The following is a 55,860-nucleotide window of genomic DNA, read 5'->3' on the forward strand; positions in this document are numbered from 1 at the left end:
GCGAACCAGCAGGCGCCGATGCCGGCCCAGTCGCAGAGCGGCCAGCCGTCGATCATCATGGTCGAGGTGCTCGGCTATGGCGGTGGCGGCGAGGGGGCCGCTCCCGCGGAGGGCGCGCGGCAACGCAAGGACGACGAGCAGACCTACAACTCCGACAGCGCCGTGCAGGTGGTCGGTGCTGGCCAGCTCTCCGACGCACAGCGCCAGCGGCTGACGGAGGAGGGGCGGCTGTAGGGCGCGCCTGCGCGACGTGGCGCACATTCGGGATTTCCGTCGGGACCTCCCCGGCGGAACCTCTGCAGGATTAAGCTAAGTGGCTGATTTCGCTGGCGCGCTCGGAGAGATTCGAACTCCCGACCCTCGGAATCGAAATCCGATGCTCTATCCAGCTGAGCTACGAGCGCGCGCCCGCTTCCACTAGGGGAGACCGGGTCGAAAGGCAAGTCGTTCGGGTCCGTGTGCCTTTGCAGCGGCCCACGGCGAGCCGCGTCGATCGTCTCTTCTGGCCGATTGCACTCCCTGCTGAGCACGATCGGAACGCGCGCTTCATTCGGTTGAAAGCGCGTCCGCATAAGGAAAGCGTAGCGCGCCTGAGGCATAGCCCGGGGGCGACACCACGACCTGCCGCGATCCGTTGCGGAACTGGTCGACGTCGTGTCCGGCAATCCCCTGGAACTGGACCTGCAGCACCCGGGGCTCCTGCCATTCGCCGTTTGCCCCGAAGCGGACGGCTCCCATGACGGTTTCGAACACGGCATCCCGTGTGTAGGCCGAAAGACTGGCGTCGTCGAAGCTGCCGGTTGCCTCGACTGCCTGCGCGACGACCTGCATCTGGGCATAGGCCAGTGGTGCCATGTAGTGCCCGAGAGGATCGATGCCAGCGTCGCTGGCGCGCGCCTGATAAATCTCCAGAAGATCCTGGACTCCCGGAAACATCATTCGAGGGACCGGAGCCCAGTATTCGTAGTTCACGAAACCGTTCAGCAGCGAGCCAAGCACCGCTTTGACCGCAGTGTTCTGCGGACCGATCATCGCCGCACCGACCATCTTCGGCCGGAACAGGTGCGCGCGGATGGCGCGCACCAGGCTGACCGAATCGTTGAGGTAGGAGCAGAGAAACAGCAAGTCGCAGCGGCTTGCCGCGACGGCGTCGACGACAGGCGCGAAGTCCTTGGTCGTCAGTGGATAAGTGGCCTCGTGGACAATCGTGAACCTGTGCTTGGCGGCATTCGCCTTGGCCCCGGCAATGGGGTTTCTGGAAAACTCGGCATCGGCTGATAGGAGCGCCACCGTCGTCGGCCGCGGCGTCTGCCCGGCGGCCAGTGCGAAGAAGCCTTCGGTGAGGGCTGCGTTCGGATCGGGTCCTGTGGGAATCATTGCAAAGTAGTTCGGATAGGCGAGCGTGCTGTTGACGCCAAGGCCCATCAAGCCGACGAAGAAACGCCGCCGCTCGATGATTACCGGCATCGCCGGCAGGATGGTGTTGGTGCCGTAGCCGCCGATGACCAGATCGGCCTTATCCTCGTCGATCAGCCGCTTGTAGAGGCCGGGTACACGCGATCCCTCCGCCTGATCGTCGTGGCAGACAAATTCGACGGGCCGGCCGAGCAGGCCGCCCCGTTTGTTGATGTCCTCGCGCCAGATATCATGGGCGAGTTGCGCAGAGCGACTGTTGCCTGCGAGCGGGCCCGTCAGCGACAGGCAATAGCCGATACGGATGGGCGCCGCAGGGGACTGCATGATCAGGCGCCCGCTTTGGCGCCGGTAGCGAGAAGCTGCATTTCCCAGGCGAGCGCGACGCCGCTGGCCCCGCCGTGCTCGATAATGACGCCGCCGACACCGGCAGCCGTCGCCTCGCGCGCCCAGTCGCGTTGCCATTCACCGAGCACCGCCAGCCAGGTGAGCGGCACGGCGCCGGCCTGAACCATGCGACGCACGGCCATGTCATGCGCTTCCATCGACACCCCGCCTGACGCATCGGTGACGATGAAGACATCATAGCCTTCGCCGAGCGCCTGGATGGCCGGCATCGCCAGGCAGATCTCGCTCCAGAGCGCCGCCAGCACGATCTGCTTGCGGCCGCTCCTTTTGATCACGTCGGTGACGTTCGTGTCCTGCCAAGTATTGATGAACGTGCGGTCGATCGGCGTCTGCTCCGGGAAGACGTCCTGCAGCCCCTTGATCAGATGTCCGCCGCGTTCCGCGAGGACAGTGGTGAGGATCGTCGGCACGTTGAAGACCTTGGCGGTCTTCGCAAGGCCGATGACGTTGTTGATGATCATCGTCGGTTCGTGGCTGTTCAGATTGGCGAACTGATACGGCTGGTGGTCGATCAGCACGAGAATGCTGTCTTCGGGGCGCAGCAGGGCATCGAGACCGGTCTTGGGCACAAAAAGCTCCTTATGGAATGCCGATACGGTTCAGGCGGCAGGTTCGAGAAAAACGTGGAGGGAATGGATACGGCCGTCCTGGATGTGGGCGATGTCCATGCCGGCGGCGGCGACCGGGCCGTTCGGCGGCCCCGCCTGCCAGCGCAGCCGGCCGACGCCGTGATGGCCGATGGCGGGGCCACTCGCGGTGAAGGCGTAGTCCGGCGGCAGGCGCGAGAGCAACGCGGACACGGCTGCGTCGATCGCCGCAGGCCCTGTTGCCGAGTGATCCGGCTCATGGAGCACGGCGTCTTCGGCATAGAGTTCGCGGATCGCCGCGATGCGCCGCCCAGCATCGCGTTCGCTGAACACGCGGGCGAGATTGGCGCGCATCAGCCGGTCGTAGTCGGGGGAAGATTCCGTTGAGGTGGACATTGCAGCGGCCTTGTCTGGGGGCGTTGCGGGACAATAAGGGCGCTAGGTCTGTTCGTATTAGTCATTGATGAGTAGAAGTAACTTCAATGATCTGTTTAAGATGGCGGTATGGAAACACTGGCTAACCTGGAATCCTTCATCCGGAGTGCGGAGTGCGGCAGCTTTTCCGCTGCGGCGCGGCGGTTGGGGGTGACGCCAGCCGCCGTCAGCCGCAACGTCGCCATGCTGGAGCGCAACCTCGGCATTCGCCTGTTCCAGCGCAGCAGCCGCAGCCTCAACCTGACCGAAGACGGCGATCGTTTCCTTGCGTCGGTTACCGATGGCGTGGAAACCATCCAGTCGGCCATCGCCGACCTGAGGACGCATTCAGGCAAGCCTGCCGGTGTGCTGAAAGTGAGCGTGGCGCTGACCTTCGGCCTCGACCATGTGCTGCCGTTCCTGCCGGCCTTCATGGAACGCTATCCTGACGTCCAGATGGACTGGAGCTTCGAGAATCGCCAGGTCGATCTGATCGGTGAGGGCTTCGACGCCGCGATCGGTGGCGGCATGGAGCTCGCGCCTGGCGTGGTGGCGCAGCGCTTGGCGCCGCTGCATATCGTTGCGGTCGCTTCGCCGGACTATCTGCGAGGCCGCCAACTGCCGCGGCAACCTCACGAGCTGGCCGGGTTCGAAGGCATCTCCATGCGCTCGGCTCAAACCGGTCGTATGCGTATCTGGAGACTGCGTCACCGCGAGGGGGCCGAAGCGATGCTGGAGCACAAGGCGCGCATGGTGGCCAACGATCCCGAGGCGATTTGCCGTGCAGCCCTGATGGGCCTGGGGGTGGCCATGATTGCGATGCCCTTCGTGGAGCGGCATCTGGACAGCGGCGCGCTGCTGCGCCTGTTGCCTGACTGGTATTCCGATCTCGGCGCGATCTCCCTCTATTTCGCTAGTCGTAAACTGCTGCCCGCCAAGACCCGTGCGTTCGTCGACCACATGACCGCAGTGTTCCGCGAACAGAACCTGGCGCAACGCTTTTCAGCGGCGGGATGACCCGGTGACACTGGCGCTGGCGATCGGCCAGGCTGGGGCACTTGGACAAAACCGACATTTCCTTGAACGGAACCGGCGGCGGGGTGTGTCCCGGCCGGGAACGCGACAAAGGTCGCTTGGCAGGCCGCCGAAACCGACCTAGCGTGATCAACTGCTGCGGCCAATAAAACCAAAATCGCGGGATCGATTTCCAGGGAGGGACTCGTGCGATGGGCCAGCTGATCACGGTCGACGAGTTGCCGCGCTACGCGCCCGGCGATCTCACGCTGGACAGTGCCACCGTCGGCCGGAGCGACTTCCGGCTGCGAATCTTCCGCTATGGCGCGTCCGACATTTCGGTGCCGCCGGCCGACAGCTTCATTGCTGTGATCTACCGCGAGGGTGCGACGCCGATGAGCCGGCGCATGACCGGCCCGTGGAAGCAGGAGAACGTCGGCCGTGGCATCGCGACGCTGATGACCCGCGCCGAGGCGTCGAACTGGTGCTGGAAGGACGCGATCGAGGTCTGCCATCTCTATATCGCGCCGGCGCTGATGACGCGCACGGCGAACGAGCTGTTCGATCAGGACGTCGGCGCCATCGAGCTGCACGATCTGTTGCGCGCCGACGATCCCGTGCTCAGCTGGATCAGCGACCGGATGATCGAGGAGGTCGCAACCGGCGGGCCGGGCGGCCGGCTGTGCTACGACGCGCTGGCGTTGCAGGCGAGCGTGCACATCCTGCGAAAATACGCTGCCGTGCAGTTCAGGGCGCCATGCGCGCAGGGCCGCTTCCGGCCGGCGCATGCTCGCCTGATCGAGGACTACATCGCGCACAACATCGATCGCAACATCACGCTCGACGACCTCGCCAGCATCTGCAACTGCACGCCGGTGCAGTTCGCGCGCAAGTTCTACGCCCATTACGGCATGCGGCCACATGCTTATGTGCTCAAGCGCAAGGTCGAGCGCGCCTGCCTGTACCTGCGCAGGGATCGGCAGGTGCTCAAGGAGATCGCGCGCCTGTGCGGCTTCTCCGACCAGAGCCATCTCAACCGCGTGTTCCGCCAGCATCTGAACATGACGCCGGCCGAGTATCGCCGTCAGGCCCGCGAGATCTCGCCGCTCGTCTGACACCGGCAGGTCTCTTTCCGCGCGACGCCTTTGACGTGCGCCGGGCATGCTCGCCATCGAGGCTTTCGTTCAAAGCAAAGCCGGAATCGTCCAAGCCGACAGACGCCGCCGCGGCGGTATTTTCGCTAGCGTCCTCTCCACACGCATGACGTGAGCCGCCGAACGCGGCCACCGGACAAAACGCTGGAGAGGAAACAATGACACGACAAGCACAGACGGCGACCGTGCTCGATGCGGTCGTCATCGGCGCTGGCATAGCCGGGCTCTATCAACTGCATCGGATGCGCGAGATGGGGTTGAACGTCCGCGCCTATGAGGCCGGCTCCGGCGTCGGCGGCACCTGGTACTGGAATCGCTATCCCGGCGCGCGGTTCGACTCGGAGGTCGAGGTCTACCAGTACTGGTTCTCCGAAGAGCTCTACAAGGCATGGACGCCGAGCGAGCGTTTTCCGGCGCAACCCGAGACCGAGCAATGGCTGAACTTCGTCGCCGATCGTCTCGACCTCAAAAAGGACATCCGCTTCGACACCCGGATCGCATCGGCGCACTATCGCGAGGACGACGGCCGATGGGATGTCGTGACCAGTGACGGCGAGCGCATCGATACGCAGTATCTGCTGGCGTGCTGCGGCATGCTGTCCGCGCCGCTCAACGAACGTTTTCCAGGGCAGTCGACGTTCCGCGGCCAGATCACCCACACCGGCCTGTGGCCGAAGGAGGGGATCGATCTCAAAGGCAAGCGCGTCGCCGTCGTCGGCACCGGCGCCACCGGCATCCAGGTGATCCAGACCATCGCGCCCGAGGTCGGGTCGATGACGGTGTTCGTGCGGACGCCGCAATACGTGGTGCCGATGAAGAATCCGAAGTACGCCCAGGCCGACTGGGATCGCTGGAGCGGCCAATTCCAGCAGCTCAGGACGCGTGTGCGCGCGACCTTCGCCGGATTCAACTATGATTTCGAGAACCGCCCCTGGGCGGAGCTGACGCCGGGCGAGCGCACGCAGGTTCTGGAGACCTACTGGAACGACGGCTCGCTGTCGGTGTGGCTGGCGACATTCCCCGAGATGTTCTTCGACGAGGCGGTCAATGCGGTGGTGTCCGAGTTCGTGCGCGACAAGATGCGCCAGCGCCTACACGGCGATCCTGCGTTGTGCGATCTCCTGATCCCGACCCAGGCCGACTACGGCTTCGGCACGCACCGCGTGCCCCTGGAGACTAAATATCTCGAGGTCTATCTGCAGGACAATGTGGTGGGCGTGAACTGCCGCCGCACGCCGATCGAGCGCATCGTGCCTGAGGGCATCCAGACGTCCGACGGCACCGTGCACGAAGCCGATGTCATCATCCTCGCCGTCGGCTTCGATGCCGGATCAGGCGCGCTCAGCCGCATCGACATCCGCGGCCGCGGCAACCGTTCGCTCAGGGAGCAATGGCAGCGCGAGATCCGCACCTCGATGGGGCTGCAGGTCCACGGCTATCCCAACCTGTTCACCACCGGCGCGCCGCTCGCGCCGTCGGCCGCGCTGTGCAACATGCCGACCTGCCTGCAGCAGCAGGTCGACTGGATCAGCGATTGCATCGGCTATGCGCGCAACGCCGGCAAGCGCGTCATCGAGCCCACAGAAGACTTCGAGGATCGCTGGGTTCGGCATCACGACGAGACGGCGGCGGCGACGCTCGTGGTGAAAACGGACTCCTGGTACATGGGCTCGAACGTCGACGGCAAGCCGCGGCGTCTCCTGTCCTATATCGGCGGTGCTGGCGCCTATCACCGCCAGTGCGACGAGCTCGCCGCCGGCGGCTATCCCGGCTTCCGGATGACCTGACAACAATCAAGAAGAGAGAGGACACGCTCATGAGCACCAATAGCTACTACGGACAGGACGGTCACGGCCCCTTTGAGCTCTGCGACATCGGCACGCTCGAGCTGGAAGATGGCGGCGCGCTCCCTGGCTGCCAGCTCGCGGTCGCGACCCACGGCACGCTGAACGCGGCGAAAGACAACGCGATCCTCGTTCCGACCTGGTATTCGGGAACGAGCAAGATCATGGAGCAGGTGTATATCGGCAACGGCCGTGCGCTCGATCCGGCGAAGTACTTCATCATCGTCGTCAACCAGATCGGCAACGGGCTGTCGACCTCGCCGCACAACGCTGGCGCAGGGCAGGGCGGCCCTGACTTCCCGAAAGTGCGCATCGGTGACGATGTCCGCGCGCAGCACCGTCTGCTGACCGAGAAGTTCGGTCTCGAAAGCCTTGCGCTGGTCGTCGGCGGCTCGATGGGCGCACAGCAGACTTACGAATGGGCCGTACGCTACCCCGATTTCGTCAGGCGGGCGGCGGCGATCGCCGGAACGGCGCGCAATACCGAGCATGACTTCCTGTTCGCCGACACGCTCATCGAGGCGATCACGTCCGATCCCGGCTTTCGCGCCGGCCGTTACGCGACATCAGCCGATGTCGCCGCGGGATTGAAGCGCCATGCCCGGCTGTGGACCGTGATGGGATGGAGCACGGATTTCTTTCGCGCCGATCGCCACAAGGCGCTCGGCTTCGACTCGGTGCAGAGCTTCGTCGACACCTTCATGACCGGCTATTTTGCGCCGATGGATCCCAACAATCTGATCGCGATGGCCTGGAAGTGGCAGCGCGGCGACGTCAGCCGGCATGCCGGCGGCGATCTCGCCGCCGCGCTCGGTCGCATCAGGGCGAAGACCTATGTGATGCCGATCAGCCACGACATGTTCTTTCCGCCCGGCGATTGCGAGGCCGAGCAGCGTTTGATCCGTGGCAGCGAGTTCCGGCCGCTGAAGAGCATCGCTGGCCACCTCGGCCTGTTCGGTGTGGATCCGGAATTGCTGGCGCAGCTGGACGCCCATCTGAGCGAGCTGCTGGCGACGCCGGTGGGCTGACACGGCGGTGGGTGCGATCCGACCCGCCCACCACCGAAAGGACGCCCGGGGCAACCCCTTCAGTTCTCATTCGGCCCGCCGGCGTTCGATTCGCCGGCGGCGCCATGCGCATGCCCGGCAAATTAACGCGGTCCGGTGACCATGGCGGATGCCGTTCCGGTCATTTCTTCATGTTTTTTCAAATGCTTATCTGGCAATCAAGGCGATAGCCCGCGGCGTTATGCTTAACGAAATTCAAACACACTCCCGCCAGACTCTTGAACGATGGTCCGACCCGTTCGGGGTCCCAGGCCGCATCACATTTCCCAGCCGAAATTGCCCATGCGCTTCATCGTCGTCTTGCTGCTCTCGTTGTTCGCCGTGACCAGTGCCCGTGCGGATCTGCACATCACGCGCGACCACGGCGGCTATGTCGAGGAGTACAAGGCGAAGTACGAGAACATCCGCCGGACCGGCCAGCGCGTCATCATCGACGGCATCTGCAATTCGGCCTGCACGCTGGTGTTCGGCATCGTGCCGATGAACAAGATCTGCGTCACGCCCCGCGCCAGCCTCGGCTTCCACCAGGCCTACTACGACAAGGCCTTCACCTTCGGCATCAAGGTGACGAGCTATGAAGGCACCTCGGACCTGATGTCCTACTATCCGAACACGGTGAAGGACTGGATCCGCCGCAACGGCGGTCTCACGCCGGAGATGAAGAAGATCAAGAACGGCTCCGAGCTCTGGAAGATCGTCGATCCCTGTCCGGAAGATTTCTGAGCGGGCGCGGCGCCTCACGCCCGACGATTTCCTGACGTCCTAGGACAGCTTCAGCACGCCGTCCATCACCGGCACGCAGCGGCCGCCGATCGCGGTGTCCGTGACGGTGCCGCCGCGCTTGACTGCACGGGCCTCGAGCCGGCTCGGCCGTCCCATCTCGACGCCCTGCAGGATGGTGAGGTCGAGCGTGAGGTCGGCTTCGGGGCGCAACTGCGCCAGCAGGCCGACGAGGGCGACGCCGGCCGAGCCGGTCGCCGGATCCTCGGCAATGCCGTGCAGCGGCGCGAACATCCGGCAGCGGATGCTGACATGGCCTTCGTCGACGCGGGTGTAGAGCATCACGCTGTTGGTGCTCTCGGCGGCGAAGTGGCGGCTGAACATGTCGGTGCGTGGCGTTGCCGCGGCCAGCACCGAGCGATCCTTCACCTCGGCGAGGATGAACCGGGCGCCGCAGGAGGCGATGCAGGGCATGTGACGATCGAGCGCGATCGCGTCCGGCGGCAGGGTGCACGCGGCCGCGATGGTCTCCGGCGCGATCCGCTTGCCGAGCGACAGCGGCTGCGGCGCGGCGACACGGGCGCCGGCGACATCCGTGCCGTCGCGCAGCAGGTCGATGGCGACGAGGCCGGCCTGTTCCTCGAACACCAGCCGGTCGCCGCGGATCGGCCGGCCGCAGGCTTCGCCGGCGCGTCCCAGCACGAACGCGGTGCCGACATTGGGATGGCCGGCGAACGGCATCTCGAAGCGTGGTGTGAAGATGCGCACTTCGGCGGTGTGCGCGGCGTCTTTCGGCGGGCGCACGAAGGCGGTTTCCGACAGGTTGAACTCGGCGGCGATGGCCTGCATCTGCTCGGTCGTAAGGGCGCCGGCGTCGTCGCGCACCACGGCGAGCGGGTTGCCACCGAACTGCGTCGTGGTGAACACATCGACGGTGGTGAAGCTGAGGTTCATCGAACGTCGCCTGGAAAGGGGGATGAGCCCGTGGCTCACCCCGCGGAGATGTTGCGGGTGGCTGCGCATCGGCGGCGCCGCCACCCGGTCAACATGGGCGTACGCCGCGCCCGCTGCAAGATGGACATTGCCTTCGGTGCATTCGGCGCGTGCCGCGTCGTCAGAACGTGACGACGCTGCGGATCGATTCACCCTTGTGCATCAGGTCGAACGCCTTGTTGATGTCGCTGAGCGGCATCACGTGGGTGATCATCGGATCGATCTCGATCTTGCCCTGCATGTACCAGTCGACGATCTTCGGCACGTCGGTGCGGCCGCGGGCGCCGCCGAACGCCGTGCCCTTCCACGTCCGGCCGGTGACCAGCTGGAACGGGCGCGTCGCGATCTCGGCGCCGGCGGGCGCCACGCCGATGACAATCGACTGGCCCCAGCCGCGATGGCAGGCTTCGAGCGCCTGGCGCATCACCGTGACATTGCCGGTGCAGTCGAAGGTGTAGTCGGCGCCGCCGATCTGGTCGGCGGGCGTCTTCGTCATGTTGACGAGATGGGCGACGAGATCCTTGCCGACCTCCTTCGGGTTGACGAAATGCGTCATGCCGAAGCGCTCTCCCCACGCCTTGCGGTCGTTGTTGAGGTCGACACCGATGATCATGTCGGCGCCGGCAAGGCGCAGGCCCTGCAGCACGTTGAGACCGATGCCGCCGAGGCCGAACACGATCGCCTTGGCGCCGGGCTCGACCCTGGCGGTGTTGATCACCGCGCCGATGCCGGTGGTGACGCCGCAGCCGATGTAGCAGACCTTGTCGAAGGGGGCGTCCTCGCGGATCTTGGCGAGCGCGATCTCCGGCAGCACCGTGTAGTTGGCGAAGGTCGAGGTGCCCATGTAGTGGTGCACCGGCTTGCCCTCGAACGAGAAGCGCGAGGTGCCGTCGGGCATCAGGCCCTGGCCCTGGGTGGCGCGGATCGCGGTGCACAGGTTGGTCTTGCGCGACAGGCACGACGGGCACTGGCGGCATTCCGGCGTGTACAGCGGAATGACATGGTCGCCCTTCCGGAGGCTGGTGACGCCGGGGCCGACATCGACCACGACGCCCGCGCCCTCATGGCCGAGGATGGCCGGGAACAGGCCCTCGGGATCGGCGCCGGACAGGGTGAATTCGTCGGTGTGGCAGACGCCGGTCGCCTTGATCTCGACCAGCACTTCGCCCGCGCGCGGTCCTTCGAGCTGAACGGTGGTGACCTCGAGCGGTTTCCCGGCGGCGATGGCAATGGCGGCACGAACGTCCATGGCGTTTCCTTGCGAAGCTGGTGGTGGCGACTTGAGACTGTCCACGTGTGACAGTCTGGCGCAACTCCGCCCGGGGTCTGCGTTTTCGCCCGGGCGGACCTGCGTGATTTCAGATTGCAGGCCATCGCATCATAAGGCAATCAGTGCAACATCATGAAGCCTGCGATGACAAATTTCGCCGTGAGAGCGGCGCCGGCATTGTTTGTGGTGCTGTGGAGCACCGGCTTCATTGCGACCAAGCTCGCCCTGAGCGGGGCGGAGCCGCTGACGTGGCTGACGCTGCGGATGACGATCACGATCTGTCTTCTGCTGGTCATCGTCGGCTTGACCGGGGCGCGCTGGCCGCGCGGCCGCCAGATCCTGCACAGTGCGGTTGCCGGCCTGCTGGTGCACGGCGTCTATCTCGCCGGCGTGACGCTCGCCATCGGTCACTCGATCCCGGCCGGGCTATCGGCCCTGATTCCCGGGCTGCAACCGATTCTGACCTCGACACTGGCCAGCCGTTTCCTCGGCGAGCGCGTGACGCCGCTGCAATGGTGCGGTCTGCTCCTGGGGCTCGTCGGCGTCCTGCTGGTCCTGCACAACCGTTCGCTGTCCGGGCAGGCGGGCTGGGGCATGGTGGCCTCGGTGGCGTCGCTGATCGGCATCACGCTCGGCACGCTGTACCAGAAGCGCTTCTCCGGCCAGATCGACTGGCGCACGGGCAACATCGTGCAGTACGCCGCGGCGGGTGTCTGTTTCGGCATCGGCGCGCTGCTGTTCGAGGACCGCACCATTCACTGGCACGCGCAGTTCGTGCTGGCCGCGGCATGGTCGACCCTGGTGCTGTCGGTCGGCTCGATCGCGCTGCTGTACTGGCTGATCCGCCGCTCCGGCGCGACGCAGATGGCGAGCCTGTTCTATCTGGTCCCGGCCGTGACCGCGGTGTTCGCCTTCCTGCTGTTCGACGAACGCCTCGATGCCATCTCGCTCGCCGGCATGCTGCTGTGCGCCGTCGGCGTGGTGATCGTCAACCGCGCTTCGGCGCGCTGATCCGGACCAGCGCCGCTCCCTTCCGCTTTCCCGGCAACTGCGTCATTGTTGCGGCGAATCGCAACGAGTCGGGGAGCAAACCCCGGGGGACGACCATGCCGGCCAATCTGACCTGGGAGATCTTTCTTCACGTCCGTATCATCATGGGCGTGGTCATCGGCCTCAGCATCGCGCGTCTGCTCAACGGCGCTTCCCGTTTCGTCCAGCATCCGACCGCGCTGAAGATCTCCTGGATCCATCTGTGCTGGGTGGCGATCATGCTGATGTCGCTGGTGCACTTCTGGTGGTGGGAGTTCTGGCTGTCCGCCATCAAGCATTGGACGGTCGAGATCTATCTTGTGCTGTTCGGCTACACGCTCGTCCTCTACCTGCTGTGCACGCTGCTGTTTCCCGACGACATCAAGGAATACAGCGGCTACGAGGAGTACTTCATCTCGCGCCGCCGCTGGTTCTTCGGGCTGCTCGCGCTGACCTTCATCTTCGATCTCGCCGACACGGTGGTGAAGGGGCCCGGACATATCGATCTTTTCGGGCTGGAGTATTTCATCCGCACCGCGGCCTATTTCGTGCTCTGCGGCGTCGCCATGATCACGCCGAACCGCAGATTCCACGCGCTGTTCGCGATCGGCGCATTGATCTACCAGACGAGCTGGATCGTCCGCCATTTCGAGACGCTGAACTGACGGCTGCGGGCACAGCTGCCGCGCGGACGTTGCCGCGTCAATCGCGCGTTTTGGCGTAGGCCGCGAGCGCGCGAGCGCGTGCGGCAGGGTGGTCGACGATCGGCTCGGGATAGGTGTCGCCGAGCCGCACACCCGCGCTCGCCAGCTCCAGCGGCGTTGCGTTCCACGGCTGATGGATCAGCTTGCGCGGCAATTGCGCCAGTTCCGGCACCCACCTCGTGACATAGACCCCGTCGGGATCGAACTTCTCGCCCTGCAGCACCGGGTTGAAGATCCGGAAGTAGGGCGCGGCGTCGGCGCCACAGCCGGCGACCCACTGCCAGTTCGCCGGATTGCTGCCGGGGTCGGCGTCGACCAGCGTGTCCCAGAACCAGGCCTCTCCGGCGCGCCAGTCGATCAGCAGGTGCTTGCACAGGAACGAGGCCACCACCATGCGCACGCGGTTGTGCATCACGCCGGTGTGCCAGAGTTCGCGCATGCCGGCGTCGACGATGGGGTAGCCGGTGCGGCCGCGTTGCCACGCCGCGAGCGCGGCCGGGTCGCTGCGCCAGGGAAAGGCATCGAACGAGGCCTGGATGTTGCGCGCGGCGAGATCGACATGGTCGTACAGCAAGTGACGGCAGAACTCGCGCCAGCCGAGTTCGCTGAGGAACTTGTCGACGTCGCGCCCGATCGCCGGCCGCTCCGCGGCGGCAAAGCGCGCGGCATGCCAGACCTGGCGCGGGCTGATCTCGCCGAAACGCAGATGCGGCGACAGGCCCGAGGTCGCGGGACGGTCCGGCCGGTCACGCTCGCTCGCGTACCCCGCGATGGCATCGTCGAGAAAATGGTTCAGGCGCGCCTGCGCCGCCGCTTCGCCGACGGTCCAGGTCTCGCGCAGGCCGCCGGCCCAGTCCGGTCGTGTCGGCTCGAGATCCCAGCGGGCGAGGTCGTCGCGGGCGGGACGGGTGAGGGGCGGGATCAGCGCGGGGACCGGCAGCGGGCGCGGCGCTTCGCCGCGGCCGAGAACCCGGTTCCAGAATGGTGTGAACACCTTCAGGCCGCGGCCTTCCTTGGTCCGCACGTCGGCCGGGCGCACCAGCAGATCGCCGCGAAAGCTTTTCCAGGTGAGACCGGCCTGCGCGAGCGCATCGCCGACATCGCCGGCGACCCGCGCGACAGGGGCGATGTCGATCTCGTTCCAGAACACCTCTGCCGCGCCCGTTTCGCGGGCGACCGCCGGTACCACCTCCGCCGCGCGACCACGGCGCAACACCAGCGGTACGCCCTGCGCCGCAAGGCTCGCGGCGAGGCTCCTCAGCGACTGTGCCAGCCACCAGCGCGCCGCGCCGCCGAGAGGGCGGGCCTGTGGCGGATTGAGCGCGGCGCTGGTCTCGTCGAGCACGTAGAGGCCGACCACCGGCGCGCCACGCGCGGCCGCGGCCGACAGCGCGGCGTTGTCGGACAGGCGCAGGTCGTCGCGAAACCAGACCAGGGTGGGGGAAGCGTCAGGGGAAGCCAAGGGCAGCCAATCCGTTCGTGGGCCGGCAGGGTGGGAGAGCAAGGGGCAAAAAGCAATGTGCAAATCATGCAGATGCACTGAAACCCGAACGACGGTTCGTCGTATATGTGTCGGCAATCCGCCGCGGGGGGAACGAACCATGAAGCGCACCATCACGCTGTATCTTGCGACCGTCGCGGTGCTGGTGCCCCTCGATATCCTGTTCCTCGGCGTTGTCGCCAAGAGCTTCTTCGTCGCCGAGGTCGGCGACATGCTCGGCACGGTTCGTCCGCTGCCCGCGGTGCTGTTCTATCTGCTGTATGCCGCCGGCGTTGTCGTCTTTGTCAGCGGCGCGGCGAATGGCGTCGCCACCACATTGCAGCGCGGTGCGCTGTTCGGCCTGTTTTGCTACGCGACCTTCGATCTCACGGCGCTGGCGCTGCTGAGGCACTGGAGCTGGCCTGTCGCCGTCCTCGACATTGGCTGGGGTATGGTTGCGACCGCGCTGTCGTCGAGTGCGAGTGTCCTCGTCGCCAATGCCCTGACGTCGCGAAACTGACGGCACGAAAAAGGGGCCGCTGCGAGCGGCCCCTTGTGATTGTCGTCGTGCGGCCCGGCTTACTTCGGCTGCGGCACGATGCGGATGTAGGGCTTCGGCGCCTTCCAGCCGTCGGGATAGATCGTCTTGGCTTCATCGTCGCTCACCGAGCCGGCGATGATGACGTCCTCGCCCTGCTTCCAGTTGGCGGGGGTGGCGACGCGATGCTTGGCGGTGAGCTGCAGGGAATCGATCACCCGCAGGATCTCGTCGAAGTTGCGGCCGGTGGTCATCGGATAGGCCAGCGCGAGCTTCACCTTCTTGTCCGGGCCGATGACGAACACCGTGCGCACGGTGGCGTTGTCGGCTGCGGTGCGGTTGTTGGCGTCACCGGTCGTGCTGGCCGGCAGCATGTTGTAGAGCTTCGACACCACGAGGTCGGTGTCGCCGACCATCGGGTAGTTCGGCGCCGCGCCCTGGGTCTCGCGGATGTCCTCGGCCCACAGCGCGTGCTTGGTGACGGGGTCGACGCTGAGGCCGAGCAGCTTGACGCCGCGCTTGTCGAATTCCCCCTTCAGGCGCGCCAGCGTGCCGAGCTCGGTGGTGCAGACCGGGGTGAAGTCCTTGGGGTGCGAGAACAGCAGCGCCCAGCTGTCGCCGATCCAGTCGTGAAACTTGATCCGGCCATCGGTGGTCTCGGCTTCGAAGTCCGGCGCAACGGCGCCAATTTGCAGTGTCATGTCCGCCTCCTGTGAACTGCTCCGCGGCAGGTATAAGCCTGCTTGCGCGGCTGCGGAACAGGGGCTGTGCAAAGGACAAGATCATTGCCCGGCGGGCGTCCCGGCCAGCACCGTTGTGCTGCCGATCGGCATTGGCGGAGATGACTATTTGTTCAGAAAACCGTGTCCGGTGCCCTGATTTCTCCTCACCCGCGCCCCAACTGCGCCGGGCCGCCTTGGGATAGCGTCACCGGCCGGAGATGAACCCTGGCCGGCCGGACTGCGACCAATCTGCAACCCGTCGAATTGAAGTGTTCACAAACACGTTTCGTTAACTTTTGATTCACGGCCGCGTGGAAAATCAAGGCCTGAACCAACCAAACAGAAATGCCGAGAACTGTCATGACTGCCGCCGCCGGAACCCTGACCGACCTCATCCGCACCATCGAAACCTCGCCGATCGTGGACCGCGCCGACGCAGCGCAGGCCCTGGCTGTCGTGCGCGACGGCGTGCTGACCGGAGAGGGGCCCACCGCTGCCGGACGCGTCCATTTTTCCCGGTCGCTGGATACCGGGGACTACACCTGGTGCAACCGTATCCTGACCTCGAAGGCGCTCGACAGCCAGCCGGTCAGCCGCGCCGAGGCCGAGGTGCTGTTCGAGATCAACGATGCCGCCACCGAGCGCATGGACGAGGGCCGCTTCGACGACCTCTTTGCCAAGGCGATCGTGCACCACGCCGCGTCCGCCTCGGGCCTGCCGGTGCCGGCGCGCGCCGTGGCGCTGTCGCCGGAGACCGCGATCGAGAGCTGGGCGCCCACCACGGCGGTCGGCGTCAACATCGAGGTGCTGGAGTGGATCGCCGCCCAGATGCGCGGCAAGCGTCGCAACAACCGCAAGCTGCTCGCGGTCGTCACCGCGCTGATCGGCGCCGCCACCACGCTGCCGCTGGCGCAGGCGCTGCCGGGCATGCTCGACTTCAGCATGTGAGGATCGCCAGGCGGCTCGCCCCCGCCGCCGGCTGGTCGTCCAGGTCGTCGAAAACAACATCAAAAAAGCCCCGGTTCTTCGAACCGGGGCTTTTTGGTTGTGGGGCGTGATGGGCGCCGCTGCTCAGCGCCCGGCGCTCTTGTCGGCTTCGAGGCCAACGGTGCGGCCGGGGAAGCCGGCGACGTCGAAGTAGCGCTGTTCCTGCACGCGCTGGAATTTCAGCACCGTGCGCAGGCCGTTGGAACTCGCCGGCGAGGTCAGCGTGCCGGCGTAGGCCTTCGGCGTGGAGCCGTTGGGCATGGTCTCGGTCATCACGCGCCCCACCAGCTTGCCCTTCGGCGCGCTCTTGAGGTCGAGGATGCGGGCGATGGTCATGCCGACATCGGCGTTGCTGACGGGCAGGGCGTTGACGTAACCGGTTTTGAAGTCGGGACCGATCGCCGCCATGAAGTTCTGGGTGTCGGAGCGCGCGAAGTTGCCGTGCATGCCCTGGCCCTGCTGCAGCCGCGTGTCGGCGATCTCGACGGTGCACAGCACTGGCTGGTCGCAGCCGGTGGAGTACGACCGGAAGTTCACCACGATCGACGGATGCGGCGTCAGGGCATTGCCCTTGAGGCCGATCGCCGACAGCCGCAGCGTGCCGTGGATCGGCGCCAGTTCGTCGTTGACGAAGATGCCGCTGACATAGTCCTGGGCCAGCAGGGCATCGACGACGCGGCGGGCGAGCTTGCGGTCGCTCTTCGGCAAGTAAATCAGGTCGGAGCCGCCGTTGGCGGCGACGACGACGTCAGGCTTGGCGGCGTCCTTGCCGATCAGGCCGTTGCCGAGCCGCGGATAGCTGTTGGCGGCGACGACCGCATTCTTGCTGTCGGGATCGGCGAGCGGCAGGTCGAGCGCCTTCGCAAGATCGAGCGCAACAAAACCCGGCGGCAAGAAGCCTTCCTTGACGTCGGGATAGTTGCCCTTCGCCGCGGGGCTCGTCGCGCTCTCCTTGGAGATGGTCGAGAAGCCGTGATCGGCGGAGACGATGATGTTGGTGTTCGCCTCGAGGCCGAGGTCCTTCAGCGCCTGGCGCACCTGGCCGAGATTGTCGTCGGCGTTCTTGATCGCCGCGAGCGAGGTCGGGCCGTTGATGCCCGGCGTCACGCTGTTGAGGCTGTCGCCCTGGTTGTGCTGCGAGCCGTCGGGGTCGCGCGACCACAGCACGATGATGAACGGCTTGTTGCGCGCCTTGAACGCCGGCAGGATCACCTTGGTCACCGCATCGGCGAAGAACTTGCCCTGGGTGACGTTGGCGGTGGTGGTGCCGGCGGTCTTGAAATCGCCGGCCTTGCCGTTGTCGCCGCGCGAGGGCGCCGATGTCGGCAGGCCCGCGTCGGTCAGCGCCTTCTTGATGTCGTCGGTGAGCGGCACGCCCGCGGGGCTGCCGGTCTGGTCGTCGAGAATGATGGTCTTGCCGGTGCGCTCGTTGTGATCGAACATCAGCGTCGGGCCGAGCTTGCCGACCGCGGCGGTGCTGTAGCCCTTGTCGCGCGCGAGCTTGAGGATGGTCTCCTCGTTGAGGTAATTGCCGCCGAAGTGATCGTCGATGTCGCCGAGCACGGGATCGTTCTCGATGAACGGCGTCACGCTGCCGTTGGCGGGGCCCACGGGATAGCCGGTGTTGATGGTGTTGCTGAAGATGCCGGTGTCGCCGAGATAGTGGCCGCTCGACAGGCCCGACGCGTTCGGCATCGTGAAGGTCGGAAACAGCGAGTGCGAGTTGGTGAAGTTGATGCCCTTGTCGCGGATCGCCGCCATGGTCGGGGCTGTTTCCGGCGTCACCTTGAGGGCGCGCAGGCCGTCCGGAACGAACAGGATGATGTTGCGTGGCTGGCTGGTCTGTGCGAGGGCCGCATGCGTGGACACCGCCAGGAGCCCTGCGGACAGGGCCGTGATCAACGGGCGCATCAAAAATCTCTTTTCCGATTGAAGGGCTTTCAAGGTATAGGATTGCTGTACGACGGAATTGTTACAGGCTCGCCGCCGTGCCAGATTGCCAACTGAACCCCGCCGCTGTCCACAGGCGTGGACTGGAAGAAACGAGCGCATGTTCAAGAAAATCCTGATCGCCAACCGTGGCGAGATCGCCTGCCGTGTGATCAAGACCGCCCGCCGCATGGGAATCGCGACGGTGGCGGTGTATTCGGAAGCCGACCGCAATGCGGTGCATGTCGAGATGGCGGATGAAGCCATCCTGATCGGTCCGCCGCCGGCGGCCGAGAGCTATCTCCTGATCGACAGGATCGTCGAGGCCTGCCGCAGGACGGGCGCCGAGGCGGTGCATCCCGGCTACGGCTTTCTGTCCGAGCGCGAGGCGTTTCCGCGGGCGCTGGCCGATGCCGGCGTGACGTTCATCGGCCCCAATCCCGGCGCCATCGCCGCGATGGGCGACAAGATCGAATCCAAGAAGGCCGCCGCCAAGGCCAAGGTCTCGACGGTGCCGGGTTATCTCGGGGTCATCGAGGACGATGTCCACGCCGTGCGCATCGCCGACGAGATCGGCTATCCCGTGATGATCAAGGCTTCCGCCGGCGGTGGCGGCAAGGGCATGCGCATCGCCCACAGCCGTGCGGAAGTGGCGGAAGGATTCAAGCTGGCGCGCGCCGAAGCCAAGGCGTCGTTCGGCGACGACCGCGTGTTCATCGAAAAATTCATTGTCGATCCCCGCCACATCGAGATCCAGGTGCTCGGCGACAAGCACGGCAACGTCATCTATCTCGGCGAGCGCGAATGCTCGGTGCAGCGCCGCAACCAGAAGGTGATCGAGGAAGCGCCGTCGCCGCTGCTCGATGAAGCGACGCGCCGCCGGATGGGCGAACAGGCAGTCGCTCTGGCAAAAGCCGTCAACTACGACTCCGCCGGCACGGTCGAGTTCGTCGCCGGCCAGGACAAGAGCTTCTATTTCCTGGAGATGAACACCCGCCTGCAGGTCGAGCATCCGGTGACCGAGCTCGTCACCGGCATCGACCTTGTCGAACAGATGATCCGCGTCGCCGCCGGCGAGGAACTGGCGATCAAACAGGGCGACGTGGTCATAAAGGGCTGGGCGGTGGAATCGCGTGTCTATGCCGAGGATCCGTTCCGCAACTTCCTGCCGTCGATCGGCCGCCTCGTGAAGTACCGCCCGCCGGCGGAAGTCAGCCGCGACGGCATCACCGTGCGCAACGACACCGGCGTCGAGGAGGGCGGCGAGATCTCGATCTTCTACGATCCGATGATCGCCAAGCTGATCACCCACGGGCCGTCGCGCATCGCGGCGATCGAGGCGCAGTCGGCGGCGCTGGATGCGTTCTACATCGACGGCATCCGCCACAACGTGCCGTTCCTGTCGGCGCTGATGAACCATCCGCGCTGGCGCAAGGGCGAACTGTCGACCGGCTTCATCGCCGAGGAGTTTCCGCAAGGCTTTGCGGCGCGCGAGCCCGAGGGCGATGTCGCCCGTCGCATTGCCGCGGTGGGGGCGGCGATTGACCATGTGCTGGGCGAGCGCAAGCGCCAGATCTCCGGCCAGATGAACGGCCGTCCCGTGACGCGTGAGCGCCGCCGCGCGGTGTGGCTGAACCGCTGGGAGATCGCGCTCGATGTCGCGCGTGACGGCGAGGCCGTCGCGGTGCGCTTCGTCGAGGCGGGCGGCGAGGCCGGCGCGCCGCATCATCTGGTGTCGACCTGGAAGCCGGGCGAGGGCGTGTGGCACGGCACCATCGACGGTGCCGCGATCGCGGTGCAGGTGCGGCCGATCCCGAACGGCTTCCGCCTCGCGCACGAGGGCTATGAAGTCGCCGTCAGCGTGTTCACCGAGAGCGAGGCCAATGCCGCGCGGTTGATGCCGGTGGTGACGGCGGCCGACACCGGCAAGAAGCTGCTGTGTCCGATGCCGGGCCTCGTGATCTCGATCGATGTTGCGGAGGGCCAGGAGGTCAAGGCCGGCGAGACGCTGGCGGTGGTCGAGGCGATGAAGATGCAGAACGTGCTGCGCGCCGAGCGCGACGGCACGGTCAAGGCGATCCACGCCAAGCCAGGCGCGACGCTCGCGGTCGATGCCCTGATCCTCGAGTTCGCGTGACTGAGGCCGCCTGAACCGCACTGCCCGTCGGCGTCGGCCTCCCCCCAGGCCGACGTCGGCGGGATCTCTTCTCCCGGAGCAAGCGAGACCCAAGATGACGACAACAGCTTTTCCTGACGAGTGGAAGAAGATCGCGGAAGGCGAACTCAAGGCCGATCCGGGCAAGCTGGTGCGTCAGACGCCCGAGAACATCGCCATCAAGCCGGTCTATACGGCGTCAGACCTCGATGGCATCGCCCATCTGGCGTCGCTGCCGGGTTCATGGCCGTTCGTGCGCGGCCCCCGCGCGACGATGTATGCCGGGCGTCCCTGGACCATCCGGCAATATGCCGGCTTTTCCACTGCCGAGGCGTCGAACGCATTCTATCGCTCTGCGCTGGCGGCCGGACAGAAGGGCCTGTCGGTGGCCTTCGACCTCGCCACCCATCGCGGCTACGATTCCGATCATCCGCGGGTCGTCGGCGATGTCGGCAAGGCCGGCGTCGCCATCGATTCCGTCGAGGACATGAAGATCCTGTTCGACGGCATCCCGCTCGGCGACACCTCGGTGTCGATGACCATGAACGGCGCGGTGATCCCGATCCTGGCGACCTTCATCGTTGCCGGCGAGGAGCAGGGCGTTCCGACGAAAGCGCTGTCGGGGACCATCCAAAACGACATCCTCAAGGAGTTCATGGTCCGCAACACTTACATCTATCCGCCGCAGGCGTCGATGCGGATCGTCGCCGACATCATTGCCTACACCGCACAGCACATGCCGCGCTTCAATTCGATCTCGATCTCCGGCTATCACATGCAGGAGGCCGGCGCGACGCTGGTGCAGGAACTGGCTTTCACGCTCGCCGACGGCCGTGAATACGTCCGTGCCGCGCTCGCCAAGGGGCTCAATGTCGACGACTTCGCCGGGCGGTTGTCGTTCTTCTTCGCCATTGGCATGAACTTCTTCATGGAGGCGGCGAAGCTGCGCGCCGCGCGGCTGATCTGGGCACGGGTGATGGCCGAGTTCCAGCCGCAGAAATCATCGTCGCTGATGCTGCGCACCCACTGCCAGACATCGGGCGTGTCGCTGCAGGAGCAGGACCCCTACAACAACATCGTGCGCACGGCGTACGAGGCACTCGCCGCGGTGCTCGGCGGCACGCAGTCGCTGCACACCAACTCGTTCGACGAGGCGATCGCGCTGCCGACCGATTTTTCGGCGCGCATCGCCCGCAACACCCAGCTCATCCTGCAGCACGAGACCGGCGTTACCGACGTCGTCGATCCTCTCGCGGGCTCCTACTATGTCGAAAAGCTGACCGACGATCTTGCCAAGGAAGCGTGGGCGCTGATGGAGCAGGTCGAGGGCATGGGCGGCATGGCGCAGGCCATCGCCACCGGCTGGCCCAAGCGCCTGATCGAGGAATCGGCGACGCGCCGGCAGGCGGCGGTCGACCGCGGCGACCAGGTGATCGTCGGCGTCAATCGCTTCCGCCTCGAGCAGGAAGATCCCATCGACATTCTGGAGATCGACAACTCCACCGTGCGCGCCGCCCAGATCAGGCGGCTGGACGACATCAAGCGGACGCGGGATCCCCAGCGGGTCGCGGCCGCGCTGCAGGCGCTGGCCGAGGTCGCGCGCACCGGCGAGGGCAACCTGCTGGAAGCGGCGACGGTCGCGGCGCGCGCCCGGGCTACTGTCGGCGAGATGTCCGACGCCATGCGCCGGACGTTCGGCGACCACGAGGCGGTGCCGGCGGTGGTGTCCAATGTCTACAGCAACGCCTATGGCGACGATCCCGAGTTCTCCAACCTCGTCAGCCGCGTCGACGAGGTCGCCCGCGCCATCGGCGGCCAGCCGAAGATCATGGTGGCCAAGCTCGGCCAGGACGGCCATGACCGTGGTGCCAAGGTGATCGCATCGGCGTTCGGCGACATCGGCTTCGAGGTGATCGCAGGCCCGCTGTTCCAGACGCCGGCGGAAGCGGCGGCGCTGGCGGTGCGCTCGAAGGTCCATGTGCTCGGCGTGTCGTCGCTCGCCGCCGGCCACAAGACGCTGGTGCCGCAGGTGGTGGCCGAGCTGAAGGCGGCCGGCGCGAGCCATGTCATCGTGGTGTGCGGCGGCGTGGTGCCGCGGCAGGACTATGAGGAGTTGTACAACAACGGCGTCGCCGCGGTGTTCGGCCCCGGCACCAACGTGCTGGAAGCGGCGCGGGCGATCCTCGATCTTATCGAGGGCCGGCGCAGTAACCGCCCGGCCTGAGCCGCGCCAATCGTTTCGGCCATTCGTTCCTGACCGGCGCGCTTGCCATCGCGCCGGTCGTTTGTCGTGCCGCGGCCGTTACGCAGGCGACTGGCTCAGTGGCGCGGCCGTCGCGGCCGGCAGGCGCCTGCCGAGCCGCCATAGCAGCGCAGCGCCGGCGACGACAGTCAGCAGCTGGGTGCCGACGAGCAGCCAGAAGCCCTGGCCGAGGTTCTCGGTCTTGCCGGCCATCATCGCTGCGCCCATGACCATCGGCATCAGCGCCGAGACGAGATTGCCGACGCCGTTGACGACGCCATAGGTGCTGCCGACGGTGCCTTCGCGCGCGACATGCTGCACCAGTGTCGGGATCGCCGGTGCCTGGAAGCCCCAGCCGGCGCCGGCGAGGATCAGCGCGGTGGCGGCGACATAGGGGTTCTCGGCGACGATCGCCAGGGTGACGAAGATGGCGGTGATGATGCCGCCGACAACGAACGCCAGCGGCGCGCGGTGGCGCGGAAGCATGTCGACAAACGAGCCGCCGACGACCCCGGCGACGATCCCGACGATGAACGGCAGGCCGGCGAACACGCTCATCTCGGCGAGGGAGAAGTGCCGGGCTTCCTTGAGATAAGATGGCAGCCAGGTGCTGGCGCCCCACAGGTAGCTCAGCGTGCAGATCTCGATGATCAGGATCCAGAACAGATGCGGCGTGCGCAGTGCCGCCAGCATCAGCGACATCGCCGCGGGCTTCGGTCCGGCGGCGCGTGCGGTTGTCGCCTTCGGCGCCTGGATGAACAGTGCCACCAGGGGCACGCCGATCAGGACGTTGAGCGCGGCCAGTGCCCAGAACGAATCGCGCCAGCCGAAGTGCTGGATCAGAAAGCTGAGGATGGAGTAGCCGGCGCCGAGCCCGATGCTGACGCCGAGCGAGCTCACCGCGTTGGGCTTGCCCACTTCATGCGGGGCGAAGTGCTCCTTGACATACATGGTCTTGAGCGAGAACAGCGGCCCCTCGGCGCTGCCGAGCAGGAAGCGCCAGCTCAGGAACAGCACCACGCTGGTGGTCAGCGCCGACGCGCCGGTGAACGCGGTCCACAGCACGAGGCTGATCAGCAGGCTCGCGCGCACGCTCCAGCGCGCCTCGAACAGCGGCGTCAGGAACCAGGCCGAGAGGCCGTAGCCGAACAGGAACAGCGACATCAGCCGCCCCTGTGCGATGCGATCGCCCTCGAGGCCCAGCGTGAGCAGGAAGTCCTTGTTGGTGATCATCAGGGACACGTTGATGCGGTCCATGTAGGCGATGCTCACCACGAGCATCAGCACGATCACGCCAAGCCACCGTTTCATCTGCACAGTCTCCACTCCTACGCGTTGTTGTCGTGTGGCGCGGGGCGCCATCCTCACCTGTCGTTGTTGTTCAGATCACCAGCGGCGCTGTCGCGTTCAGAACCGCGCGGGCGAGGCTGTGGGCGGTGCCGAGCGATGTCCGGGGATTGTCCGGCGCCGGTGCATTCTCGATCCGGATCGCCACCGTGCCGGCGCGCGAGCGGAATTCGATCTCATGGACGTTGCGCGCGATCGCCGGATCGGCGGCGAGTTCGACGCGGGTCGCGTCGAAGCCGAGACCGGCGAGCGCGACGATCGCGGCGACATTGGCGTTCTTCGGGTAGCTGCGCGCCGCCTCGCGGGCGCTGCCGGAAAAGAACACGCGGGCGTCGCGCAAGGCGTCGAGGTTGAGCAGACCCTCCGCCGGCGAGCCCTTCCACGCGGCGGGCGGCTTGCGGCCGCGGTACAGCACGTCATCGAGACCGGCGAGCTGCGCCGCCTTCAGCGCATCGATGCCGCCGACCGCGCCTGCGGGCAGATGGATACGGGCATTGCCGCGCTGCGCCGCTGCGCGCAAGGCCGCATGGAAGCCGTCGTCGGCGAGGGCGCCGACCGAGGCGATCACCAGATCGGCGCCGCCGGCGAGCACGGCCGGGCCGTGCGCCGCGAGCGCGGCCTGCCCGGCACATTCGACGACGAGATCGAGCCCCGCGAGCTCGTCAGCGGCATGGACCACGCCGTGTTCGCGCGCGAGATCGGCATGGCGGTCCAGCAAGGCGGCGGCGCGCGCCGCGCCGTCGGGCCGTGCGAGACATACCAGGCGTGTGAATGGCGCGGGCGCCGCGCGCTGCAGTGTCGCCAGCAGCTCGGTCGCGATGGTTCCGTAGCCGATCAGGCCGAGCTTCATGATGCGCCTCCGGCGGCGCCGGCGTCGCTGTAGCGGCGGCCCTCGGGTGCGATGGCGCTGAGACCCGGCAGTTGGCGCGGCAATGGGTGGAAGAGGGCGCTGTGGCCGGCGATGCAGGTCATGCGGTCGTGCCTCGTTGCGCGGCGCGCGGCTCGGCCGGCGGCACGTAGCCGAGGCGTTCGGAGATGTTGAGCGCGGCGCGGCGCAGCGCCTCGCCGATGCGGGTGCGTTTGCCGCCCTGGGTGGCGAACGCACTGTCCGGGCCGGTCATGTTGATCGCAGCGACGACGAGGCCGCTGTGGTCGAAGATCGGCGCGGCGCAGGAATCGATGCCGGCCTCGTAGGACGAGTGGCTCCAGGCCAGCCCGGCCTGGCGTGCGGCACGGGTCTCGGCGACGAGATCGTCGATGGTCGTCACGGTCTGTGTGGTGGCCGCCTCCAGCGCGGCGCCGTCGAACAGGGCGCGCAGCTCAGCCTCGGAGAGATAGGCCAGCATGATGCGGCCCATGCTGGTGGCATGCGCCGGCAGCCGCGAGCCGACGCGCACGGCGCTGGCGCGGAACACGTGCGGCACCTGCCGCAGCAGGTAGAGCACGTCGCGGCCCTCGAGGATGCCGAGATGGGTGGAGAGGCCGAACTCTTCGGACAGGGTGATCAGATAGGGCAGTGCGGTCTGGTTGAGGTCGCGCGACAGGAAGGTCTGCGCCGCGACGCCGATCAGGCCGGGGCCGATCTGGTAGCCGGGCCCGTAGGGCTTCTTCTCGATGAAGCGGCCGGCCTCAAGCGAGGCGATCAGGCGCATCAAGGTCGTGCGGTTGATGCGCAGCGCGGCTGCGGTGTGGCTGAGATTGGCGACGGATTCGCCTTCGGAAATGTGGTGCAGCAGCTTGATCGCCCTGTCGACGGCAGGGATGCCGTAGGCCGGCGTGTCGCTGCGCTTCGCCGCGCCGGTGGTCTTCGGCTTCCGCGCCATCAGATGCGCTCCTCGCTGAAATGACGATCGAGCCGCGCAGCGACGGCCGCCGGCTCCTCGAGATAGAGGGCATGGCCGCAGCCCGCGAACAGCACCGCATCGGGTGCCACGGCGGTCTGCCGCGGCAGCGCGGCGGCGACGCGGCGGGCGATGTCCGGCGGCGTCACCACGTCTTCGGCGCCGACTGCGACCAGCGTCGGGCATGCGAGCCGCGCGACATCGTCGAGCAGCCGCCCGGAGCCGAGCAGGTGGGCGGCCTGGGCGTAGCCGGGCAGCGTCATGGTGGCCATCGCCGCGATCACGGCGCGCGTTGCGTCCTGCTTGCGATCGGGATCATGCACCAGTCGCGCGCCGCGCCTGGCGGCGAAGGATTGACCGCCGAGCTCTGCGAGCTCCGCCGGCCGCACGGCGACGGCCGGCGGCAGCGCTTCGCCGGGCGCGATACCATAGCCGAGTGTCGGCGACAGCAGCGCCAGCCGCCCCACCCGCTGCGGCGTCGTCGCCGCGACATGGGCGGCGATCAGCGTGCCCAGCGAATGGCCGAGCAGGTCGACCTGTGTCAGGGCGAGAGCATCGAGTAGCGCCAGCACGGCGCTCGCGTAGTCGGTAGCCACCGGTGTCGCTGTCACGAGCGGCCGGCTGTCGCCATAGCCCGGCGCGTCCCATGCGATCACCGTGCGCGTGGAATCGAGCGCCTGCATCAGCGGTGCGAACGAGAAGCTGCGGCTGCCGATGCCATGCAGCAGAACCAGCGGGCGGGCCGTGCCGGCGCCAGGGCGGACCAGCACGTCGATATCGCCGACGCGGCGTCGTGTGAGGCCGTCATGCGCACGGGATGCGACGTCAGGGTCCGTGGGTGGCACCATGTGAAACTTTCTGTTCAAATATGAACACAATGTTCTATTCAATAAGGTAGCCGTGCATCATGCTTTCGTCAATAAACTGACACGCGTTTTGAACATTGACAGTGGACCGCGTGATGATCAGGATTGTAATCAGAACGGTATGTTCAAATATGAACAATGAGCATGCTGAATTGGCCAGCACAGGAGATCGACATGGCCCAGGCAGAGACGGCGCCGACGCAGCGGCGGTCGTGGGATCGTCCCGAGGGGGCGAGCTTCGAGGAATGGATGAAGGGTCGCGTCGCGCGCGTCGCTGACCGGCCCTATGACTGGAACGCGCTCAAGTTCCAGGCGGACTTCGATCCGAAGTATCGCCGCGCCCAGAAGCGCTTTATCGGCACCGGCGGCACCGGCGTTGCGAAGGACAGCAACACCATTCCCGCCGAGCACTTCACGCTGTCGAACATGATCATCCCCGCCGGCGGCGAGGGGCCGATGCATCTGCACACCGACGCCGAAGAGGTGTTCTTCGTGCTGCGCGGCACGATCAAGGTGATGGTCGAGAAGGACGGCGAGTACTACGAGACCATTCTCGGCGAGCGCGACTGTATCTCGGTGCCGCCGGGCGTCTATCGCGGCGAGATCAATGTCGGCGAGGAAGACGCGATCATGATCGTGATGATCGGCTCGCCCAAGCCGGTGACCCCGACCTATCCGCCGGATCATCCGCTGACCAAGGTCAAGCGCGGCTGAGCGAGACGCGAACCGCCAGTGCGCTGGCGGTTGTCAACCGAAGACAAAAAGCCCCGGTGCCGCATGGCGCCGGGGCTTTTGCTGTCGGGGGTGCAGCGCTGCGCGTGCGCGCGCGTCAGGCGCCGTAGCGATCGAGGCCGAGGTCGGACGCGTCGATCTCCGGCGCGCGGCCGCCGATGATGTCGGTGAGCACGCGCGCCGAACCGCATGCCATGGTCCAGCCCAGGGTGCCGTGGCCGCCGTTGAGGAACAGGTTGGGATAGCGCGTGCCGCCGATCACCGGCGTGCCGTCGGGCGTCATCGGCCGCAGGCCGGACCAGAACGTCGCCGCGGCGACGTCGCCGCCGCCGGCGAACAGGTCGGTCACCGAATGCTCCAGCGTCGCCCGGCGGCGCGGTGGCAGGTCGTTGGTATAGCCGGAGATCTCGGCCATGCCGCCGACGCGGATGCGGTCGCCGAGGCGGGTGATCGCGATCTTGTACGTTTCGTCCATGATGGTCGATTCCGGCGCACGGCTGGCGTCGACGATCGGGATGGTGAGCGAGTAGCCCTTCACGGGATAGATCGGCAGGCGCAGGCCGATCATCGCGGCGATGCGCGGCGCGAAGCTGCCGAGCGCCAGCACGTAGGCGTCGGCGGTGACGAGCCCCGCCGATGTCTGCACGCCGGTGATGGCGCCGCGTTCGGTGCGCAGACCCTCGATCGCGCAGCCGTAGCGGAACGCAACGCCCGCAGCGGCGGCGAGCTTCGCCAGCGCGTTGGTGAACTTGAAGCAGTCGCCGGTCTCGTCGTTCGGCAGCCGAAGTCCGCCGGTGATCTTGTCGCGGGCATGGGCGAGCGCGGGCTCGGCGGCGACGCAGCCGGCGGGATCGAGCAGCTCGAACGGCACGCCGTCGGCGCGCAGCACTTCGATGTCCTTGGCGGTGCCGTCGAGCTGGGCCTTCGTGCGGAACAGCTGCAGCGTGCCCTGGGCGCGGCCGTCATAGGCGATGCCGGTGTCCTTGCGCAGCGCGATCAGGCAGTCGCGGCTGTATTCGGCGAGCCGCACCATGCGGCCCTTGTTGAGCGCATAGCGGGCGGACGTGCAGTTGCGCAGCATGCTGAACAGCCAGCGCACCATGGCGACGTCGAGGCGCGGCCGCAGGATCAGCGGCGCATGCTCCATGAACAGCCACTTCATCGCCTTGGCGGGAATGCCGGGCGCCGCCCATGGCGAGGCATAGCCTGGCGACACCTGGCCGGCATTGGCGAAGCTGGTTTCGAGAGCGACGCCGTCCTGGCGGTCGATCACCGTGACCTCGTGGCCGGCGCGGGCGAGATAGTAGGCGGTGGTGACGCCGATGACGCCTCCGCCGAGAACTGCGACCTTCATGCGGGTCTCCCGAAATGGGGCGTGGGATGGCTGTCGTCGTCGCGATGGATGCGGGCGTAGCGCTGCCCCAGCGACGTCAGGATTTCATAGGCGATGGTGCCGGCGTCGCCGGCGACGTCGTCGAGGCTCTGGTGCGGTCCGATCAGCTCGACGCTGTCGCCGGGGTTTAGCGTGCCCGCGGGCAGCGCGCTGATATCCAGCGTCATGCTGTCCATCGAGACGCGGCCGGCGATCGGCAGGCGGATGCCGTTGAAGAAGGCCGCGCCGCGGTTGCCGAGGCAGCGCGGCCAGCCGTCGGCATAGCCGACGCCGATGGTCGCGAGCCGCGTCGGCGCCGCGGCGTGGAAGGTGAGGCCGTAGCCGACGCCGGTGCCGGCGGCGATCTCGCGCACCTGGATCACCCGCGCGTCGAGGCGCACCACCGGCCGCAGCGGCGACGGCGCGCCGGTCTGTGGATGCACGCCATAGAGCGCGATGCCGGGGCGGGCGAGATCATTGTGATAGGACGCATCGAGCAGCGCGCCGCCGGAGTTGGCGAGCGACAGCCGCGCGCCGGAAAAGTCCGCGGCGAACGCGCGGAAGGCGGCGAGCTGTTCGGCATTGGCCGCGTGCAGCGGCTCGTCGGCGCAGGCGAGATGGCTCATCAGCAGAACGACGTCGATGTCGTCGAGCGTGCGCTGCGCGCGCAGCGCTGTCAGTTCCGCGGCGGACAGGCCGAGGCGCGACATGCCGGTGTCGACCTGCAGCGCGCCGGGCAGGCGGCGGCCGAGCCGGGCTCCGGCGGCGGCCCACGCCGCCACCTGCTGCGGCGTGTTCAGCGCGGGAGTGACGCCGAGCGCGATCGCCTCGGCCTCGGCGCCCGCCTGCAGGCCATTGAGCACGTAGAGCGCGACGCCCGATGGCAGGTGCGCGCGCAGCTCGCGCGCCTCCGACAGCTGCGCGACGAAGAAATCGCGGCAGCCGTCCTTGAGCAGGGCGGTGACGACGCGCACGGCGCCGAGCCCGTAGGCGTTGGCCTTGACCACGGCGCCGGCGGCGGCCGGCCGCACGCGATCGCGGATATGGCGGTAGTTGGCGCGCACGGCCGACAGATCGATGGTCAGCACCGCGCCGGCGGCGATGTCGTGGGAGGCGAAGGCAAGCGTCATGGGCGCATCCGCAAATCGGGTTCCCCGCAAGGCTACAGCGAGGTTGTTCGAATGTTGGTTGATGATGCGGAATTTCGTGTCTATCTTGAGCTCTAGACACAATATAATGCGACTTCGGACAATAATATGCAGGCACTCGACACCATCGACCGCCAGATCCTGCGCCATCTCAAGGCCGACGGGCGCATCAGCAACGTTAAGCTGGCGGCGGCGGTCGGGCTGTCGCCGTCCGCGTGCCTGCGCCGCGTCCAGATCCTGGAGGAGCAGGGCACGATCCGCGGCTACACCGCGATCGTCGAGGGGCCGGACACCGGCGCTGGGATCGTCATCATCGTGCAGATCACGCTGGAGCGGCAGACCGAGCAGTTCCTGCATCGTTTCGAGGCGGCGGTGCGCAAGCATCCCGAGATCCGGGAGTGCTACCTGATGACCGGCGGCTCCGACTATCTGCTGCATGTCGAGGCCGAGAGCGCGGCTGGCTATGAAGCCGTGCACAAGGAGATTCTGTCGCGCCTGCCGGGCGTCGCGCGCATCCACTCCAGCTTCACCATCCGCCGCGTGCTGCCGGCGCGATAGGAGGCTGAATCGCCCGTGCCTTGGTCGCGCGGCAATTATGAGGTTCGTATGGTTATGGTCGCGGTCGTGTCTGATGTTCAGGTTGGGGCGACAGACATCAATCGTGTTGTCTTGCAAAGCTCCTGACCACGTAGAGGGCAGCGACAGCGATGGCGGGATAGAGAAGCAAGCGAACTTGCTCAGGCCCTATCCCGAACATGTTATGCGCAACCGGCGAGAGGATAGCCAGGACGGCTAGCGCAAAGCCCAAATAGGCGAACCCTCTCCATGCTTTCGGTAGAAAGCTAAATGCGAATTCGGAGATGGCTGCGACAGCTATCGTCGGTATCCAGTAGTGAAACGCCAGGATTGCGATAGCGAGCCCAAACAGATAGTGGCTTAAAATGCTGGGCGTGACGAGTGTGAGTGCTTCAACGCCCCACCACAGCAGTATCGCAAGCAGGAAAATAACTAGATCCATTTTGTCCCGGATGTATCGACCAATAATGTATCCCTATTGCGTTCATACACGAATTGACCTTTTGTTTCCGTATGCAATTGGGCTTGCCGGCTCCCGTTCCTGGGGCCAGTGATGTTGCTTTGATAGATCTCTGGATTTTCGTGTGATGGCAGGAATGAGAACGCTTGCTTCCGGCAGAGACGGTTCTGCTATCCTGCAATGAGCGATCGCAGAAAATCCCCGACGATTGCCGCGAGCGCGTCCGGCTTGTCGTGGGGCAGTCCATGGCCGACGTCGGCGATGCATGCGGACCGCAACCGCGGATTGAGGGCTTCGAGCTCCCGCGCCGTCGCGCCGGAGACGACGCCGTGCTCGCCGATGACAAGCAGAATCGGCGCTGCGATCGCGGCGATCAGGTTGCGATAGTCGGGATTGGGCGGTGTCAGGACGTCGAAAGTGGCGACAGGTGTCCGCAGCCGCGCATCGACGATCCATTCGATCATCTCGGCGGAGCGGTGGGGATGGCGCAGGCGGGCGTCGGCCAGCGCCTCGGCGCGGCCCATGCCGAGAAACCGGCGATGCTGGGCGGCGGCGTCGCTCTCGAACACCTCGCGCTGGCGCGCGGGGTCGAGGAAGGTCGGATCGACCAGGACGAGGCCACTGAGGGCCGCGCCGGCGTCGCGCGCGACTACGGCGGCGGTCATGCCGCCCATCGAATGCCCGAGCAGGACCGGGGCCTGGAGACCGAGCGCGGCGATGAGGCCGGCGACGTCGGCGGCGTGATCGCCGTAGCGATAGCCTTGCGGCGGCGTGTCCGACAGCCCGTGGCCGCGCGCGTCCGGCATGACGACGTCGTAGTCGCGCGCGAGCGCGCGTGCCAGCGGCGTCCAGCAGGCGCCGCCTCCGGTCAGCCCGTGGAGTGCGACCAGCGGCGGCTTGTCGCCGCCCGTGCGCAGGTAGTGGATGCGGATGCCGTTCGCTTCGCAGGTGGCGCTGATCCAGGTCGTCATCGGGGCAACCATCGGGGAGAGAGGAGGGCTTGCATGCGCTCGGCCGGGGTCAGCGCGCGGGACGGTCGATCCGTGTGGTGGCGAAGCGCTTGCGCAGCCATTTTGCCGCGGGGCCGCACGGCTTCTGCTTGTGCCACACCATCTCCAGCGCGATCGGCAGATCATAGTCGTCGAACTGCAGCTCGGGCGTGACGAGGTCAGGCGCTTCCGGCGCGCTGGCGATGACATGGCCGGAGGCGAACGCCCAGCCGATGCCCTGCTTGACCAGTTGCAGGATCACCCAGTGGCTCTCCACCCACCACACGTCGGCGGCGACCCGCAGGCGGCGCTTCTCGGGGCCATCGCTGCGCGCGCCGACCAGGATCTGGCGGTAGCGCTTGAGATCCTCCCAGTCGACGCGGGTGCCGGCGAGCGGATGGTCTCTGGCGCACACCATCTGGATCGGCACCCAGCCGATGGTGCGGAAGCCAAGCTCGACCGGCAACTGCTCCTGCCGCCAGCTGATGCCGATGTCGGCCTTGCCGGCCCGCACGAGGCTGGTGACGTCCTCCATCAGCGGAAACAGCATCTCCAGCTCGACATGGGGAAAGTGGCGCGCGAAGTCGGCGAACAGCGGCGCCAGCGCCGGCTCGGGATAGAGCTCGTCGATGGCGATGACCAGCTTGCGCTCGACCTTCTCCTCGAAGCTGCGGGCAACGCCGATGAGATGCTCGCGGCGATCCAGCACCACCTTCGCTTCAAGCAGCAGGCGCTCGCCCGCGGGCGTCAGCACCGGCTGGCGGCCGGCGCGGTTGAACAGCCGGATGCCGAGATCCTCTTCGAGGTTCGCGACATGGGTACTGACGGCCGACTGCGCCTTGCGCAGCACGCGCGCCGCCGCGGAGAACGAGCCGTGCTCGGCGGCGGCCGCGAACGCTTCGAGCTGATCGAGGGAGACGGTCATCTATCTCAATATCAGATGGTATCTATCTTGATGGAACCTAAAATACAGATAGAAAGGATATTGTCAATAAGAACAATGATTTAGGAGTTCCATCATGTCCATGCGTTCATTCCCCGACCGGATCCGTCACGCCGTGCTGTTCGAAGCCATCGGCCTCGTGATGCTGGTGCCGCTGGGCGCCTGGCTGTTTGGGCTCGAAGCCCACAAGGTCGGTATCGTCGGCGTCGCCGCCGCGACCATCGCGACCGTCTGGAACTTGGTCTACAACCTCGGCTTCGATCATGCGATGCGCCGCACCGTCGGCCACACGCGCAAGTCGATCCCGACACGCATTCTGCATGCTGGCCTGTTCGAGCTCGGCCTGCTGATCATGCTACTGCCGCCGATCGCGTGGTATCTCGGCATGACGCTGTGGGCGACGTTGCTGATGGATCTGTCGATGATCGGCTTCTATCTGGTCTACGCGTTCGGCTTCAACATCGCCTACGATCGCGTCTTCCCGATCCCGGTGCGGGCGGCTGTCCGCGCCTGATCCCTGAACTGATCCGAACAACCGACGCGGCGCTTTGCGCCGCGTCTTTTTTTTTGCGCGCTCGGCCCAAGCCTGCTCTAAGCTCGGCTGATAGTCGAGATGCTTCAGCTAAATCGTTGGCGTCGACAGCTCAATATATCGTGGCGGGCAATATCGGACGTCCGCATTTGGGACCCGAACGAACGCAGGCGGATGAGCTTGACTCGGGTGTACCTCAGCCTTTGCGTGCGCACCAATGACGATTTTTATGGATTGGGGGTCGCCATCGGTGGCGTGACGGTGGGCGGCACTAGAAGATATCCTTTGATATGTGGACCTTCTACCGATGGCGCCTCGTCACGTCTGAACACCCGAAATTTCTTACGCTCCTTTCCATGTTCGGCGGGCGGAGCCGCTTCTTTAGGTCGCTGCTCGGTGTAGACATACATCGGGTTGCGCTTGCTCCCGAGCGCTGCCACCGGAACAATCGCCGCTCCTCCGGTCTTTGCTGCATTGGCAGTCACCGCGCCTGGCCCATTGATCCAGATCGTCAAGATGCTGTTTTGCTGAAGCGAGCCTGACGCTTCGACGGTCGGGGAATAATGGGTTGCGACGAGTGAATATTTGCCCTCGAGGCCGGTGATGATCTGAATGGTGAAAGTATAGGTCATCTGCGAGGGGTCGGCGCTATCCGCCTTACTCGCGGTCGAGAGATAGTTTGCACTCAGCAATGCGCCATTGTCTCGCAACCAGGCGGCCATCGGCTTTTTGCCATTGACGAGAATGCGCGTGAATTTAGGGGCATACGCGCTCTGGCCGTCAGCAAATAGCTCTAATTCTGGAAGTTGGAGGTGCGGTCCGGTATAGCAGCCGCGTTGCAGCGGATCGGAGGCATGATCGGTCGAAGTGAGCTCGGCGTCCTGCCTGATTAGGAAACTCCAGATGAGATCGTCGGTTGCCTGAGTCGAGATCGACGGAGCGACATGGTCGGTAGCCGTCGCAGTTGCGCTGATGATTTGCTTGAAATCGAATCCCGTTGCGCCGGCGAGTGCCGCCGATGAATCCGTGACCTTGAGCTCTGTTGTATATGTGCCATAGAGCGTCGGTTCGACATCAAAATAGGCGTATTGTGCGAATGCCTGAGGTGGCGAAATCTTCTCCAGATCCGCATAGGCGGTTTTCCGTCGCCGTTCGATCTCATAGAACGTCACGAGCTCGCAACGAATAGATTTCAGAAAGCCAGGGATCTGTCCTGCCGTGATTAGGCCGGACTGTGGATCGTGAACAAAGTAAAGGCTGGTACAGCCGCCGAGTTCTCCCATCAAGGAGAGGGCCGCGATGACAACGGCAACGAGACGGCGCACACCAGATGCGCGCGATACATCAAATCGATTATGCACGGAAGCCCCCGCGCGGAAAGATTTAAGTAATAAGAAATAATGGTCATTCGATGAGAGAAGAGTCAATAGAGGCGTATTTTCAGTTCGCCCGTCCTTGGCTTTAGCTTGCAGCTTCACTCACGGGATTTTAGGTTGGTTCGGTCCTTTGGCCTGTGGCATCGAGGTGATCCTAGCCGTTGGTTCTCATCGTGCAACGGCTTGCCTGTTCGACCGGTGCGCCGTCCAGATGCGCCTCGTGAGCCCTACGAGGCCCATCGGCGCAACCAGCACGAGGCCGATCAGGACGATGCCGAAGATCGCCGACGGAGCGGCCTTCGAGACCTGGTCGGCGAGGTTGGGCAACAGCACGACGAACGCCGCGCCGATCGGTGCGCCGATGATCGAGGTGTTGCCGCCGATAACCGAGCCGACCAGCAGGCTGATCGACAGCGTCACCGTGAACGTGTCCGGCGAGACGAATTCCGTCGCCAGCGCCGCGAGAGCGCCGGCGAGGCCGGCGTAGAGCGCGGAGACCGCGAAGGTCGTCGACTTGGTGATCGCGAGATCGATACCCATCGCTTCGGCGGCGGTCGGATTGTCGCGGACCGCGACGATGGCGCGGCCGATCCGGCCGGAGAGGATGTTGCGGCCGAGCCAGAACGCCAGCACCGCCACGATGATGCAGACGCTATAGAGCCACTGGTCGTCGCTCAGCGGCAGCCCCCATGGCGCCTGGGGCTTTGATAGCACGAGGCCCTGAACGCCGCCGGTCCACGGCTCCAGCATGTGCGACTTGAGGACGTAGGGTGTCGTGACGGCCAGGGAGAAGGTCGCAAGGCCGAGGTAGACGCCCTCGAGGCGGAGCGCGGGGAAGCCGAACAGGAAGCCGACGACGAAGCAGCAGATGGCGGCGGTCGGCACGGCGGCCCAGGAGGGCGCCGTCTCGGTCGCCAGCAGGATGCCGGTGACATAGGCGCCGATGGCGAAGAACGCGCCTTGCCCGAGCGAGATCTGGCCATTGAAGCCCGCAAGGATGTTCAATCCGAGAATCGCGATCGCGTAGATGGCGATCATGGTCAGCACGAACAGCTGGTAGCCGGAGGCGAGGCAGGGTGCCGCAACGGCGACGCAGGCGCCGGCCGCGATCAACAGCGGCGTCAGCCGGGCGCCGCCGGGCGGCCAGCGAGTGGAGGGCGTCTGGAGCGTGGGTTTGGCGATCGTCGTCATGACATCTGCTTTCGTCGAAACAGGTGAGTCGGGTTGGCGGCGCGATCCGGCGGGATCACACCCGGCGGACAATGGCGCGGCCGAACAGGCCGGCGGGGCGCACCAGCAGCACTGCGAGGATGATCGCGAGCGCGACGGCGAGCTTGAGTTCGGTGCCTACCACGTAGGCGCCGGCGAGGGTTTCGACGACGCCGACCGCGAAGCCGCCGGCCGCCGCGCCCCACGGGTTGTTGATGCCGCCGAGCAGCGCGCCGGCGAAGCCGTAGAGCAGGATGCCGCTCATCATGTTGGGGTCGAGATAGAACATCGGCGCGGCCATCATGCCGGCGACGGCTCCGATCGCGCCGGCGAGGCCCCAGCCGAGACTGAGCATCAGGCCGACACGCACGCCGACGAGCCGGCAGGATGCCGGGTTCTGCGCGGCGGCGCGCATCATCAGGCCGAGCGGCGTGAAGCGGAAGAAGCCATAGACCAGCACGAGCACCAGCAGGGTCGTCGCGATCATGCCAATCTCGTGGCCGGAAAGGGCGCGCCCGAACGGCATGCTGTCGGGGAACGGGCTCGGAAAGCTCTTGATGGTGTAGCCGAAGATCGCGCCGGCGAGGCTGTTGATGACCACCAGGAGGCCGATGAACACGATGACGATGCTGACGACCGGGCCGCGGTCGACGCGGCGCACGACCAGCCGCTCGATCGCCATGCCGGCGAGGAACGCGAAGCCGAGCGTGACCGCGAAGGTGAGCCAGTAGGGCAGGCCGGCCTCGATCAGGGCCCATGCGACATAGGTGCTGAACATCGCCATCTCGCCCTGGGCGAAGTTCACGTGATGGGTGGACTGGTAGATCATCACCAGCGCCAGGGCGAGCGTGGCATAGATGCCGCCGACCGCGAGGCCGGACAGTGCCTGCTGCAGGATTCCGCTCATCGCATCCGTTCCTTTCAGTAGCCGAGATAGGAGCGCCGCACATTCTCGTCGGTGCTGAGCGCGTCCGCCGATCCGCTCATCACGACGCGGCCGGTCTCCATCAGATAGGCGTCGTCGGCCAGCGCCAGCGCGACCCTGGCGTTCTGCTCGACCAGCAGCATCGCTACGCCTTCGTCGCGGTTGATGACGCGGAGGATCGAGAAGATCTGCTCGACGATGATCGGTGCGAGGCCGAACGACGGCTCGTCGAGCAGCAGCAGGCGGGGCCGCAGCATCAGCGCGCGGGAGATCGCCAGCATCTGCTGCTCGCCGCCGGACAGCGTTCCGGCCTGCTGGCTGCGCCGCTCGAACAGCCGGGGAAAATAGCCGTAGATGCGGGCGAAGTCGTCGCGCACGCGGCCGCGATCGCGCCGGGTGCAGGCGCCGAGCGTCAGGTTCTCCTCGACCGTGAGCCCGGCGAACGTGCCGCGGCCGTCGGGGACATGGGCGACGCCGGAGCGGGCGATGCTTTCGGTCGACAGGCGGTCGATGCGGTGGCCGCCAAGGCGCACTTCGCCGTCGAGCTGCACCATCATGTTGCAGAGTGCGCGCAGCAGCGTCGTCTTGCCGGCGCCGTTGGCGCCGAGCAGCGTGACGATGCGGCCTTCGTCGATGCGCAGGTCGATGTGCTGCAGCACATGCACCCGGCCGTAGCGCGCGCTGACGTCGCGCATTTCGAGAAGAGCGGTCATGCGGTGCCTCCGAGATAGGCGCGGATCACGTCCGGGTTGCTGCGGACCTCGTCCGGAGTGCCTTCGGCGATCTTCTGGCCGAAGTCGAACGCGACGACCTTGTCGGACACCCGCATCACCAGGTTGAGATGATGCTCCACCAGCAGCACGGTGAGGCGAAAGCGGTCACGGATTGCGACAATGAGTGCGCGCAGGTCGTCGACCTCCTCGTGGTTGAGCCCGCCGGCCGGCTCGTCCAGCAGCAGCAGGTCGGGCTGCGACGCCAGCGCGCGGGCGAGCTCGACCCGCTTCTGGGTGGCGAAGGTGAGCCGGTTGACCGGCAGGCCCGCGATCGCGGTGAGGTCGAGCCGCTCCATCAGTTCGTCGGCCTGCCGCGCCAGCGCGGCCTCCGAGCGCCTGAAGCGGCCGAGCTGAAGCGCAGCGTCGAGAAAGCCGCCGCGGCTGTGGCAGTGGCCGCCGACCATGATGTTCTCGCGAACGGTCATGGAGCCGAACAGGGCGAGGTTCTGGAAGGTGCGGCCGATCCCAAGGCCGGCCATACGATGGCGCGGCACGCCGCCGATCGGGGTACCCTTGAACAGGATGCTACCGCCGTTGGCGTCGTAGAGGCGGCTCAGGCAATTGAACAGCGTTGTCTTGCCGGCGCCGTTCGGGCCGATGATGCCGCAGATCTGGCCTGCGCCGACCGCGAAGGAAATGCCGTTGAGCGCCTTCACCCCGCCAAAGCGGATCGACAGATCGCTCACTTGAAGAATGGCCTCGCTCATCGTTCCGCCCGTTGTTGTGCTCATCCAGTTTCTCAGATCCGGATTTATTGTCGACAAAAAATTTTAATCAGTATATTTCAGATATGCAACAATTCTGGGCAGGGTCGCCCTGCGGCATTGTGGAAGGCGGACGTCGGATCCCATGGAAGAGCTTGTCAGGCGCACCGCGTGCGAGATCGTCGGCCTGCTCCAGCGCGGTGAAGTTTCGCCGCTGGAGCTGATCAATGTCGCCCAGCGCCGGATCGAGGCCGTCGAGCCCGCCCTGAATGCGGTGCCGACGCTGTGCCTGGAGCGGGCCCGCGACCGCGCCCGGGCTTTCGATCGGCAAGCGGCCGGAGGCGCTGCGGGCCGCTTCCTCCACGGCCTGCCCGTTCTCATCAAGGACAACACCGCCGTGGCCGGCGTGCGCACGACCTATGGCTCACTGGTCCACGCCGCCAACATCCCGGCGCAGTCGGACCTCGTGGTGCAGCGCCTCGAGGCCGGCGGCGCGATCGTGATGGGCAAGACCAACACGCCGGAGTTCGCCGCCGGCGGCAACACCTACAATGCGGTGTTCGGCACGACCCGCAATCCATGGGACCTGCGGACGACGCCCGGTGGCTCCTCGGGCGGCGCCGCGGCGGCGCTGGCCGCGGGCGAGGCCTGGCTCGCGTCGGGCAATGATTTCGCCGGCAGCGTGCGGCTGCCGGCGAGCTTCTGTTCCATCGTCGGGCTGCGGCCGACGCCCGGGCGCATCGCGCGAGGGCCGACGCGGCAGCCCTATTCGCCGCTGTCGGTCGAGGGCTGCATGGCGCGCACCGTCGAGGATGTCGCGCTCGCGCTCGACGTCGAGGCCGGCGATCATCTGCTCGATCCGCTGTCGCTGCCGCGTCCCGAAGCAGGCTATCGCGCCTCCCTCGACCGGGCCTTCGCGCCGGCCCGCGTCGCGTTCAGTCCGGATCTTGGCCTCGTGCCGGTCGATCCGGAGGTCAGGGCGATCTGCGCTGCGGCGGCGCTGCGCTTGCAGGATGCCGGCTGCAGCCTCGATGAGGCGCATCCCGATCTGGCGGTCGCCGACTGGATCTTCGAGACGCTGCGCGCCTTCATCTATGTCGAGCGCGTCGGGCCGCTGCTCGCCGCGCACCGCGCGCAGCTCGGCGCCCACGTCGTCGAGAACACCGAGCGCGGTCTCGCGCTCGGGATCGAGGAGCTGATGCGCGCCCATGTCGCTCATGGCGAGCTCTATCGCCGTGCCGTGGCCTTCTTCGCCGATTTCGACGTTCTGATCTGTCCCACGGCGATCACGCCGCCGTTCGATGCGACAATGACCCATCTCGACGCGCTGCAGGGTCGGAGCTTCGCCACCTATGTCGGCTGGATGGCGCTGACGTCGGCGGTCACGCTGATGGGATGTCCGGCGCTGTCGTTGCCTTGCGGCTTCACGTCCGCGGGGCTGCCGGTCGGGCTGCAGATCATCGGGCCGCCGCGACAGGAGCTGCGGGTGCTCGCCATCGCAAGGCGCCTCGAAGCGCTGCTGGCGCTGCCGCGCACGCCGATCGAGCCACGCCCTGTCGCGCTGCCGGTCGCCGGCGGCGCGCCGTCGTTCAATCCGGACCTATCCCAGAGGAGCGTAGGATGAGATATCACCGCGTGCTTGATGGACTGATCGTGCTGACGCTGCTGACGTCGATGGCGGCAGCCGGCGAACGCAAATATGATCCGGGTGCGACCGACAGCGAAATCAAGATCGGGCAGACCATGCCCTACAGCGGTCCGAATTCGACCTTCGGCGTCTACGGCCGCGTCCAGGCGGCGTACTTTCAGAAGATCAACGATGATGGCGGCATCAATGGCCGCAAGATCAATTTCATCTCGCTGGACGATGCCTACAGTCCGCCAAAGACGGTCGAGCAGACGCGTCGTCTCGTGGAGAGCGAGCAGGTGCTGCTCGATTTCTCGCCGCTCGGCACCGCGCCGAACACCGCGATCCAGAAATATCTCAACACCAAGAAGGTGCCGCAGCTGTTCGTGATCGGCGGCGCCAGCAAGTGGGGCGACCCGGCGCGCTTCCACTGGACCATGAGCTGGCAGCCCAGCTACTACGACGAGGCGCGGGTGTTCGCGCAGCAGGCGCTGGCGCGGGTGCCGAACCCGAAGATCGCCATCCTGTCGCAGAACGACGATTATGGTCGCGACTATGTCAAGGGCATCAAGGACGAGCTGGGGCCGCGCGCGGCGGAGCTGATCGTCAAGGAGCTGACCTATGAGGTCACCGATCCGTCGATCGACTCGCAGATCATCTCGCTGCAACAGTCCGGCGCCAATGTCTTCATGAACATCGCCATCCCGAAGTTCGCCGCGCAGGCGATCCGCAAGGCCAGCGACATCGACTGGCATCCGCTGCAGTTCGTCAACAGCCTGTCGTCCAGCGTCGGCACGGTGCTGAAGCCCGCCGGTCTCGAGAAGGCGAGGGGTATTGTCACTACCGCGTTCTACAAGGATCCGACCGATCCGACGTGGCAGAACGATGCGGAATACCTTGCGTGGGTGTCGTTCATGAAGAAGTACTTTCCGGACGGCAAGCTCGACGACAGCAACAATGTGTTCGGCTACATGCTGGCCCAGACCATGGTGCAGGTGCTCAAGCAGTGCGGCGACGAGCTGACGCGGGAAAACGTCATGCGCCAGGCGGCGAATCTCAAGGATTTCACGCCGGCGATGATCCTGCCGGGAATCCGCATCAACACCAGTCCCGACAACTACTATCCGATCCGGCAATTCCAGCCGCGGCGGTTCGACGGCGAACGCTGGGTCGACGACGGCGCCGTGATCAGCCGTTGAGCACAACGCGGCATCGCCCCTTTCTTCGTGTCCACATTTGTGGCACTCCTGTTTACACAATGCACTTCGCGGGAGCGCGGATCTGATTCCATCCGCGCCCATGGCCGAAGGAGGAGAGCGCGCGAGCGAGGGAGGCGCGTGAAGCAATGGCATCGAAGGCAAAAGTCAAGCTGACGCGCGTCGAGGTGATCGCCAGGGAGCTCGAGGAAGACATCTTCCTCGGCCGCCTCAAACCGCAGAGCAAGCTCGACGAAACCGAACTCGCCAGGCGCTTCAAGGCTTCCCGGACGCCGGTGCGCGAGGCGCTGTATCATCTGGCGTCTGCCGGCCTTGTCGAGATCCGGCCGCGGCAGGCGGCGGTGGTTGCGTCGCTGACCCTGCGGCGTCTGCTCGAACTGATCGCGATCATGGCGCATCTCGAGGATCTGGCCGCGCGGCTCGCGGCCGTTCACATGACCGATGCCGAAATCGCCCAGTTGGAAAAGATCCACAAGACCTGTGCGGCCAGCGCGGCCAAGGGCGATTCCAGCGGCTATTATGCGTCCAGCAAGCAGTTTCATGAGCTGATCTATCTGGGATCGCGCAACCAGTCGCTGGCCGAGATGGCGCACAACATCCGCAACCGGATCTTTCCGTACCTGCGCAACCAGCTCAACATCGGCGACCGCCTCGCGCGCTCGATCGACGAGCATGAGCGGGTGTTCAAGGCGATCAAGGCGCGCGACGCCGAGGCCGCCGCCAAGCTGATGCGCGAGCACGTGATCCAGCAGGGCGAAGTGTTCTCGAACTTCATTTCCGCGCTGCCGAGCGCCGACACCATGGTCGCGCTCGCCTGAGGCGCCGTCCGCGCGCCATGTCCTGATCACCGTCGATGTGTTCGCGCCGCGCTCGCCATCGCGCCGGCGCCGCGATGTCCTGCGTCCGGCATGCGGTCGCGGGCGGTTGACGGCTGCCGGCCAGCGTGTCTAGTATGCAAAAAGACAGAAATTGTCGACAATAATGGAGTAGAAATTATGCCTGTTACCCCCGTCATTCCCGTGGGCGCCGCCCCGCCGCTCGCGCCGTACTCGCCCGCGATCAAGGCCGGCGGCTGGGTCTTCGTGTCCGGCATGCTGGCGATCGACGCCCACGGCGCCATCGTCGGCGTCGGCGACGTGCAGGCCCAGACCCGCCATGTGCTGGAAGCGATCAAGGCAACGCTGGCTGCCGCCGGCGGCTCGCTCGCCGACATCGTGCAGAACCAGATCTTCCTGAAGGACATGGCCGACTACGCCCGGGTCAACGAGATCTACGCGACCTATTTCCCCGCCCATCCGCCGGCGCGCTATTGCATCCGCGCCGACCTCGTGAAGCCTGAATTTCTGGTCGAGATCGTCGCGACCGCCTACGTCGGCGCCTAGCGCCGCTTTCGTCAGCCAGAGGCCGTGAGGGCACAGATGGACATCAGCCAGGACCATGACGTTTGCGCGCTGTCGGCAACCGAGCTGACGCGGGCGTATCGACAGCGTGCGCTGTCGCCGGTGGACGTCGCGCGCGCCGTGCTCGATCGCATCGAGGAGACGCAACCGACTATCAATGCCTTCTGCTTCCACGACCGCAGCACCACGCTGGCGCTTGCGAAGGCGTCGGAGCGGCGGTGGGCGGCGGGCGAGCCCGCGGGTCTGCTCGACGGCGTGCCGGTGTCGATCAAGGACAACCTGCTGCTGCGCGGCTGGCCGACGCTGCAGGGGTCGCGGGTCATCGCGGCCGAGCAGTCCTGGGACGAGGACAGCCCCTGTGCGGCGCGCATCCGCGCGCACGGCGGCGTGTTCATCGGCAAGACAAACCTGCCGGAGTTCTGCCACAAGCTGATCACCGACAATCCGCGCAGCGGCGTCACCCGCAATCCCTGGGACGTGCGCAAGTCGCCGGGCGGATCGAGCGGCGGTGCGGCGGCCGCGGTCGCCATGGGCATCGGCCCGCTGGCGATCGGATCCGACGGCGGTGCGTCGATCCGCGTGCCGGCGGCGTGGTCCGGCATCTTCGGCCTCAAACCGACCTTCGGACGCGTGCCGGCCTATCCCGCCGGCACCTATGCGCCGTTCAGCTACATCGGCCCGATGACCCGCACCGTCGCCGACGCGGCGCTGCTGCTGACGGTCATCAGCGAGGCCGATGCGCGCGACTGGGCGGCGCTGCCGGCAGACGGCCGCGACTATCGCATCGGGCTCGAGCGCGGCGTCGAGGGCATGCGCATCGCCTGGAGCCCGGCGCTTGGCTTCGCCGACGTCGCGCTTGATTCCGAGAGCGTCAGCATCGCGCGCCGTGCGGTGGCGATCCTCGCGGAGCACGGCGCGATCGTCGAGGAAGTCGATCCCCCGATCGCCAACCCGCAGGTCGAATATCGCAAGATCTGGAAGCTGCTGACCGCGCAGGCGCTGCGGCAGTTCACGCCGGAGCAGCAGGCACAGATGGATCCCGCGTTCCTGATGCTGGGGGCGGGCGCCGACCAGATCGCAGTGCGCGAACTGTACGACGCCATGGAGCTGTGCGGCACGCTCGGCACGCAGATGGGCCTGTTCCATCAGCGCTACGATCTCCTGCTGTCGATGGCGACGCCGGGACCGGCGATCGACGTCGTTACGCCGCTGATCGAAACCGTGAAGAACAGCGCGCTGACGCGGCCGTTCAACATGACGCGGCAGCCTGCGGCGAGCGTGCCGGTCGGCCTCACCGCGGCAGGCCTGCCGGTCGGTCTGCAGATCGTCGGCGCCGTCAATGACGAGCCGCGCGTGCTGCAAGCGTCGGCCGTGATCGAGCGGGCGGTCGGGCGGCTCGTGCTCATGCCGTCGGCGGTTCGCAACTGAAGCGGGCAGGGCCATGGATCATCATCTGTCGAGGAGTGCCACCATGAACGAGCTCGCCGACCTGACCGCGGCCGACCAACTGCGCGGCTTTGCGCGAGGGACGCTGTCGCCGGTCGATGTCGCCCGTGCGGCGATCGAGCGGATCCGCAGTTGCGATGGCGCCATCAATGCGTTCTGTCATGTCGACGAAGGGCAGACGTTGCGCGAGGCGGCCGAGTCCGAGGCGCGCTGGTCCGGCGCGGCGCCAAAGGGCGCGCTCGACGGCGTCGTCGTCTCGGTGAAGGACAATCTGCCGGTACGGGGCATGCCGACGCGCTACGGCTCGCTTGTCACCGACGATACGGTTGCGAGCGACGACGCCGCCTGTGTCGCGCGGCTGCGGGACGCGGGGGCCATCGTGGTCGGCAAGACCACGACGCCGGAAATGGGCAACAAGATCGTCACGGATTCGCCGCTGACCGGCATCACCCGCAATCCGTGGAATCCGAAGCTGACCCCCGGCGGCTCCAGCGGCGGTGCCGCGGCGGCCGTCGCCTCGGGCATGGGCGCGATCGCCGTCGGCACCGATGGAGGCGGCTCGATCCGCGTGCCGGCGGGCTGGAGCGGCGTGTTCGGGCTGAAGCCGACTTACGGCCGCGTGCCGGCCTTTCCCGCCGGCTGGTACGGCACGATGCATCACGTCGGCCCGCTGACCCGCACCGTCGAGGACGCGGCGCTGGCGCTGACGGTGATGGCCGGCGCCGATGCGCGGGCATGGTCGCAACTGCCGCCGCGCCGGGTCGACTATCGCGATGGCCTGGAGCGCGGCGTCAAGGGATTGCGGATCGCCTATAGCCGCAGGCTCGGTCTCTCCGACGTGACGGTCGATCCGGAAACGGCGGCGAGCGTCGAGGCCGCCGTGAAGCAGTTCTCCGAGCTCGGGGCCAGCGTCGAAGAGAGTGACCCGCCGCGCATCGCCGATGTCCTCAGGTGCCTTGGCGCCCATTGGGTGGTGGCGACCCTCGGCGGCGTCGCGCAACTGCCGGCGGATAAACATGCGCTGCTCGAGCCGCGGGTGCGCGAACTCGCCGAGGTCGGGCGCAAGCTGTCGAGCCTCGACTACATGAATGCGATCCATGACCGCATGGAGCTCGGCCGCGAGGTCAATGCCTGGTTCGAGCGCTACGATCTCCTGGTGCTGCCGACCTTCCATGTCGGCGCGCCGGAAGCCGGCACCTTTCCGGATTCCATCCTCGGACCACCGCGCCTGACCGGGCCGTTCAATGTCACGCGCCACCCGGCGGCGAGCATTCCCTGCGGCCGGACGGTGGCCGGCATGCCGATCGGCCTGCAGGTCGTCGGCCGCCACGATCAGGATGCGCTGGTGCTGCGCGCCTGCCGTGCCTACGAGGCGATCCGGGGCGCGTTCCCGCAGCCTTCGCTGCGGCTGCAGCCGTCATCGGCGAAGGCGGCGGCCTGACCTGTTGCGGTGACGGGCTGACGCCGCCGCACGGTTCGACCCGGCTGCGGCATCAACCCCACAGGTTCGCGCGCGCGAGATCGACGAGGTCGTCGCCGCGGCCGTTGAACACGGCTTTCACCATGTAGAGGGTGAATCCCCTGGCCATGTCGGCGGTGATCGCCGGCGGGATCGGCAGCACGGTGCGGCTGACCACGGCGTCGATCAGCACCGGGCCGTTGTGGGCAAGTGCCGCGGCGACGCCGCGGTCGACGTCGGCGGGGTCTTCGAGGCGGATGCCGCGAATGCCGCAGGCTTCCGCCATCGCCGCGAAGTTCGGGTTCTTGAAGTCGGTGCCGAAGTCGAGGAAGCCGGTCGACTTCTGCTCGATCTCGATGAAGCCGAGTGCGCTGTTGTTGAACACCACCACCTTCACCGGCAGGCCGAGTTGCGCGAGGCTGAGGAAATCGCCCATCAGCATGGTGAAGCCGCCATCGCCCGACAGCGAGATCACCTGACGGTCGGGAAACGCCTTCTGCGCGCCGATGGCGTGCGGCATCGCGTTGGCCATCGAGCCGTGCCAGAACGAGCCGATCAGCCGCCGCTTGCCGTTCATGGCGAGATAGCGCGCCGCCCACACCGTCGGCAGGCCGACGTCGCAGGTGAAGATCGCATCCGCCGAGGCCTGGTCGCTCAGCGCCTTGGCGACCTGCTGCGGATGGATCGGACGGCGGCCGGCCTTCCCGAGCGCGAGATCGTCGAGGTCCTTGCGCGCCTTCTGGTAATGCTTCGTCGCGCGTTCGAGATGGCTGTGGTCGGTCTTGTCCCTGAGCAGCGGCAGCAGGCCGTCGAGCGTCGCCCTGACGTCGCCGACGAGGCCGAGGTCGACGGCGGCGCGGCGGCCGATCTGTTCGGGCCGCAGGTCGACCTGGGCGATCCGCACCTTGGCCCCGCGCGGATAGAACTGGCGGTAGGGGAAATCGGTGCCGAGCATCAGCAGGATGTCGCAGTCGAGCATCGCATAGTAGCCCGACGAGAACCCGATCAGGCCGGTCATGCCGACGTCGAACGGGTTGTCCCACTCGACATGCTCCTTGCCACGGAAGGCGTGTACGATCGGTGCCTTGAGGCGATCGGCTAGCGATAGCAACTGGGCGTGCGCGCCTTCGCAGCCGGAGCCGCACAGCAAGGTGACGCGGCCCTCGCTGTTGAGCAGTGCGGCGAGACGTTCGATGTCCGCCTGCGGCGGCGTCGCAATCGCGGGCCGCGGCAGCAGCGCGTCGGCTTTCGGCGGCGGCGCATCCTGCGCCGGCTGCAGCGCGATGTCGCCGGGGATGACCACCACCGAGACGCCGCGGTTGCCAACCGCCTGGCGGATGGCGATCTCCAGCGTGCGCGGCATCTGGTTCGGGCCGCTGATCACGCCGCAGTAGTGGCTGCACTCCTGGAACAGGGTTTCGGGGTGCGTCTCCTGAAAATAGTTGCTGCCGAGTTCGGCCGACGGAATCTGGGCGGCGATCGCCAGCACAGGCACACGCGAGCGATGGCAGTCGAACAGGCCGTTGATGAGATGGAGATTGCCCGGGCCGCAACTGCCGGCACACACTGCGAGATCGCCGGTGAGATGCGCTTCGGCGCCGGCGGCGAACGCCGCGACCTCCTCATGGCGCATGTGGACCCACTCGATCTTGCCCTGGCGGCGGATGGCGTCGGTCAGGCCGTTGAGGCTGTCGCCGACGATGCCGTAGATGCGCTTGACGCCGGCGGCGGCCAGAATGTCGGCAAATTGATCGGCGACGGTCTTCGCCATGGTTCACTCCTTCGGTTCGGGAGGCCTGCGATCGAACTGGAACACCGGGGACGTCCCGGCATTGATCAGGGCGGCGCCGCGGGAAAGTGGTCGGATGCCCGGTGGCGCCGTCCGGGAGGAACGCACCCTAGCATCTCTCCCGGCGCGCAGACCGGTGCGCGGTCAACAATTGCGTGATCGATGTAGTCGCCCTCGGCCTGCCGCATGATCGCCGCCTTTCGATGTCGGTCTTGCGATGCCGGTCTTGTTTTGACCGACGTCAAGGGCGCGCGATGTCGGGCGCGCGAGGATGATGGCGAGCCGGTCGACGGCCCACCACAATGTTCGGAGACATGATGACCAGGTTGAAGATCCCCCATGACGCATTCGTTTTCGTCGGCGACGGTCACAAGGCGCTGTTCCTGCGCAACGATGGCGACGAGCTCTACCTCAACCTCAAGGTAGAGCAGGTATTCGTCGACGACAATCCGCCGACCCACGATCAGGGAACCGATCGCCCGGGGCGCACGGTCCAGGGCGCCGATGCCAGCCGGCGCAGCGCGCTGGAGCCGACCGACTGGCATGCGCTGGAGCAGCATCACTTCGTGCGGCATGTCGCGGAGGCGATGACGCTGCTGGTGCGCGAGCGTCAGGTCAAGGCGCTGGTCGTGGTCGCGCCGCCACGCACACTGGCGGAGCTGCGTCAGGAGATGTCGGCGGAGGTCAAGTCGCGGGTGCGGGCCGAGATCAACAAGGACCTGACGCGCCATCCCGTCGACGATATCGAGGCGCATCTCCTCGCCGCGTGAGGGAGCGAGGAGGATGCGACGTCATGGTCGCGTTATCCGTCACCTTGAGAGTCTGACTGAAAATGCAATCACCGACCTTAATCTTTGTCGTCGCCGGGCTTGTCCCGGCGCCCCCGATAAGGAAAGCACTGCGTCCCTAAGCGGGGTGGCCGGGAGACCTTGGTCCCAGCGATCCGTTAAAGACGGATCGCGCTGCCCGGCCACGACAGAGAGAAACGGCGAGCGCTGTGACACGCCATGGCATGCCCCCCATTTTCAGCCAGCCACAGAGGTGGTCCCGCGCAGCGGGACCCTCGAAGGGCGACAGCCCGAGCAGCAGCTTCCGGGCCGTTAATCCTTCGAGGCTCGCGTAGCTTGTCATCGAGCCGCGCTTCGCGTGGGACCCGTTGGCTCGCACTTCAGGATGACGGGGCAGTGTGACCCCAAACAGGTCGTGCTTATTCTTCCGCCGCCACCGGGTTGCGCAGCAGGCCGACGCCGGAGATCTCGACCTCGACGGTGTCGCCGGGCTTCATGAACAACGGCGGGGTGCGCTTCATGCCGACGCCGCCGGGCGTCCCGGTGACGATGACGTCGCCGGGCAGCAGCGTCATCACCGTCGAGCAGTAGGCGATCAGGTCCGGCACATCGGTGATCATCATGTCGGTGGTGGTGCTCTGCACGGTCTGGCCGTTGAGGCGGGTTTCCAGCTTGAGCTTCGACGGATCGGAGATCTCGTCCGCGGTGACGAGCCAGGGCCCGAATGCGCCTGATCTGTCGAAGGTCTTGCCGGCGAGGAACTGGGTGGTGTGGCGCTGCCAGTCGCGCACGCTGCCCTCGTTGTAGCAGGCATAACCGGCGACATGGGCGAGGGCGTCCTTGCGGCGGATGTGGCGGCCGGCGCGGCCGATGACGAGCGCAAGCTCGCCCTCGTAGTCGAAATGCTCGGAGACGCGCGGACGGATCACCGGCTGCAGGTGACCGACCTGGCTGGTGGCGAAGCGCGCGAACAGCGCCGGCTTCTCGGTGACGGTGCGGCCGACCTCGGCGACATGGTCGCGGTAGTTGAGGCCGACGCAGATGATCTTGGCGGGATCGGGGATGACCGGCGCATAAGTGATGGCATCGAGGGCGAAGTCCGCGGCCGCGCCCTGCAGCGCTGCGGCGGCCTCGGCGATGCCGCCGGTCTCCAGCAGTTCGCGCAGGGTGCGCGGCTTGAGCCGGCGGCCGAGATCGACGACGCCGCCGTCCTTGACGGCGCCATAGCTCGTGCGGCCTTCCGCGGTAAATGACAGCAGCTTCATGATCAGTCCTCGTGTTGGATGTTGCGTCGATCGGGTATGAAAGTCAGGCCGCGGTCGGCACCTGCGTGGCGCCATCGAGCGCAGTGAGCAGCGCGGCGAGGTCTTGAAGTTCGGTGTCGTGTCCGCGCCGCACAGCGCCGAGGACGTAGCGGTCGGGCCGCATCAGCACCGCGCGCAGGCCGTGCCCGCCGAGCCAGTCGTCGAGGCCGGTCGCGTCCGCGCCGCCGAGCAGCGTGACGCCGGCGGCGGCGAGCGCCGCGTGGTCGGCTGCGGCGATGTCGCGGGCGAGGGTCGTGTCCGCGAGCAGGGCAAAACCATAGCCGACGGCATCGTCGCCGCGCCGGCCGCCGCGCAGCGTGAACTGCGGCGCGACGGTGCCGGTGAGGGTTGCCGCGCCCGCGGCGAGGCCGGGTCCAAGCAGTGGCTTTTTCACCTCCAGCTTCGCCGGCGCATCCTTGTGGGCGATACCGGCGGCGAGGCCTTGCTCCGTCGCCTTGGTGTTGATCAGGCCGCCGAGGCGGATGGCGAGTTCGATGAATTCGCGGACATGGGGCGCGCGCTCGCTCTGGTAGGTGTCGAGCAGGCTGTCGCGGCTGCGGCCGCTGATCACTGCCGCGAGCTTCCACGCCAGATTGGCGGCATCGCGAATGCCGGCGCACATGCCCTGGCCGAGGAACGGCGGCGTCTGGTGCGCCGAGTCGCCGGCGAGCAGCAGGCGGCCGTTGCGCCAGCGTTCGGCGATGGTGGAATGGAAGGTGTAGACCGCGGCGCGTTCGATGTCGGCATCGTCCGGCGTGATCCACGGCGCCAGCAGCTCCCAGGTGCGCGCCGGCTGGCTCACGGCGAAGGCGTCCTCATGCGGCAGCACGGTGATCTCCCAGCGCCGGCGGGTGCCGGTGCCGCGGATGTAGGTCGCGGGCCGCTGCGGGTTGCAATGCTGGATGCTGTAGTCGCCGAGGTCGCTGCGGTCGCGTTTCAGCAGCACATCCACCACCAGCCAGCGCTCATGGAAGCCGAGGTCGTCCATGGCAGAGCCGATGAAGCGCCGCACCAGCGAGCGCGCGCCGTCGCAGCCGACGACGTAGGCGGCGCGCAGTTCCTCCAGCTTGCCGGTGGCGAGGTCCTCGTAGCGCACGCGCACACCGTCGTGGTCCTGGTCGATGGCGTAGACGTCGCAGCGGTGGCGCACATCGACCGTGGGCCAGCGCGCCAGCCCGGCATTGAGCACGGCTTCCAGATCGGGCTGGTGAAAGCGGTAGCTGAGATGCCAGCCCATCGGCGTCAGCGCGGCGGAGCGCGACCAGTCGAGCACCATGCGGCCCTCGGCATCGACGAAGCGCATGCCGGGGCTGAGCGTGACATGGGGCAGGATCGGCTCGCTGAGGCCGATGGTCTGGAACACGCGCATCGCCTCGTCGTCGAAGTGGACGGCGCGCGGCAGGTGATAGGCTCTGGCCTCGCGCTCCAGCACGGTGGTGCGCAGGCCGCACAGGCCGAGCAGGTTGGCGAGCGTCGCGCCGACCGGACCGCATCCGATCACGGCGACGTCGCAGGTCGAGGCAGGGGCGATGGTCTGGGTCATGCGGTCATCTGTCGCGCGGACGTCTCTCGCCTTCAATCGGTGTGTCCGAGCTGTCCGCGGAGCGGACGGCGAGCATGATCTTGCCGATGTGGTGGTTGCTCTCCATGTAGGCGTGCGCCTTCGCGGCGTCTGCCAGGGCATAGACACGGTCGATGCGCGGCCGCACCGCGGTGCCGAGCAGCGGCCAGGCGCGGGTGCGCAGGCCGTCGGCGAGGCGGCGCTTCAGCGCCAGCGGCGTGCCGCGCAGCAGCGCGCCGGTCAGGCTGATGCGGCGGGCCATCAGCGCGCGCAGCGGCACGCCGAGCTCCTTGCCGCCGCCGGGCGAGAGGAAGGAGAGACGGCCGCCGGGGGCGAGCGCGGCGAGGTCATGGCGGATATGCGCGCCGGCGGAGGTGTCGAGGATCATGTCGACGCCACGTCCGTCGGTGGCGGCGCGGATCGCGTCCGACAGCGACGGATCGTCGTAGTCGAACACCGCGCGGCACCCCAGCGCCAGCGCCGCGGCGCGCTTCTCCGCCGTGCCAGCGGTGGCGTAGACGTCGTGGCCGAGCGCGCGCAGCAACTGGATGGCGGTGGTGCCGACGCCGCTGCCGCCGCCATGGATCAGCGCGCTGTCGCCGTCGGCCATCCGCATCAGCTCGACGAAGTTGAGCCAGGTGGTGAACAGCGCCTCCGGCAGCGCCGCGCCTTCGATCCAGCTCAAGCCCTGCGGCAGCGGCAGCGCGAGATGCTGGTCGGCCGCGACATATTCGGCATAGCCGCCGCCATCGGTGAGCGCGATCACCGCCTCGCCGATACGGGTCGGCGGCACGTGGGCGCCCGCAGCGACGATGCGGCCGGAGACCTCGAGGCCCGGCACCGGATTGGGCTCGCGCGTGGGGCCGGCGGCGCGCTGGTTGCAGTCATGGCGGTTGACGCCGGCGGCAGCGACCGCGATCAGCACATCGTCCGGGCCGAGCGGTTCCGGCCGCGGCCAGTCCGGCCGCTCGGTGAGCACCTCCGGGCCGCCCGGGGCGGTGATGATGATCGCGCGCTGGGTGGTTTCGCTCATGTCGTCGGCCTGTCCTCGTACGGTGCCTCGCCCATAGAGGAGGGTACGGCGGAAGCCAAACCCCGGACAACCATTGTCCGCCAGCCGGACAACGTGGCGATGGGGCTTCCCGCCGACCGGCGCCGTTGGGTACTGACGGGGGACAAGGGCGACCAAGCCCGGGACGACACTGTGGGAGGACATGATGACGCCGCGATCGCTGCTGGGTGCCTTGCTGGGACTGACGCTGCTGGCCGCGCCGGTGGCCGCCGCCGACATCAATGTCGGCATCGTGCTGTCGGCCACCGGGCCGGGGGCCGCGATCGGCAATGCCGAGCGCAACGGCACGGCGTTCGGGCCGACGGAGATCGCCGGCCATAAGGTCAATTACCACTTCCTCGATGAAGCCTCCGACAGCACCGCGGCGGCGGCGGCGTTCCGTAAGCTCGTGCACGAGCGCAGCATCGACCTGCTGGTCGGGCCCACCACCACGCCGGCTTCGTTCGCGGTGATCGATCCGGCGGTCGAATACAAGGTGCCGGTGATCTCGATGGCGCCGGTCAACGCGCTGGTCTCGCCGGTCGACGCCAGGCGGCGCTGGATCTTCAAGACCACCACCAACGACGACCACGAGGCGACGCCGCTGTTCGCCCACATGAAGCGCAGCGGCGTCAAGCGCCTCGCGCTGATCGGCTTCTCTGATTCCTATGGTGATGCCTGGAGCAAGGTCGCCGCCGACATGGGCAAGGCTGCCGGCATCGAGATCATCGCCGACGAGAAATACGCCCGCACCGACCAGACCGTGCTCGGGCAGGTGCTCAAGATCATCGCCGGGCGTCCCGACGCGGTGCTGATCGCCGCCTCCGGCGCGCCGGCGGCGCTGCCGCTGCTGCAGCTGCGCGACAAGGGTTATACCGGGCCGCTCTATGGCACGCTCGGCGCCACGTTCGGCGACTTCCGCAAGCTGACGGGCGCCAGCGGCAACGGCATCTTCGTGCCGCTCAGCCCGGCGATCGGCGCGGCCTCGTTCCCTGACGAATATCCGGCGAAGAAGGCGGCACTGGAATTCATTGCGCGCTACGAAGGCAAGTTCGGCGAGGGCAGCCGCAACATCTTCGCCGGCTCGGCCTACGACGCGCTGGTCCTGCTCGACCATGCCGCGCCCGTGGCGCTGAAGAGCGCCGAACCCGGTACGCCCGAATTCCGCGAGGCTCTGCGCACGGCCATCGAAGGCCTCAAGGGGGTCGCCGGCTCGCGCGGCGTCTACAATTACGGCCCGAACGACCACACGGGTCTCGACCAGAGCGCGCTGACGCTGGGGCGGCTGGAGAAGGGCGAGTGGGTGGCGGTGCGCTGATCGCGCCGCCGTTCGCCGCTTCAACCGAAGGATCGCCGCATGCCCTGTCCGGTCGCATCCCATGGAGCCGTGGCCAGCGCGCCCGCCGTCGCGGCCGGCTGCCCGGTCTATGACGTCGATCTCTACGGCACGGATGTGCTGCAGGATCCCTATCCGCACTACCGCGCGCTGCGTGATCTCGGCGCCGCCGTGTGGCTGCCGCAGAACCAGCTCTACGCCATCGCGCGCTTCGATGACGTGCGCGCCGCGCTGCGCAATCCGGCGGTGTTCTCGTCGGCCGCCGGCGTTGCCGCCAACGACGCCGTCAACGCGATGTCGCAGGGAACCACGCTGGCGAGCGATGCGCCGCTGCACGATCGGCTGCGCGCGATCATCGCCGCGCCGCTGATGCCGCGGGCGCTGGAGGACGTCAAACCGCAGATCCGCGCCGAGGCGCGGCGGCTGGTCGAGGATCTCGTCGGTCGCGGCAGCTTCGACGCGGTGACCGATCTCGCCCAGCATCTGCCGCTCACCATCGTCTCGGAACTGGTTGGCCTCGAGGACTACGGCCGCGGCAGCATGCTGCGCTGGGCAGCGGCGACCTTCAACGTGCTCGGCACCATGAACGAGCGCGGCAGCGCCGCCATGGCCGACGTGCAGGAGATGCGCAGCTATCTCGGCGGCGCCGCGATCCGCGACAGGCTGCGGCCGGACAGCTGGGGCGAGCGCATCTTCCAGGCGGCGGACCGCGGCGAGGTCGAGCCCGAGCGCTGCCCGGTGCTGATGCGCGATTATCTCGGCCCGAGCCTCGACACCACCATCTTCGCGACCGCCAATCTCATCCTGCTGTTCGGCCGCCATCCCGACCAGTGGGATCTCGTGCGCGCCGATCCCGCGCTGATCCCCAACGCCATCAACGAGGCGCTGCGGCTGGAATCGCCGATCCGCGGCTTCACCCGTGTTGTTGTGGCGGATGCGGTGGTGGGCGACGTCACGCTGCCCGCCGGCAGCCGCGCCGTGCTGCTCTATGCCTCGGCCAACCGCGACGAGCGCAAGTGGGCGGATGCCGAGACCTTCGATGTGCGGCGCCGCGCCAACGATCACCTCGGTTTCGGCAACGGCACGCACATGTGCGCGGGGCTGCATCTGGCGCGGCTGGAGATGGCCGCGCTGCTCGAGGTGCTGGTGGAGGAGGTCGCGCGCTTCACGATCGGCGAGCCGGAGCTCGCCCTCAACAACGTGCTGCGCGGCCTTGCGTCCCTGCCGGTGCGGGTGACGGCCTGAGGCCTGACCGAAAAGGCAATGATCGCCCCAGATGTTTGTCGTCGCCGGGCTTGTCCCGGCGACCCCGGCAAGGGAGGCACTGTGCTCCTAAGCGGGGTGGCCGGGAGACCTTAGTCCTGGCGATCCGTTGAAGACGGATCGCGTCGCCCGGCCACGACGGAGAAATGCGGAACGCGCCGCCTCTTTTATGAGGGCCGAATTCCTTTTTCGGTCAGCCTCTGAGGCCGGCTGTCACGGCCGCACCGCAATGGACTCGGCTGCCTCGCGCAATGGCGCGGCGAAGCTCGCCACCGCTTCCTCCAGCGTCAGCGCCGAGCGGATCCAGATGATCGAGATGCAGCCGAACACGACGTCGCCGCGCACGATTGGCACGGCGATGCTGGAGGTCTTCGCATTGTACTCGCCCTCGCTGCGGATGCCGTAGCCGCGGGCTGCGGTATCGGCGAGCATTCGGGCCAGGCGCTCGCTCTCCAGCAGCGCGCGGTCCTCGGCCTCGTCGATGCGGCGCAAATGGCTGATGATGACGTCGCGTTCGCGCGGCGGGCATGCGGCGAGATAGGCGCGCCCGGCGGAGGTGCGCAGCAGTGGCAGCCGCTTGCCGATCATGCCGCGGTCGATCGACAGCGGGCTGCGCGGATGGGTGGTCTCCTGCACCACCATCGCGGCGTTCTCGTAGGTCGACAGGTCGACCGGCCACACCAGTTGCTTGCTCAGCTCCGCCAGCACGGGCGCGGCCGCCTGGCAGATCACGACGCCGGGATCGTAGCCGTCGCCGAGGCTGCTGGCGCGCCGCGTCACGCGGAAGCGGTCGTCGCTGGCGCTGCGGGCGACGTAGCCAAGCTCCTCCAGCGTTTCCAGCAGCCGGTAGACGGTCGGCCGTGGCAGGTCGAGCTGGCGCGCCACGTCGCCGGCGCGGATGCCGCCGGAGCGGTTGACCTCGTGCAGGACGTCGAGGCCGCGCTTGAAGGCGCGCACCGTGGCCGACCGTGTGGGGGCGGCCCCCGGCGGCGTCCGCTCTCTGGACACTTGCAATTCCTCTCCTTGCCGGCGGCTGCCGCGCCGATATGGTCATGATGTCGCGGCGAAGCGCGGTTCGCCCGCCATGTTAATGCAGGATGCGTGGGCGCGGTATAGGATTGCGGCGGGTCGCCGGAGACAAGGCGTGCCGCGATGT

The 55,860-nt window shown here is 66.9% G+C and carries 51 protein-coding genes and 1 tRNA gene; 24 read left to right on the forward strand and 28 right to left on the reverse strand.

Features of this window, described 5'->3' with window-relative positions:
• Positions 1–234 (forward strand): hypothetical protein (locus JQ639_RS26760; protein ID WP_211990939.1); only part of this gene is annotated, 234 nt, incomplete at its 5' end.
• Between the two features lie 93 nt (positions 235–327).
• Here the strand turns inward: JQ639_RS26760 and JQ639_RS26765 are convergent.
• The 4 genes from JQ639_RS26765 to JQ639_RS26780 form a co-directional block, all read right to left on the reverse strand.
• A tRNA-Arg gene (locus JQ639_RS26765) sits at positions 328–404 on the reverse strand.
• A 142-nt stretch (positions 405–546) separates the two neighbouring features.
• Positions 547–1,740 (reverse strand): amino acid ABC transporter substrate-binding protein, encoded by a 1,194-nt coding sequence (locus JQ639_RS26770; protein WP_211969803.1) that lies wholly within the window; start codon positions 1,738–1,740, stop codon positions 547–549.
• Between the two features lie 2 nt (positions 1,741–1,742).
• Positions 1,743–2,390, reverse strand: a complete 648-nt coding sequence (locus tag JQ639_RS26775) for a hydrolase (RefSeq protein WP_211969804.1) — start codon at positions 2,388–2,390, stop codon at positions 1,743–1,745.
• A gap of 30 nt (positions 2,391–2,420) precedes the next feature.
• A complete protein-coding gene (locus JQ639_RS26780) occupies positions 2,421–2,804 on the reverse strand; it encodes a nuclear transport factor 2 family protein (RefSeq protein ID WP_211969805.1) in 384 nt (127 codons plus the stop codon).
• 108 nt (positions 2,805–2,912) lie between these two features.
• Here JQ639_RS26780 and JQ639_RS26785 point away from each other — a divergent pair, with 108 nt between their 5' ends.
• The 5 genes from JQ639_RS26785 (at position 2,913) to JQ639_RS26805 (ending at position 8,624) form a co-directional block, all read left to right on the forward strand.
• Positions 2,913–3,839, forward strand: a complete 927-nt coding sequence (locus tag JQ639_RS26785; protein WP_211969806.1) for a LysR family transcriptional regulator — start codon at positions 2,913–2,915, stop codon at positions 3,837–3,839.
• A 209-nt stretch (positions 3,840–4,048) separates the two neighbouring features.
• Entirely contained in the window at positions 4,049–4,951 is a 903-nt protein-coding gene (locus JQ639_RS26790; RefSeq protein WP_211969807.1) for a helix-turn-helix domain-containing protein, read from the forward strand.
• A gap of 197 nt (positions 4,952–5,148) precedes the next feature.
• Positions 5,149–6,777: a flavin-containing monooxygenase gene (locus JQ639_RS26795; protein WP_211969808.1), complete on the forward strand. Its 1,629-nt coding sequence runs from the start codon at positions 5,149–5,151 to the stop codon at positions 6,775–6,777.
• Positions 6,778–6,806: 29 nt separating this feature from the next.
• Positions 6,807–7,862, forward strand: coding sequence for an alpha/beta fold hydrolase (locus JQ639_RS26800; RefSeq protein ID WP_211969809.1), 1,056 nt, complete (start codon positions 6,807–6,809; stop codon positions 7,860–7,862).
• A 321-nt stretch (positions 7,863–8,183) separates the two neighbouring features.
• On the forward strand, positions 8,184–8,624 hold the full coding sequence (locus JQ639_RS26805) for a hypothetical protein (protein ID WP_211969810.1): 441 nt from the start codon (positions 8,184–8,186) through the stop codon (positions 8,622–8,624).
• A 39-nt stretch (positions 8,625–8,663) separates the two neighbouring features.
• Here the strand turns inward: JQ639_RS26805 and JQ639_RS26810 are convergent, their stop codons facing one another.
• Positions 8,664–9,575: a PhzF family phenazine biosynthesis protein gene (locus JQ639_RS26810; RefSeq protein WP_211969811.1), complete on the reverse strand. Its 912-nt coding sequence runs from the start codon at positions 9,573–9,575 to the stop codon at positions 8,664–8,666.
• A 160-nt stretch (positions 9,576–9,735) separates the two neighbouring features.
• A complete protein-coding gene (locus JQ639_RS26815) occupies positions 9,736–10,863 on the reverse strand; it encodes an S-(hydroxymethyl)glutathione dehydrogenase/class III alcohol dehydrogenase (protein WP_211969812.1) in 1,128 nt (375 codons plus the stop codon).
• Positions 10,864–11,028: 165 nt separating this feature from the next.
• Between JQ639_RS26815 and JQ639_RS26820 the strand changes: the two genes are divergently transcribed.
• Both JQ639_RS26820 and JQ639_RS26825 read left to right on the forward strand, forming a co-directional pair.
• A complete protein-coding gene (locus JQ639_RS26820) occupies positions 11,029–11,895 on the forward strand; it encodes a DMT family transporter (RefSeq protein ID WP_249123588.1) in 867 nt (288 codons plus the stop codon).
• Between the two features lie 95 nt (positions 11,896–11,990).
• Positions 11,991–12,578 (forward strand): hypothetical protein, encoded by a 588-nt coding sequence (locus JQ639_RS26825; protein WP_211969814.1) that lies wholly within the window; start codon positions 11,991–11,993, stop codon positions 12,576–12,578.
• Positions 12,579–12,615: 37 nt separating this feature from the next.
• Here the strand turns inward: JQ639_RS26825 and JQ639_RS26830 are convergent, their stop codons facing one another.
• Positions 12,616–14,079, reverse strand: coding sequence for a cryptochrome/photolyase family protein (locus JQ639_RS26830; protein ID WP_249123589.1), 1,464 nt, complete (start codon positions 14,077–14,079; stop codon positions 12,616–12,618).
• Positions 14,080–14,218: 139 nt separating this feature from the next.
• Here JQ639_RS26830 and JQ639_RS26835 point away from each other — a divergent pair, with 139 nt between their 5' ends.
• Positions 14,219–14,617, forward strand: a complete 399-nt coding sequence (locus JQ639_RS26835; RefSeq protein WP_211969816.1) for a DUF2177 family protein — start codon at positions 14,219–14,221, stop codon at positions 14,615–14,617.
• A gap of 59 nt (positions 14,618–14,676) precedes the next feature.
• On the opposite strand, the gene JQ639_RS26840 is transcribed toward JQ639_RS26835, so the two are convergent.
• Positions 14,677–15,336 carry a peroxiredoxin gene (locus tag JQ639_RS26840; protein ID WP_211969817.1) on the reverse strand — a complete coding sequence of 220 codons (660 nt, stop codon included), beginning with the start codon at positions 15,334–15,336 and terminating at the stop codon, positions 14,677–14,679.
• 381 nt (positions 15,337–15,717) lie between these two features.
• On the opposite strand from JQ639_RS26840, the gene JQ639_RS26845 reads away from it, so the two are divergent.
• A complete protein-coding gene (locus tag JQ639_RS26845; protein ID WP_211969818.1) occupies positions 15,718–16,305 on the forward strand; it encodes a hypothetical protein in 588 nt (195 codons plus the stop codon).
• A 123-nt stretch (positions 16,306–16,428) separates the two neighbouring features.
• On the opposite strand, the gene JQ639_RS26850 is transcribed toward JQ639_RS26845, so the two are convergent.
• Complete coding sequence (locus JQ639_RS26850; protein ID WP_211969819.1) at positions 16,429–18,255, reverse strand: alkaline phosphatase family protein; 1,827 nt, start codon at positions 18,253–18,255, stop codon at positions 16,429–16,431.
• Positions 18,256–18,394: 139 nt separating this feature from the next.
• Here JQ639_RS26850 and JQ639_RS26855 point away from each other — a divergent pair, with 139 nt between their 5' ends.
• Entirely contained in the window at positions 18,395–20,410 is a 2,016-nt protein-coding gene (locus JQ639_RS26855) for an acetyl-CoA carboxylase biotin carboxylase subunit (protein ID WP_211990941.1), read from the forward strand.
• A gap of 94 nt (positions 20,411–20,504) precedes the next feature.
• Positions 20,505–22,652 (forward strand): methylmalonyl-CoA mutase, encoded by a 2,148-nt coding sequence (scpA, locus tag JQ639_RS26860; RefSeq protein WP_211962244.1) that lies wholly within the window; start codon positions 20,505–20,507, stop codon positions 22,650–22,652.
• Positions 22,653–22,730: 78 nt separating this feature from the next.
• On the opposite strand, the gene JQ639_RS26865 is transcribed toward scpA, so the two are convergent.
• The 4 genes from JQ639_RS26865 to JQ639_RS26880 form a co-directional block, all read right to left on the reverse strand.
• On the reverse strand, positions 22,731–23,981 hold the full coding sequence (locus JQ639_RS26865; protein WP_211962245.1) for an MFS transporter: 1,251 nt from the start codon (positions 23,979–23,981) through the stop codon (positions 22,731–22,733).
• A gap of 70 nt (positions 23,982–24,051) precedes the next feature.
• Positions 24,052–24,867 carry an aspartate dehydrogenase gene (locus JQ639_RS26870; RefSeq protein ID WP_211962246.1) on the reverse strand — a complete coding sequence of 272 codons (816 nt, stop codon included), beginning with the start codon at positions 24,865–24,867 and terminating at the stop codon, positions 24,052–24,054.
• A 118-nt stretch (positions 24,868–24,985) separates the two neighbouring features.
• On the reverse strand, positions 24,986–25,840 hold the full coding sequence (locus tag JQ639_RS26875; RefSeq protein WP_211962247.1) for an IclR family transcriptional regulator: 855 nt from the start codon (positions 25,838–25,840) through the stop codon (positions 24,986–24,988).
• Positions 25,840–26,706 carry an alpha/beta fold hydrolase gene (locus JQ639_RS26880; protein ID WP_211962248.1) on the reverse strand — a complete coding sequence of 289 codons (867 nt, stop codon included), beginning with the start codon at positions 26,704–26,706 and terminating at the stop codon, positions 25,840–25,842. Before JQ639_RS26880 ends, JQ639_RS26875 begins: the two co-directional genes overlap by 1 nt.
• Positions 26,707–26,898: 192 nt before the next feature.
• Between JQ639_RS26880 and JQ639_RS26885 the strand changes: the two genes are divergently transcribed.
• Positions 26,899–27,438, forward strand: a complete 540-nt coding sequence (locus JQ639_RS26885) for a cupin domain-containing protein (protein WP_211962249.1) — start codon at positions 26,899–26,901, stop codon at positions 27,436–27,438.
• A 115-nt stretch (positions 27,439–27,553) separates the two neighbouring features.
• Here JQ639_RS26885 and JQ639_RS26890 read toward each other — a convergent pair whose 3' ends face one another.
• Both JQ639_RS26890 and alr read right to left on the reverse strand, forming a co-directional pair.
• Positions 27,554–28,810: a D-amino acid dehydrogenase gene (locus JQ639_RS26890; RefSeq protein ID WP_211962251.1), complete on the reverse strand. Its 1,257-nt coding sequence runs from the start codon at positions 28,808–28,810 to the stop codon at positions 27,554–27,556.
• Positions 28,807–29,958, reverse strand: coding sequence for an alanine racemase (gene alr, locus JQ639_RS26895; RefSeq protein WP_211962253.1), 1,152 nt, complete (start codon positions 29,956–29,958; stop codon positions 28,807–28,809). The genes JQ639_RS26890 and alr overlap by 4 nt, the downstream gene beginning before the upstream one ends.
• Before the next feature lie 126 nt (positions 29,959–30,084).
• Between alr and JQ639_RS26900 the strand changes: the two genes are divergently transcribed.
• A complete protein-coding gene (locus JQ639_RS26900; protein ID WP_211962255.1) occupies positions 30,085–30,534 on the forward strand; it encodes an Lrp/AsnC family transcriptional regulator in 450 nt (149 codons plus the stop codon).
• Between the two features lie 97 nt (positions 30,535–30,631).
• Here JQ639_RS26900 and JQ639_RS26905 read toward each other — a convergent pair whose 3' ends face one another.
• The 3 genes from JQ639_RS26905 to JQ639_RS26915 form a co-directional block, all read right to left on the reverse strand.
• Positions 30,632–30,994 carry a hypothetical protein gene (locus tag JQ639_RS26905; RefSeq protein ID WP_211962257.1) on the reverse strand — a complete coding sequence of 121 codons (363 nt, stop codon included), beginning with the start codon at positions 30,992–30,994 and terminating at the stop codon, positions 30,632–30,634.
• Between the two features lie 188 nt (positions 30,995–31,182).
• Positions 31,183–31,983 carry an alpha/beta fold hydrolase gene (locus JQ639_RS26910; RefSeq protein ID WP_211962259.1) on the reverse strand — a complete coding sequence of 267 codons (801 nt, stop codon included), beginning with the start codon at positions 31,981–31,983 and terminating at the stop codon, positions 31,183–31,185.
• A 49-nt stretch (positions 31,984–32,032) separates the two neighbouring features.
• Positions 32,033–32,926, reverse strand: a complete 894-nt coding sequence (locus JQ639_RS26915) for a LysR family transcriptional regulator (protein ID WP_211962260.1) — start codon at positions 32,924–32,926, stop codon at positions 32,033–32,035.
• Positions 32,927–33,020: 94 nt separating this feature from the next.
• Here JQ639_RS26915 and JQ639_RS26920 point away from each other — a divergent pair, with 94 nt between their 5' ends.
• The gene (locus JQ639_RS26920; RefSeq protein WP_211962261.1) at positions 33,021–33,458 is read left to right on the forward strand and encodes a PACE efflux transporter; all 438 of its coding nucleotides are present in this window, start codon (positions 33,021–33,023) and stop codon (positions 33,456–33,458) included.
• A gap of 245 nt (positions 33,459–33,703) precedes the next feature.
• Here JQ639_RS26920 and JQ639_RS26925 read toward each other — a convergent pair whose 3' ends face one another.
• From JQ639_RS26925 to JQ639_RS26945, 5 genes are all read right to left on the reverse strand, one after another.
• On the reverse strand, positions 33,704–34,954 hold the full coding sequence (locus JQ639_RS26925; protein WP_211962262.1) for a hypothetical protein: 1,251 nt from the start codon (positions 34,952–34,954) through the stop codon (positions 33,704–33,706).
• A 66-nt stretch (positions 34,955–35,020) separates the two neighbouring features.
• Positions 35,021–36,043, reverse strand: a complete 1,023-nt coding sequence (locus JQ639_RS26930) for a branched-chain amino acid ABC transporter permease (protein ID WP_211962263.1) — start codon at positions 36,041–36,043, stop codon at positions 35,021–35,023.
• 55 nt (positions 36,044–36,098) lie between these two features.
• Complete coding sequence (locus JQ639_RS26935) at positions 36,099–36,968, reverse strand: branched-chain amino acid ABC transporter permease (protein WP_211962264.1); 870 nt, start codon at positions 36,966–36,968, stop codon at positions 36,099–36,101.
• A gap of 14 nt (positions 36,969–36,982) precedes the next feature.
• The gene (locus tag JQ639_RS26940; protein ID WP_211962265.1) at positions 36,983–37,699 is read right to left on the reverse strand and encodes an ABC transporter ATP-binding protein; all 717 of its coding nucleotides are present in this window, start codon (positions 37,697–37,699) and stop codon (positions 36,983–36,985) included.
• Positions 37,696–38,490, reverse strand: a complete 795-nt coding sequence (locus JQ639_RS26945) for an ABC transporter ATP-binding protein (protein WP_211962266.1) — start codon at positions 38,488–38,490, stop codon at positions 37,696–37,698. Before JQ639_RS26945 ends, JQ639_RS26940 begins: the two co-directional genes overlap by 4 nt.
• A 118-nt stretch (positions 38,491–38,608) precedes the next feature.
• Here JQ639_RS26945 and JQ639_RS26950 point away from each other — a divergent pair, with 118 nt between their 5' ends.
• The 6 genes from JQ639_RS26950 (at position 38,609) to JQ639_RS26975 (ending at position 45,594) form a co-directional block, all read left to right on the forward strand.
• A complete protein-coding gene (locus JQ639_RS26950; RefSeq protein ID WP_211962268.1) occupies positions 38,609–40,087 on the forward strand; it encodes an amidase in 1,479 nt (492 codons plus the stop codon).
• The gene (locus JQ639_RS26955) at positions 40,084–41,289 is read left to right on the forward strand and encodes an ABC transporter substrate-binding protein (protein WP_211962270.1); all 1,206 of its coding nucleotides are present in this window, start codon (positions 40,084–40,086) and stop codon (positions 41,287–41,289) included. Before JQ639_RS26950 ends, JQ639_RS26955 begins: the two co-directional genes overlap by 4 nt.
• Positions 41,290–41,435: 146 nt before the next feature.
• A complete protein-coding gene (locus tag JQ639_RS26960) occupies positions 41,436–42,125 on the forward strand; it encodes a GntR family transcriptional regulator (RefSeq protein WP_211962272.1) in 690 nt (229 codons plus the stop codon).
• Positions 42,126–42,302: 177 nt separating this feature from the next.
• Positions 42,303–42,689: a Rid family hydrolase gene (locus tag JQ639_RS26965; RefSeq protein ID WP_211962274.1), complete on the forward strand. Its 387-nt coding sequence runs from the start codon at positions 42,303–42,305 to the stop codon at positions 42,687–42,689.
• 36 nt (positions 42,690–42,725) lie between these two features.
• On the forward strand, positions 42,726–44,135 hold the full coding sequence (locus JQ639_RS26970; RefSeq protein WP_211962276.1) for an amidase: 1,410 nt from the start codon (positions 42,726–42,728) through the stop codon (positions 44,133–44,135).
• 43 nt (positions 44,136–44,178) lie between these two features.
• Positions 44,179–45,594 carry an amidase gene (locus tag JQ639_RS26975; protein WP_211962278.1) on the forward strand — a complete coding sequence of 472 codons (1,416 nt, stop codon included), beginning with the start codon at positions 44,179–44,181 and terminating at the stop codon, positions 45,592–45,594.
• A gap of 52 nt (positions 45,595–45,646) precedes the next feature.
• Here the strand turns inward: JQ639_RS26975 and poxB are convergent, their stop codons facing one another.
• Complete coding sequence (poxB, locus tag JQ639_RS26980; protein ID WP_211962280.1) at positions 45,647–47,383, reverse strand: ubiquinone-dependent pyruvate dehydrogenase; 1,737 nt, start codon at positions 47,381–47,383, stop codon at positions 45,647–45,649.
• 335 nt (positions 47,384–47,718) lie between these two features.
• Between poxB and JQ639_RS26985 the strand changes: the two genes are divergently transcribed.
• On the forward strand, positions 47,719–48,171 hold the full coding sequence (locus tag JQ639_RS26985) for a baeRF12 domain-containing protein (protein WP_211962282.1): 453 nt from the start codon (positions 47,719–47,721) through the stop codon (positions 48,169–48,171).
• Positions 48,172–48,608: 437 nt separating this feature from the next.
• On the opposite strand, the gene JQ639_RS26990 is transcribed toward JQ639_RS26985, so the two are convergent.
• From JQ639_RS26990 to JQ639_RS27000, 3 genes are read right to left on the reverse strand one after another with little or no spacing between them, the layout of a single operon-like run.
• Entirely contained in the window at positions 48,609–49,454 is an 846-nt protein-coding gene (locus JQ639_RS26990; RefSeq protein WP_211962284.1) for a fumarylacetoacetate hydrolase family protein, read from the reverse strand.
• 43 nt (positions 49,455–49,497) lie between these two features.
• On the reverse strand, positions 49,498–51,036 hold the full coding sequence (gene mhpA / locus JQ639_RS26995) for a bifunctional 3-(3-hydroxy-phenyl)propionate/3-hydroxycinnamic acid hydroxylase MhpA (RefSeq protein ID WP_211962286.1): 1,539 nt from the start codon (positions 51,034–51,036) through the stop codon (positions 49,498–49,500).
• Positions 51,037–51,040: 4 nt separating this feature from the next.
• The gene (locus JQ639_RS27000; RefSeq protein ID WP_211962288.1) at positions 51,041–52,087 is read right to left on the reverse strand and encodes an NAD(P)H-quinone oxidoreductase; all 1,047 of its coding nucleotides are present in this window, start codon (positions 52,085–52,087) and stop codon (positions 51,041–51,043) included.
• A gap of 184 nt (positions 52,088–52,271) precedes the next feature.
• On the opposite strand from JQ639_RS27000, the gene JQ639_RS27005 reads away from it, so the two are divergent.
• Both JQ639_RS27005 and JQ639_RS27010 read left to right on the forward strand, forming a co-directional pair.
• Complete coding sequence (locus JQ639_RS27005) at positions 52,272–53,423, forward strand: ABC transporter substrate-binding protein (RefSeq protein WP_211962290.1); 1,152 nt, start codon at positions 52,272–52,274, stop codon at positions 53,421–53,423.
• Between the two features lie 39 nt (positions 53,424–53,462).
• The gene (locus JQ639_RS27010) at positions 53,463–54,686 is read left to right on the forward strand and encodes a cytochrome P450 (protein WP_211962292.1); all 1,224 of its coding nucleotides are present in this window, start codon (positions 53,463–53,465) and stop codon (positions 54,684–54,686) included.
• 231 nt (positions 54,687–54,917) lie between these two features.
• Here JQ639_RS27010 and JQ639_RS27015 read toward each other — a convergent pair whose 3' ends face one another.
• Positions 54,918–55,712 carry a DNA-binding transcriptional regulator gene (locus JQ639_RS27015; RefSeq protein ID WP_211962294.1) on the reverse strand — a complete coding sequence of 265 codons (795 nt, stop codon included), beginning with the start codon at positions 55,710–55,712 and terminating at the stop codon, positions 54,918–54,920.
• Between the last annotated feature and the right edge of the window lie 148 nt (positions 55,713–55,860).

Source organism: Bradyrhizobium sp. U87765 SZCCT0048 (assembly GCF_018131225.1).
Taxonomy (GTDB): domain Bacteria; phylum Pseudomonadota; class Alphaproteobacteria; order Rhizobiales; family Xanthobacteraceae; genus Bradyrhizobium_A.

Excerpts from the sequence above, each read along its gene's own strand:
- JQ639_RS26770 (WP_211969803.1), bottom strand. The coding sequence starts at position 1,740 with ATGCAGTCCCCTGCGGCGCCCATCCGTATCGGCTATTGCCTGTCGCTG.
- JQ639_RS26780 (WP_211969805.1), bottom strand. The coding sequence starts at position 2,804 with ATGTCCACCTCAACGGAATCTTCCCCCGACTACGACCGGCTGATGCGC.
- JQ639_RS26785 (WP_211969806.1), top strand. The coding sequence starts at position 2,913 with ATGGAAACACTGGCTAACCTGGAATCCTTCATCCGGAGTGCGGAGTGC.
- JQ639_RS26790 (WP_211969807.1), top strand. The coding sequence starts at position 4,049 with ATGGGCCAGCTGATCACGGTCGACGAGTTGCCGCGCTACGCGCCCGGC.
- JQ639_RS26795 (WP_211969808.1), top strand. The coding sequence starts at position 5,149 with ATGACACGACAAGCACAGACGGCGACCGTGCTCGATGCGGTCGTCATC.
- JQ639_RS26800 (WP_211969809.1), top strand. The coding sequence starts at position 6,807 with ATGAGCACCAATAGCTACTACGGACAGGACGGTCACGGCCCCTTTGAG.
- JQ639_RS26805 (WP_211969810.1), top strand. The coding sequence starts at position 8,184 with ATGCGCTTCATCGTCGTCTTGCTGCTCTCGTTGTTCGCCGTGACCAGT.
- JQ639_RS26810 (WP_211969811.1), bottom strand. The coding sequence starts at position 9,575 with ATGAACCTCAGCTTCACCACCGTCGATGTGTTCACCACGACGCAGTTC.
- JQ639_RS26815 (WP_211969812.1), bottom strand. The coding sequence starts at position 10,863 with ATGGACGTTCGTGCCGCCATTGCCATCGCCGCCGGGAAACCGCTCGAG.
- JQ639_RS26820 (WP_249123588.1), top strand. The coding sequence starts at position 11,029 with ATGACAAATTTCGCCGTGAGAGCGGCGCCGGCATTGTTTGTGGTGCTG.
- JQ639_RS26825 (WP_211969814.1), top strand. The coding sequence starts at position 11,991 with ATGCCGGCCAATCTGACCTGGGAGATCTTTCTTCACGTCCGTATCATC.
- JQ639_RS26835 (WP_211969816.1), top strand. The coding sequence starts at position 14,219 with ATGAAGCGCACCATCACGCTGTATCTTGCGACCGTCGCGGTGCTGGTG.
- JQ639_RS26840 (WP_211969817.1), bottom strand. The coding sequence starts at position 15,336 with ATGACACTGCAAATTGGCGCCGTTGCGCCGGACTTCGAAGCCGAGACC.
- JQ639_RS26845 (WP_211969818.1), top strand. The coding sequence starts at position 15,718 with ATGACTGCCGCCGCCGGAACCCTGACCGACCTCATCCGCACCATCGAA.
- JQ639_RS26850 (WP_211969819.1), bottom strand. The coding sequence starts at position 18,255 with ATGCGCCCGTTGATCACGGCCCTGTCCGCAGGGCTCCTGGCGGTGTCC.
- JQ639_RS26855 (WP_211990941.1), top strand. The coding sequence starts at position 18,395 with ATGTTCAAGAAAATCCTGATCGCCAACCGTGGCGAGATCGCCTGCCGT.
- scpA (WP_211962244.1), top strand. The coding sequence starts at position 20,505 with ATGACGACAACAGCTTTTCCTGACGAGTGGAAGAAGATCGCGGAAGGC.
- JQ639_RS26865 (WP_211962245.1), bottom strand. The coding sequence starts at position 23,981 with ATGAAACGGTGGCTTGGCGTGATCGTGCTGATGCTCGTGGTGAGCATC.
- JQ639_RS26870 (WP_211962246.1), bottom strand. The coding sequence starts at position 24,867 with ATGAAGCTCGGCCTGATCGGCTACGGAACCATCGCGACCGAGCTGCTG.
- JQ639_RS26875 (WP_211962247.1), bottom strand. The coding sequence starts at position 25,840 with ATGGCGCGGAAGCCGAAGACCACCGGCGCGGCGAAGCGCAGCGACACG.
- JQ639_RS26880 (WP_211962248.1), bottom strand. The coding sequence starts at position 26,706 with ATGGTGCCACCCACGGACCCTGACGTCGCATCCCGTGCGCATGACGGC.
- JQ639_RS26885 (WP_211962249.1), top strand. The coding sequence starts at position 26,899 with ATGGCCCAGGCAGAGACGGCGCCGACGCAGCGGCGGTCGTGGGATCGT.
- JQ639_RS26890 (WP_211962251.1), bottom strand. The coding sequence starts at position 28,810 with ATGAAGGTCGCAGTTCTCGGCGGAGGCGTCATCGGCGTCACCACCGCC.
- alr (WP_211962253.1), bottom strand. The coding sequence starts at position 29,958 with ATGACGCTTGCCTTCGCCTCCCACGACATCGCCGCCGGCGCGGTGCTG.
- JQ639_RS26900 (WP_211962255.1), top strand. The coding sequence starts at position 30,085 with ATGCAGGCACTCGACACCATCGACCGCCAGATCCTGCGCCATCTCAAG.
- JQ639_RS26905 (WP_211962257.1), bottom strand. The coding sequence starts at position 30,994 with ATGGATCTAGTTATTTTCCTGCTTGCGATACTGCTGTGGTGGGGCGTT.
- JQ639_RS26910 (WP_211962259.1), bottom strand. The coding sequence starts at position 31,983 with ATGACGACCTGGATCAGCGCCACCTGCGAAGCGAACGGCATCCGCATC.
- JQ639_RS26915 (WP_211962260.1), bottom strand. The coding sequence starts at position 32,926 with ATGACCGTCTCCCTCGATCAGCTCGAAGCGTTCGCGGCCGCCGCCGAG.
- JQ639_RS26920 (WP_211962261.1), top strand. The coding sequence starts at position 33,021 with ATGTCCATGCGTTCATTCCCCGACCGGATCCGTCACGCCGTGCTGTTC.
- JQ639_RS26930 (WP_211962263.1), bottom strand. The coding sequence starts at position 36,043 with ATGACGACGATCGCCAAACCCACGCTCCAGACGCCCTCCACTCGCTGG.
- JQ639_RS26935 (WP_211962264.1), bottom strand. The coding sequence starts at position 36,968 with ATGAGCGGAATCCTGCAGCAGGCACTGTCCGGCCTCGCGGTCGGCGGC.
- JQ639_RS26940 (WP_211962265.1), bottom strand. The coding sequence starts at position 37,699 with ATGACCGCTCTTCTCGAAATGCGCGACGTCAGCGCGCGCTACGGCCGG.
- JQ639_RS26945 (WP_211962266.1), bottom strand. The coding sequence starts at position 38,490 with ATGAGCACAACAACGGGCGGAACGATGAGCGAGGCCATTCTTCAAGTG.
- JQ639_RS26950 (WP_211962268.1), top strand. The coding sequence starts at position 38,609 with ATGGAAGAGCTTGTCAGGCGCACCGCGTGCGAGATCGTCGGCCTGCTC.
- JQ639_RS26955 (WP_211962270.1), top strand. The coding sequence starts at position 40,084 with ATGAGATATCACCGCGTGCTTGATGGACTGATCGTGCTGACGCTGCTG.
- JQ639_RS26960 (WP_211962272.1), top strand. The coding sequence starts at position 41,436 with ATGGCATCGAAGGCAAAAGTCAAGCTGACGCGCGTCGAGGTGATCGCC.
- JQ639_RS26965 (WP_211962274.1), top strand. The coding sequence starts at position 42,303 with ATGCCTGTTACCCCCGTCATTCCCGTGGGCGCCGCCCCGCCGCTCGCG.
- JQ639_RS26970 (WP_211962276.1), top strand. The coding sequence starts at position 42,726 with ATGGACATCAGCCAGGACCATGACGTTTGCGCGCTGTCGGCAACCGAG.
- JQ639_RS26975 (WP_211962278.1), top strand. The coding sequence starts at position 44,179 with ATGAACGAGCTCGCCGACCTGACCGCGGCCGACCAACTGCGCGGCTTT.
- poxB (WP_211962280.1), bottom strand. The coding sequence starts at position 47,383 with ATGGCGAAGACCGTCGCCGATCAATTTGCCGACATTCTGGCCGCCGCC.
- JQ639_RS26985 (WP_211962282.1), top strand. The coding sequence starts at position 47,719 with ATGACCAGGTTGAAGATCCCCCATGACGCATTCGTTTTCGTCGGCGAC.
- JQ639_RS26990 (WP_211962284.1), bottom strand. The coding sequence starts at position 49,454 with ATGAAGCTGCTGTCATTTACCGCGGAAGGCCGCACGAGCTATGGCGCC.
- mhpA (WP_211962286.1), bottom strand. The coding sequence starts at position 51,036 with ATGACCCAGACCATCGCCCCTGCCTCGACCTGCGACGTCGCCGTGATC.
- JQ639_RS27000 (WP_211962288.1), bottom strand. The coding sequence starts at position 52,087 with ATGAGCGAAACCACCCAGCGCGCGATCATCATCACCGCCCCGGGCGGC.
- JQ639_RS27005 (WP_211962290.1), top strand. The coding sequence starts at position 52,272 with ATGACGCCGCGATCGCTGCTGGGTGCCTTGCTGGGACTGACGCTGCTG.
- JQ639_RS27010 (WP_211962292.1), top strand. The coding sequence starts at position 53,463 with ATGCCCTGTCCGGTCGCATCCCATGGAGCCGTGGCCAGCGCGCCCGCC.